At 65.1% G+C, this 44852-nt stretch carries 54 protein-coding genes and 1 pseudogene; 33 read left to right on the forward strand and 22 right to left on the reverse strand.

From position 1 onward, the window contains the following. Positions 1-516: 516 nt before the first annotated feature. The 10 genes from rplN (at position 517) to rplO (ending at position 4767) form a co-directional block, all read left to right on the forward strand. The gene (gene rplN, locus QOJ24_RS05005; RefSeq protein WP_526259706.1) at positions 517-885 is read left to right on the forward strand and encodes a 50S ribosomal protein L14; all 369 of its coding nucleotides are present in this window, start codon (positions 517-519) and stop codon (positions 883-885) included. After that, a complete protein-coding gene (rplX, locus tag QOJ24_RS05010; protein WP_526259708.1) occupies positions 886-1203 on the forward strand; it encodes a 50S ribosomal protein L24 in 318 nt (105 codons plus the stop codon). A 2-nt stretch (positions 1204-1205) separates the two neighbouring features. Next, positions 1206-1778: a 50S ribosomal protein L5 gene (gene rplE, locus QOJ24_RS05015; protein WP_526259710.1), complete on the forward strand. Its 573-nt coding sequence runs from the start codon at positions 1206-1208 to the stop codon at positions 1776-1778. A 4-nt stretch (positions 1779-1782) separates the two neighbouring features. Next, entirely contained in the window at positions 1783-1968 is a 186-nt protein-coding gene (locus QOJ24_RS05020) for a type Z 30S ribosomal protein S14 (RefSeq protein WP_006245130.1), read from the forward strand. 84 nt (positions 1969-2052) lie between these two features. Continuing rightward, complete coding sequence (gene rpsH, locus QOJ24_RS05025; RefSeq protein WP_123026926.1) at positions 2053-2451, forward strand: 30S ribosomal protein S8; 399 nt, start codon at positions 2053-2055, stop codon at positions 2449-2451. A gap of 12 nt (positions 2452-2463) precedes the next feature. Further along, positions 2464-3003, forward strand: a complete 540-nt coding sequence (gene rplF, locus QOJ24_RS05030) for a 50S ribosomal protein L6 (RefSeq protein WP_526259712.1) — start codon at positions 2464-2466, stop codon at positions 3001-3003. A gap of 2 nt (positions 3004-3005) precedes the next feature. Next, entirely contained in the window at positions 3006-3419 is a 414-nt protein-coding gene (gene rplR, locus QOJ24_RS05035; protein ID WP_526259714.1) for a 50S ribosomal protein L18, read from the forward strand. A 37-nt stretch (positions 3420-3456) separates the two neighbouring features. Continuing rightward, the gene (gene rpsE / locus QOJ24_RS05040; protein ID WP_526259716.1) at positions 3457-4134 is read left to right on the forward strand and encodes a 30S ribosomal protein S5; all 678 of its coding nucleotides are present in this window, start codon (positions 3457-3459) and stop codon (positions 4132-4134) included. Positions 4135-4136: 2 nt separating this feature from the next. Beyond that, positions 4137-4316, forward strand: coding sequence for a 50S ribosomal protein L30 (gene rpmD / locus QOJ24_RS05045; RefSeq protein ID WP_526259718.1), 180 nt, complete (start codon positions 4137-4139; stop codon positions 4314-4316). Between the two features lie 4 nt (positions 4317-4320). Further along, positions 4321-4767 (forward strand): 50S ribosomal protein L15, encoded by a 447-nt coding sequence (gene rplO, locus QOJ24_RS05050; RefSeq protein WP_526259719.1) that lies wholly within the window; start codon positions 4321-4323, stop codon positions 4765-4767. Positions 4768-4828: 61 nt separating this feature from the next. On the opposite strand, the gene QOJ24_RS05055 is transcribed toward rplO, so the two are convergent. Further along, positions 4829-5335 (reverse strand): peptidoglycan recognition protein family protein, encoded by a 507-nt coding sequence (locus QOJ24_RS05055; protein ID WP_526259721.1) that lies wholly within the window; start codon positions 5333-5335, stop codon positions 4829-4831. Positions 5336-5645: 310 nt separating this feature from the next. Between QOJ24_RS05055 and QOJ24_RS05060 the strand changes: the two are divergent. Then, a pseudogene (locus QOJ24_RS05060) lies at positions 5646-5738 on the forward strand (hypothetical protein); the annotation flags it as partial. A gap of 25 nt (positions 5739-5763) precedes the next feature. On the opposite strand, the gene QOJ24_RS05065 reads toward QOJ24_RS05060, so the two are convergent. Together QOJ24_RS05065 and QOJ24_RS05070 are read right to left on the reverse strand one after the other, a co-directional pair. After that, entirely contained in the window at positions 5764-6204 is a 441-nt protein-coding gene (locus tag QOJ24_RS05065; protein ID WP_526259723.1) for a hypothetical protein, read from the reverse strand. Between the two features lie 2 nt (positions 6205-6206). Further along, a complete protein-coding gene (locus tag QOJ24_RS05070; RefSeq protein WP_526259725.1) occupies positions 6207-6749 on the reverse strand; it encodes a DUF2231 domain-containing protein in 543 nt (180 codons plus the stop codon). A 105-nt stretch (positions 6750-6854) separates the two neighbouring features. On the opposite strand from QOJ24_RS05070, the gene QOJ24_RS05075 reads away from it, so the two are divergent. After that, positions 6855-7592 carry a helix-turn-helix transcriptional regulator gene (locus QOJ24_RS05075; RefSeq protein ID WP_526259727.1) on the forward strand — a complete coding sequence of 246 codons (738 nt, stop codon included), beginning with the start codon at positions 6855-6857 and terminating at the stop codon, positions 7590-7592. On the opposite strand, the gene QOJ24_RS05080 is transcribed toward QOJ24_RS05075, so the two are convergent. Continuing rightward, complete coding sequence (locus tag QOJ24_RS05080; RefSeq protein WP_526259729.1) at positions 7573-8499, reverse strand: LLM class flavin-dependent oxidoreductase; 927 nt, start codon at positions 8497-8499, stop codon at positions 7573-7575. The genes QOJ24_RS05075 and QOJ24_RS05080 overlap by 20 nt on opposite strands. 55 nt (positions 8500-8554) lie before the next feature. On the opposite strand from QOJ24_RS05080, the gene sppA reads away from it, so the two are divergent. Then, on the forward strand, positions 8555-10354 hold the full coding sequence (gene sppA, locus QOJ24_RS05085; RefSeq protein WP_526259731.1) for a signal peptide peptidase SppA: 1800 nt from the start codon (positions 8555-8557) through the stop codon (positions 10352-10354). Between the two features lie 13 nt (positions 10355-10367). Here sppA and QOJ24_RS05090 read toward each other — a convergent pair whose 3' ends face one another. Beyond that, on the reverse strand, positions 10368-11114 hold the full coding sequence (locus tag QOJ24_RS05090; RefSeq protein WP_526259733.1) for an SDR family NAD(P)-dependent oxidoreductase: 747 nt from the start codon (positions 11112-11114) through the stop codon (positions 10368-10370). Positions 11115-11275: 161 nt separating this feature from the next. Between QOJ24_RS05090 and QOJ24_RS05095 the strand changes: the two genes are divergently transcribed. Next, complete coding sequence (locus tag QOJ24_RS05095) at positions 11276-12280, forward strand: RNA polymerase subunit sigma-70 (RefSeq protein ID WP_526259735.1); 1005 nt, start codon at positions 11276-11278, stop codon at positions 12278-12280. 9 nt (positions 12281-12289) lie between these two features. Here QOJ24_RS05095 and QOJ24_RS05100 read toward each other — a convergent pair whose 3' ends face one another. Then, positions 12290-13153, reverse strand: coding sequence for a helix-turn-helix transcriptional regulator (locus tag QOJ24_RS05100; protein WP_526259736.1), 864 nt, complete (start codon positions 13151-13153; stop codon positions 12290-12292). Between the two features lie 74 nt (positions 13154-13227). Between QOJ24_RS05100 and QOJ24_RS05105 the strand changes: the two genes are divergently transcribed. Continuing rightward, a complete protein-coding gene (locus QOJ24_RS05105) occupies positions 13228-13911 on the forward strand; it encodes a class I SAM-dependent methyltransferase (protein WP_526259738.1) in 684 nt (227 codons plus the stop codon). A 14-nt stretch (positions 13912-13925) separates the two neighbouring features. On the opposite strand, the gene QOJ24_RS05110 is transcribed toward QOJ24_RS05105, so the two are convergent. Genes QOJ24_RS05110 through QOJ24_RS05125 form a run of 4 tightly spaced genes read right to left on the reverse strand, consistent with a single transcriptional unit; the run spans position 13926 to position 17573 of the window. Continuing rightward, a complete protein-coding gene (locus QOJ24_RS05110; protein WP_526259740.1) occupies positions 13926-14825 on the reverse strand; it encodes a class I SAM-dependent methyltransferase in 900 nt (299 codons plus the stop codon). A gap of 8 nt (positions 14826-14833) precedes the next feature. Further along, positions 14834-15730, reverse strand: a complete 897-nt coding sequence (locus QOJ24_RS05115) for an SAM-dependent methyltransferase (protein WP_526259742.1) — start codon at positions 15728-15730, stop codon at positions 14834-14836. Between the two features lie 8 nt (positions 15731-15738). Next, positions 15739-16644: a class I SAM-dependent methyltransferase gene (locus tag QOJ24_RS05120; protein WP_526259744.1), complete on the reverse strand. Its 906-nt coding sequence runs from the start codon at positions 16642-16644 to the stop codon at positions 15739-15741. Beyond that, entirely contained in the window at positions 16644-17573 is a 930-nt protein-coding gene (locus QOJ24_RS05125) for a class I SAM-dependent methyltransferase (RefSeq protein WP_526259746.1), read from the reverse strand. Before QOJ24_RS05125 ends, QOJ24_RS05120 begins: the two co-directional genes overlap by 1 nt. A 303-nt stretch (positions 17574-17876) precedes the next feature. Here QOJ24_RS05125 and secY point away from each other — a divergent pair, with 303 nt between their 5' ends. From secY to QOJ24_RS05175, 10 genes are all read left to right on the forward strand, one after another. Beyond that, positions 17877-19202: a preprotein translocase subunit SecY gene (gene secY / locus QOJ24_RS05130; protein WP_526259748.1), complete on the forward strand. Its 1326-nt coding sequence runs from the start codon at positions 17877-17879 to the stop codon at positions 19200-19202. Continuing rightward, on the forward strand, positions 19199-19747 hold the full coding sequence (locus QOJ24_RS05135; RefSeq protein WP_526259749.1) for an adenylate kinase: 549 nt from the start codon (positions 19199-19201) through the stop codon (positions 19745-19747). Before secY ends, QOJ24_RS05135 begins: the two co-directional genes overlap by 4 nt. Positions 19748-19750: 3 nt before the next feature. Further along, positions 19751-20548, forward strand: coding sequence for a type I methionyl aminopeptidase (gene map, locus QOJ24_RS05140; RefSeq protein ID WP_526259751.1), 798 nt, complete (start codon positions 19751-19753; stop codon positions 20546-20548). Positions 20549-20627: 79 nt separating this feature from the next. Continuing rightward, a complete protein-coding gene (locus QOJ24_RS05145) occupies positions 20628-21140 on the forward strand; it encodes an RNA polymerase sigma factor (protein WP_526259753.1) in 513 nt (170 codons plus the stop codon). After that, positions 21137-21868: an anti-sigma factor family protein gene (locus tag QOJ24_RS05150; protein ID WP_526259755.1), complete on the forward strand. Its 732-nt coding sequence runs from the start codon at positions 21137-21139 to the stop codon at positions 21866-21868. The genes QOJ24_RS05145 and QOJ24_RS05150 overlap by 4 nt, the downstream gene beginning before the upstream one ends. Before the next feature lie 70 nt (positions 21869-21938). Beyond that, the gene (locus QOJ24_RS05155) at positions 21939-23660 is read left to right on the forward strand and encodes a thiamine pyrophosphate-binding protein (RefSeq protein WP_526259757.1); all 1722 of its coding nucleotides are present in this window, start codon (positions 21939-21941) and stop codon (positions 23658-23660) included. Further along, on the forward strand, positions 23641-24312 hold the full coding sequence (locus tag QOJ24_RS05160; RefSeq protein ID WP_526259759.1) for an SRPBCC family protein: 672 nt from the start codon (positions 23641-23643) through the stop codon (positions 24310-24312). The genes QOJ24_RS05155 and QOJ24_RS05160 overlap by 20 nt, the downstream gene beginning before the upstream one ends. 39 nt (positions 24313-24351) lie before the next feature. Continuing rightward, entirely contained in the window at positions 24352-25362 is a 1011-nt protein-coding gene (locus tag QOJ24_RS05165) for a 3-oxoacyl-ACP synthase III family protein (RefSeq protein ID WP_526259761.1), read from the forward strand. Next, the gene (locus tag QOJ24_RS05170; RefSeq protein ID WP_526259763.1) at positions 25362-26399 is read left to right on the forward strand and encodes a pyridoxal phosphate-dependent aminotransferase; all 1038 of its coding nucleotides are present in this window, start codon (positions 25362-25364) and stop codon (positions 26397-26399) included. Before QOJ24_RS05165 ends, QOJ24_RS05170 begins: the two co-directional genes overlap by 1 nt. Positions 26400-26438: 39 nt before the next feature. Then, the gene (locus tag QOJ24_RS05175; RefSeq protein ID WP_526259765.1) at positions 26439-26954 is read left to right on the forward strand and encodes a MarR family transcriptional regulator; all 516 of its coding nucleotides are present in this window, start codon (positions 26439-26441) and stop codon (positions 26952-26954) included. Between the two features lie 57 nt (positions 26955-27011). Here the strand turns inward: QOJ24_RS05175 and QOJ24_RS05180 are convergent, their stop codons facing one another. Both QOJ24_RS05180 and QOJ24_RS05185 read right to left on the reverse strand, forming a co-directional pair. Next, positions 27012-28259 carry a GAF domain-containing sensor histidine kinase gene (locus QOJ24_RS05180; protein ID WP_526259767.1) on the reverse strand — a complete coding sequence of 416 codons (1248 nt, stop codon included), beginning with the start codon at positions 28257-28259 and terminating at the stop codon, positions 27012-27014. Then, positions 28256-28933, reverse strand: a complete 678-nt coding sequence (locus QOJ24_RS05185) for a response regulator transcription factor (RefSeq protein ID WP_526259769.1) — start codon at positions 28931-28933, stop codon at positions 28256-28258. The genes QOJ24_RS05180 and QOJ24_RS05185 overlap by 4 nt, the downstream gene beginning before the upstream one ends. A 110-nt stretch (positions 28934-29043) precedes the next feature. On the opposite strand from QOJ24_RS05185, the gene QOJ24_RS05190 reads away from it, so the two are divergent. Together QOJ24_RS05190 and QOJ24_RS05195 are read left to right on the forward strand one after the other, a co-directional pair. Beyond that, the gene (locus tag QOJ24_RS05190) at positions 29044-29847 is read left to right on the forward strand and encodes an HAD family hydrolase (protein ID WP_526259799.1); all 804 of its coding nucleotides are present in this window, start codon (positions 29044-29046) and stop codon (positions 29845-29847) included. Between the two features lie 191 nt (positions 29848-30038). Beyond that, entirely contained in the window at positions 30039-30971 is a 933-nt protein-coding gene (locus QOJ24_RS05195; protein WP_526259771.1) for a hypothetical protein, read from the forward strand. Positions 30972-31043: 72 nt separating this feature from the next. Here the strand turns inward: QOJ24_RS05195 and mmsB are convergent, their stop codons facing one another. The 10 genes from mmsB to QOJ24_RS05245 all read right to left on the reverse strand — a co-directional run bounded on the left by mmsB (position 31044) and on the right by QOJ24_RS05245 (position 41676). Continuing rightward, entirely contained in the window at positions 31044-31919 is an 876-nt protein-coding gene (gene mmsB / locus QOJ24_RS05200) for a 3-hydroxyisobutyrate dehydrogenase (protein ID WP_526259773.1), read from the reverse strand. A 12-nt stretch (positions 31920-31931) separates the two neighbouring features. Next, on the reverse strand, positions 31932-33122 hold the full coding sequence (locus QOJ24_RS05205) for an acyl-CoA dehydrogenase family protein (RefSeq protein WP_526259775.1): 1191 nt from the start codon (positions 33120-33122) through the stop codon (positions 31932-31934). 15 nt (positions 33123-33137) lie between these two features. After that, positions 33138-34655 (reverse strand): CoA-acylating methylmalonate-semialdehyde dehydrogenase, encoded by a 1518-nt coding sequence (locus QOJ24_RS05210; protein WP_526259777.1) that lies wholly within the window; start codon positions 34653-34655, stop codon positions 33138-33140. Positions 34656-34740: 85 nt separating this feature from the next. Continuing rightward, the gene (locus QOJ24_RS05215; RefSeq protein ID WP_526259779.1) at positions 34741-35019 is read right to left on the reverse strand and encodes a hypothetical protein; all 279 of its coding nucleotides are present in this window, start codon (positions 35017-35019) and stop codon (positions 34741-34743) included. A 64-nt stretch (positions 35020-35083) separates the two neighbouring features. After that, positions 35084-35686 carry a dTDP-4-dehydrorhamnose 3,5-epimerase gene (rfbC, locus tag QOJ24_RS05220; protein ID WP_526259781.1) on the reverse strand — a complete coding sequence of 201 codons (603 nt, stop codon included), beginning with the start codon at positions 35684-35686 and terminating at the stop codon, positions 35084-35086. 1 nt (position 35687) lies between these two features. Then, complete coding sequence (gene rfbB / locus QOJ24_RS05225) at positions 35688-36674, reverse strand: dTDP-glucose 4,6-dehydratase (RefSeq protein ID WP_526259783.1); 987 nt, start codon at positions 36672-36674, stop codon at positions 35688-35690. A gap of 27 nt (positions 36675-36701) precedes the next feature. Continuing rightward, positions 36702-37553: an LLM class F420-dependent oxidoreductase gene (locus QOJ24_RS05230; protein WP_526259785.1), complete on the reverse strand. Its 852-nt coding sequence runs from the start codon at positions 37551-37553 to the stop codon at positions 36702-36704. Between the two features lie 10 nt (positions 37554-37563). Further along, positions 37564-38409 (reverse strand): LLM class F420-dependent oxidoreductase, encoded by an 846-nt coding sequence (locus QOJ24_RS05235; protein WP_526259787.1) that lies wholly within the window; start codon positions 38407-38409, stop codon positions 37564-37566. Between the two features lie 58 nt (positions 38410-38467). After that, the gene (locus QOJ24_RS05240) at positions 38468-39961 is read right to left on the reverse strand and encodes an ATP-binding protein (protein ID WP_526259789.1); all 1494 of its coding nucleotides are present in this window, start codon (positions 39959-39961) and stop codon (positions 38468-38470) included. Between the two features lie 11 nt (positions 39962-39972). Then, the gene (locus QOJ24_RS05245; protein WP_526259791.1) at positions 39973-41676 is read right to left on the reverse strand and encodes an FAD-dependent oxidoreductase; all 1704 of its coding nucleotides are present in this window, start codon (positions 41674-41676) and stop codon (positions 39973-39975) included. A gap of 248 nt (positions 41677-41924) precedes the next feature. Between QOJ24_RS05245 and infA the strand changes: the two genes are divergently transcribed. From infA to QOJ24_RS05275, 6 genes are all read left to right on the forward strand, one after another. Further along, a complete protein-coding gene (gene infA / locus QOJ24_RS05250; protein WP_003418601.1) occupies positions 41925-42146 on the forward strand; it encodes a translation initiation factor IF-1 in 222 nt (73 codons plus the stop codon). Positions 42147-42185: 39 nt separating this feature from the next. Beyond that, positions 42186-42299 carry a 50S ribosomal protein L36 gene (gene rpmJ / locus QOJ24_RS05255; protein ID WP_003879483.1) on the forward strand — a complete coding sequence of 38 codons (114 nt, stop codon included), beginning with the start codon at positions 42186-42188 and terminating at the stop codon, positions 42297-42299. A gap of 157 nt (positions 42300-42456) precedes the next feature. After that, positions 42457-42831 carry a 30S ribosomal protein S13 gene (gene rpsM / locus QOJ24_RS05260; RefSeq protein ID WP_526259793.1) on the forward strand — a complete coding sequence of 125 codons (375 nt, stop codon included), beginning with the start codon at positions 42457-42459 and terminating at the stop codon, positions 42829-42831. A 3-nt stretch (positions 42832-42834) separates the two neighbouring features. After that, positions 42835-43251 carry a 30S ribosomal protein S11 gene (gene rpsK / locus QOJ24_RS05265; protein ID WP_015305086.1) on the forward strand — a complete coding sequence of 139 codons (417 nt, stop codon included), beginning with the start codon at positions 42835-42837 and terminating at the stop codon, positions 43249-43251. Between the two features lie 16 nt (positions 43252-43267). Beyond that, positions 43268-43873, forward strand: a complete 606-nt coding sequence (rpsD, locus tag QOJ24_RS05270) for a 30S ribosomal protein S4 (RefSeq protein WP_526259795.1) — start codon at positions 43268-43270, stop codon at positions 43871-43873. Positions 43874-43951: 78 nt separating this feature from the next. Then, on the forward strand, positions 43952-44852 hold a 901-nt coding region (locus QOJ24_RS05275; protein WP_526259797.1), incomplete at its 3' end, for a DNA-directed RNA polymerase subunit alpha.

Raw genomic sequence — 44852 nt, forward strand, 5'->3', positions numbered from 1 at the left:
GTCGATGCCTGTCGCTCGGGCAAGCGCATCGAGGCGAGCGACCGCCAGGTCTCGCGGGAGGTGGCGAGCAAGGTCGAAGGCAGTGCGCTGCGGGCTCGTGGCGGCAATGCCGTCGACAACGACGACATCGCGACGCGCCCGCGGGTTTTGCGACCAACGCGACGCTGCCGCTGATCCGCAGCGGCACCGGCTTTCGCCGATAACCCGCCGGCATTGGCCGGTCGACCTGCACGTTCGCGGGCGGCGAGGGTGCGCAAACGTCGCCGGGCCAGCGGCGTGTCGAGCAGCAGACACGCTCTCTCGCGGGATGGGGGTGGGGCTGGGGTGGGCGCTGGGTGGGTGCTGACCAGCGGCGATTTGGTGCATTGCTGGTCGTCGCCTAGAATTCACTGGTTGCCTTGGGCAGACCTCGGTTCTCTTCTGACGAAGAAGACCCTGCGTGCTCTTCGGTGACGCAAGACCGCGCACGTCAGGTCGGTATCTGCCGTGCATACGTAACCAGGTCGAGGAGATCGAGTGATTCAGCAGGAATCGCGGGTGAAGGTCGCCGACAACACGGGCGCCAAGGAGATCTTGTGCATCCGCGTGCTCGGTGGATCGGCGCGGCGTTATGCCGGTATCGGCGACATCATCGTGGCCACCGTCAAGGAGGCCATCCCCGGTGGCAACGTCAAGCGCGGTGAGGTCGTCAAGGCCGTCATCGTGCGCACCGTCAAGGAGCGCCGCCGCGCCGACGGCAGCTACATCAAGTTCGACGAGAACGCCGCCGTCATCATCAAGCCGGACAACGATCCACGCGGCACGCGCATCTTCGGCCCGGTCGGTCGTGAACTGCGCGAGAAGCGCTTCATGAAAATCGTCTCGCTCGCTCCGGAGGTGTTGTAGATGAAGGTCCACAAGGGCGACACCGTCCTGGTCGTCTCGGGCAAGGACAAGGGCGCCAAAGGCAAGGTGCTGCAGGCGTATCCGACCCGCAACAAGATTCTTGTCGAGGGCGTCAACCGGATCAAGAAGCACACCCCGGTATCCCGCACCGAGCGTGGTGCGTCGTCGGGCGGCATCGTCACGCAGGAGGCGCCGATTCACGTGTCCAACGTGATGGTGGTCGACTCCGACGGCAAGCCGACCCGCATCGGCTACCGGAAAGACGATGAGAGCGGCAAGAACGTCCGCATCGCCAAGACCAACGGCAAGGACATCTGAGAATGACTACGGCTGAAACGACAGAGAAGACTCTGCCTCGCCTGAAGCAGCGCTACCGCGAAGAGATTCGCGACTCGCTGCAAAAAGAATTCAGCTACGGCAACGTGATGCAGATCCCCGGCGTGGTCAAGGTCGTCGTGAACATGGGCGTCGGCGATGCCGCCCGCGACGCCAAGCTGATCAACGGCGCGGTCAACGACCTTGCGCTGATCACCGGCCAGAAGCCCGAGGTGCGTAAGGCGACGAAGTCGATCGCTCAGTTCAAGCTGCGCGAAGGCATGCCGATCGGCGCGCGCGTGACACTGCGCGGCGACCGGATGTGGGAGTTCCTGGACCGGCTGATTTCGATCGCGCTGCCGCGTATTCGCGACTTCCGCGGACTGAGTCCCAAGCAATTCGACGGCCGCGGCAACTACACCTTCGGGTTGTCAGAGCAGTCGGTGTTCCACGAGATCGACGTGGACTCCATCGACCGCCCCCGTGGCATGGACATCACCGTCGTCACGACGGCGACGAACGACGACGAAGGACGGGCGCTGTTGCGGGCTCTCGGCTTTCCGTTCAAGGAGAACTGAACAGATGGCAAAGAAGGCTCTGGTCAACAAGGCCAATAAGAAGCCCAAGTTCAAGGTGCGCGGCTACACCCGCTGCAACAGGTGCGGTCGCCCGCACGCGGTCTACCGCAAGTTCGGGCTGTGCCGCATCTGCCTGCGCGAGATGGCACACGCCGGCGAGCTGCCAGGTGTGCAGAAGTCCAGCTGGTAACTCCCAAGACCACGTCCCATTCGACAGAAAGTTGCGGTAGGCCCTTAAGACGGGAACCGCCGCGAGGAAGGTGAACCGGCTGTCATGACCATGACGGATCCGATCGCAGACTTCTTGACACGTCTGCGCAACGCCAATTCGGCGTACCACGATGAGGTGACCCTGCCGCATTCGAAGATCAAGGCGAACATCGCCGAGATCCTCAAGGCGGAGGGCTACATCACCGACTATCACACCGAGGATGCTCGAGTGGGCAAGTCGCTGATCGTCGAACTCAAGTACGGCCCGAGCCGTGAACGCAGCATTGCGGGCCTGCGCCGGGTGTCCAAGCCAGGCCTGCGGGTGTACGCGAAATCGACCAACCTGCCGCGGGTGCTCGGCGGCCTCGGCGTGGCGATCATCTCCACGTCCTCGGGGCTGCTGACCGACCGCCAGGCGTCACGACAAGGCGTGGGCGGCGAAGTCCTCGCGTACGTCTGGTGAGGGGGACTAGCCATGTCGCGCATTGGTAAGCAGCCGGTTCCGGTACCCGCCGGAGTCGACGTGACGATCGACGGCCAGAACGTCTCGGTCAAGGGGCCCAAGGGCACCCTGGACCTCGCGGTGGCCGAGCCGATCACGATAGCCAGAGACGACGACGGCGCCATCGTGGTGACCCGCCCCGACGACGAGCGGCGCAACCGCTCGCTGCACGGGCTGTCGCGCACGCTGGTGGCCAACCTCGTCACCGGCGTCACCGACGGTTACACGATCAAGATGGAGATCTTCGGCGTGGGTTACCGCGTGGTCGCCAGGGGCAGCGATCTCGAGTTCGCCCTCGGCTACAGCCACCCGGTGATGATCACCGCCCCCGAGGGCGTCACCTTCGCGGTGGAGACGCCGACGAAGTTCTCGGTCACCGGTATCGACAAGCAGAAGGTCGGCCAGATCGCCGCCAACATTCGTCGTCTGCGGAAGAGCGACCCGTACAAGGGCAAGGGCATCCGCTACGAAGGTGAGCAGATCCGCCGCAAGGTCGGAAAGACAGGTAAGTAGCTATGGCTCAAGCCCAGAAGACAAAAGGCGCAAAGCAGAAGCCCGGAGCCGGGCAGAGCGTCGCAGCGGCGCGCCGCACGTCGCGGCTGCGCAGGCACGCACGGCTGCGTAAGAAGATCGAAGGATCGGCCGACACGCCGCGCCTGGTTGTGCACCGCTCCGCGCGGCACATCCACGTGCAGCTGGTGGACGACCTGACCGGCACCACGGTGGCTGCCGCGTCGTCCATCGAGGCCGACGTGCGCGGTGTGGATGGCGACAAGAAGGCCCACAGCAAGCGGGTCGGTCAGCTGATCGCCGAGCGCGCCAAGGCCGCGGGGATCGAGACGGTCGTGTTCGACCGGGGTGGCTACACCTACGGCGGCCGGCTCGCAGCGCTGGCCGACGCGGCACGCGAAGGCGGGTTGAAGTTCTGATGACGAATGACCTGAAAACAATTGGAAGGACTACGTAATGGCCGAGCAGGCAGCAGGCGCCGCCGGGCCTTCGAGTTCGGACGGCAGGCCGGCTCGCGGTGACCGCGACGGCCGGGGACGCCGTGACGATCGCGGCGGTCGTCGCGATCGCGACGGTGGCGAGAAGAGCAACTACATCGAGCGCGTCGTCACGATCAACCGCGTCTCCAAGGTGGTCAAGGGTGGACGGCGGTTCAGCTTCACCGCTCTGGTGATCGTCGGCGACGGCAACGGCATGGTCGGCGTCGGCTACGGCAAGGCCAAGGAAGTTCCCGCCGCGATCGCAAAGGGTGTCGAGGAGGCTCGCAAGGGCTTCTTCCGCGTTCCGCTGATCGGCAGCACCATCACGCATCCGGTTCAGGGTGAGGCCGCTGCGGGTGTGGTCATGCTGCGCCCGGCCAGCCCCGGTACCGGTGTGATCGCCGGTGGCGCTGCCCGCGCGGTGCTGGAATGCGCAGGCGTGCACGACATCCTGGCCAAGTCGCTGGGCAGTGACAACGCAATCAACGTGGTGCACGCCACCGTTGCTGCGCTGAAGCTGCTGCAGCGTCCAGAAGAGGTGGCGGCCCGTCGTGGCCTTCCCATCGAGGACGTGGCGCCGCCCAGCATGCTGCGGGCGCGCCGCGAGGCAGAGGCGGCAGTGGCCGCGAGCGCCACGCGTGAAGGATCGGCTTAGCCATGGCAGAGCTGAAAATCACCCAGGTGCGCAGCACCATCGGTGCGCGCTGGCGCCAGAAGGAGAGCCTGCGCTCGCTGGGACTGCGCAAAATCCGTCAGTCGGTCGTCCGTGAGGACAACGTCCAGACCCGCGGGCTCATCAAGACCGTGCATCACCTCATAGAGGTGGAGGAAGTTTAAGAAGATGACGCCGATCAAGCTCCACGATTTGAAGCCGGCCCCCGGCTCGAAGACCGCCAAGACACGCGTCGGCCGCGGCGAGGGCTCCAAGGGCAAGACCGCCGGTCGCGGTACGAAGGGCACGAAGGCCCGCAAGAACGTCCCCGCGACGTTCGAGGGTGGCCAGATGCCGATCCACATGCGGCTGCCCAAGCTCAAGGGCTTCCGCAACCGGTTCCGCACCTCCTACGAGGTGGTCAACGTCGGCGACCTGAACAGGCTGTTCCCTAAGGGCGGCGACGTAGGTGTCGACGAGCTCGTGGCCGCAGGCGCGGTCCGGAAGAACTCGCTGGTGAAGGTGCTCGGCGACGGCAAGCTGACCGTGAAGGTCAACGTCACCGCGCACAAGTTCAGCGGCAGTGCGAAGGAAAAGATCACCGCCGCAGGCGGTTCCACGACCGACGCCGCTTAGTCTCCGCGACAAGTCGCCAAAGCCCCCGGTCGCCTCGGCGTGTCGGGGGCTTTCGCGTTTCTCAGCGGACGCCGGACTCGATCTCACCGACAATCGCGTCGGCGTCGGGCCCGCAGATCTTCTGCAGGTTCACCGGTCCTGCTGCCAAGAGGACGCCGACACGGCCCTTGAGGTCGGGAATACGAGCGTAAAGGCTCGCGCCGGGGCAGGAAGTGTCGCCGCTGGCGTCTTTGTGTCCAGCGAGTCGATCGGCCGGGATGCCGTATTGCTCTGCCGCCCAAGCGAATGCGAGCGCGGCGCCGTTGAGCTGCTCTTCCGTTATGTCCTCTTCGTCGAAATTCCCCTCGCACACCACGAGGAAGTGGCCGGTGGGGTCATAGCTTGTTGCGGTGTCGCCGACGAGGTTCGGATCCCTCAACTCGTAGATGTTTCCCCTGCGGTCGACGCTGAGGTGATAAGCGATATCGATCCAGCCCTGGGTGTCCTGGTGGTAGTGCTGGTGCTGCCGTAGTCGAGCGGGTGCGTTGGCATTGTCGCCAAGCACGACAGCTGTGTGGTGGATCGTCATGAAGTTCGGAACATGAGGAATTCCGCCCGCTCGCGGCGGTGCAGCCCGCCAGGCGTCGCGGCACAGCATTGCGTTCGAAGCAGGAATCACCGACGGCGAGGGCGACACCACAGGTGCCAGCGGCGGGTTTGTGATCGTGGATGGGGCCGAACTCGGCTGCAGAGCAGGGCTCGATGCGGGCGGGGAAGAGGGGCGTGCAGTCCGCGTCGAGCATGCAGCCGCCGCCGTGACTGCGATACCAGCTGTCGCGGCCAGGCGTAGCAATCCGCGCCGGCTGATCCCGGAGGCGGGCCTCGATCGTCGGGGCGGAGATGCGTCCATACGGGCACGATACGTAAGGGGCAGTTCATCTCTATGGCATCCGCACATAGTCGCGGTTCACGACCGAGGCGAGGATGGACGGCCTTACCGCAATCGCTGAACTTGCCTCATCCGCCGATCTCGGAAAGTGCCAGCAGCGCCAGCACAATCGTCGCCACCGCAAGGACGCCGTGTGCGACGACGACCGCTACGGGAAAGGATCGTTCCGGGGCGTCTTGAAGCTGGCTGCCGGGCGCCGTAGTCGGTTGCCCCGCCATTGATCCGGCCCTGCGGGCCGACGCCCAGCGGGCGACCATCACGAACCCGAGGATCGCGACCGGAGCGAGTAGCGCCAGGCCGATCCAGCCGATCGCGTGGTTATCGGTTATCACGTAGACGATCCACAGCACCAAGCCGACCGCTGCCAGGACGAAGTGCCCAAACACGACCGCCGGAGGCAAACTTGACGCCGTCGATGCACGGTGGCCGCCGCCGCGGACCCATTTGGCGAGCATGAACGCACCGCCGCCCGCAGTGAGGATCCAGACAATGAGAGACGCGATAGCCATGGTCATTTCTCCTGTTCTCCGCTGTCATTCCGACTCCGGTATCCGTCCTCCTGCACCGACTCAGCGGCCACCCTCACGCCGAAGCGGTAGGAGAGCATGCCGCCCAGATATCCCGACAGTGCAAGTGCGGCAAGCGAAACGATCGAGACCACCAGCGGTCCCCACCCGACGGCGGAGTCCTGTGGGTAGTCGGTGTTGTACCGCCACGCGGCGTTTGCGACGTAAGCGGCCGTGACGACGAGGTTCAGCGTCATGTGAATCAGCCCCACCCCGAACGCCCGGGTCCCCGACGGGATCGCGATCAAGTCAAGGAGTCCGACTAGCGCTGCGGCCACCGCACCGATTGCGCCGATGTCGATCAACCACTTGGACCCCTCCCTGAGAAACGCTGGCTCAGCGACGAGGAATGAACCGATGTCGAAGACCAAACTCGATACCCAGGCGCCGATCGGGATCGTGACGAGAATGGGATGGAAAGGGTGCCCGTAGGGTCCCGCCAACAGTCGGCTCACGGGCTGTTTCGCTTGTTCCATGTGGGTGCTCATGATGCCCCTTAGGTCGCGCTTTTAGCTAATTAATGTTGGTCTTAATACGTGTCTGCAGTCAAGAGGCAGATTCCATCCAAGGGCATTGGCGTTAATGTTCTCCTAGTGGACGAGCATGCGGCGTTACGCGACGGCACCGCGATCGATGCGATCGCGTCATTGAGTGACGGCTTGAGACGACGCCTCTACGAGTTCGCGCGGGCGGCGCGCCGGCCGGTCAGCCGCGATGAGGCCGCCTCAGCGGTCGGCATCTCGCGCAAGCTGGCCGCGTTCCACTTGGACAGGCTCGTCGAGGTCGGCCTTTTGCGATTCCGGTTCAAGGAGCCACACGCCGCCAGGGGGCGTCCGCCGAAGATCTACGTCGCATCAGACGTCGGGGTCGAGCTGAGCATTCCGGCTCGTCGTCACGAACTGCTTGCCGAAATCCTGGCGGGCGCCCTACTTCTCGAGGATCGGCATGGCTCGGCGCGGGCGGCCTCGACGCGCGTGGCTCACGCTCGGGGAGTGGCCGCGGCTGCAGAGATTAGAAATCGAATGCGCCGTGGCAGGGTCGGCGCAGAACGCGGAATGACCTTCGCCGAGGAGGTCCTCACCGGCTGCGGATTCGAGCCCTACCGAACGGGCTTGGGTTGCGTACGTCTGCGAAACTGCCCATTCCATCCGCTGGCCGGTGCCATGCCCGAGCTCGTGTGTTCACTCAACCACGCCTTCGTCTCCGGCGTAGTCGCCGGACTGGGGATCGAGACCGTCCACGCCGTTCTTGCTCCATCGGCCGGCGAATGTTGCGTCGAACTGCGGTTAGGCGCGCAGCCTGCTGATGACCTCACGCCAAGTGCGGGATGACCTCGGCGGCAAGCCGTTCCATCTGCTCGCGGTCCTCGGCGACACTGGCGCCGACGGGATTCAGCAGGACCATCTCGGCGCCCGCATCGATGACCTCCCGGACACCCTGCGCGACCTCGTCGGGCGTGCCCGACACAGGAACTTTCTCGATCCCCGGCATGTCCCCGTAGATGCGGTGCAGTCCGCCGACGACACGCTCCCGCGCGCGCTGGGCGTCGTCGTCGATCATCAAATAGACCCGCTTGCCGATGGTGAAACGGGTTGCGTCTTTATCCTGTTCGTCGAGTTCGTGGCGGAGGGTATGCACGGCCTTGGCGAATGTCTGCGTGGTCGATGAGCCGGCACCGATGAATGCGTCTCCCAGACGCACGGCGCGGGCCAGCGCCTTGGGGGCGGTACCGCCGATCCACAGAGGCGGATGCGGCCGCTGGACGGGCTTCGGCGAAATCGGCAGGCCGTCGACATCCCGAAATCGGCCGTGAAACGTGACCTTCGGCTCGTCGGACCATGCCGCCTTCATCAGCTTGATGCCCTCGGTGAAGTAGCTGATGAACGTCGACTTCTGCACACCGAACGCCTCAAACGGACGGAAGTTGCCGCCGTGACCGACGCCGACGTCCACCCGGCCGTGGCTGAGCCGGTCGACGCCGGTGACTGCCCACGCCAGCTGCAGAGGGTCATGCAGCGTGGTGATCAGCACCGCGACCCCCAACCGGAGCCGGGTGGTGCACGCGGCGGCGTAGGCCAGCATCTGCAGCGGCGCGATCTGCGGGGACCCGCCGACGACCTGCTCCATCGTCCAGCCGCCTTCGAAGCCGAGTTCCTCAGCGCGGACGAGATAGTCCTTCACGCCCGCATCGTCGAAGCGGTCGTAGTCCAGCTGGGGGATTGAGATCGAGAACCTCACGTATCCAAGGTAGGCGTCGAAGCTGTCCGCGTGGTCTCGTCGGTAGGCTCGGGCCATGTTCAGCTTTCTGCCCGGCATCCCCGACGCCGACGACCTGCGCTCTCTGGTCCGCAAAGTAGACACCGCCCGCCACCACGGTGTGCCCGACGGGTGCGTGCTGGAGCTCGATCTGCTGTCCGCACCACCAGAGGCGAGCGGATTCGACCCGATGGCGATCATCGGCGGCAGCGGCAGGCCGCTCGTCCTGCGGGAGGCGATCGCGGCGATCCACCGGGCCGCCGACGACCCACGGATCTCCGGCCTGATCGCCCGGGTGCAGATCCCGGCCGCCGCAGCCGGTCCGGTTCAGGAGCTTCGCGACGCCATCGCCGCCTTCAGCGACGTCAAACCGTCGCTGGCGTGGGCCGAGACCTATCCCGGCACGCTGTCCTACTATCTCGCGTCGGCCTTCCGCGAGGTGTGGATGCAGCCGTCCGGAACTGTCGGACTCGTCGGCTTCGCGACCAACGCGCTGTTCCTGCGCGACGCTCTCGACAAGGCGGGCATTGAAGCGCAGTTCGTCGCCCGAGGCGAATACAAGTCAGCCGCAAACCTTTTCACGCAGGACCGCTATACCGAAGCCCACCGCGAGGCGGACAGCCGGCTGCTGGACAGCCTGCACGGGCAGGTGTGGAAGCAGATTGCCGCCTCCCGGCACATCGAACCGGCCGCTGTCGATGAACTGGCGAACAAGGCACCGCTGCTCCGCGACGACGCCGTGACCGGACGGCTGGTCGACCGGATCGGCTTCCGCGACGAGGCGTACGCGCGTATCAGCGAACTCGTTGGAGCACCAGGTATTTCGCCGGAGACCGGCGACGCTGACAGCCACCCCGATGCGCCGCCTCGGCTGTACCTTTCGCGTTATGCCAAGGCGTCGGCGAACCGGCCGGGGCCGCAGCTGCCGTCGATCCCCGGCCGCAAGCCCAAGCCGACGATCGCCGTCGTCACCCTGCACGGACCGATCGTCAGCGGTCGCGGTGGCCCGCAGGTGCTGCCGTTCGGCAACTCCAGCGCGGGCGGAGACACCATCGCCGCAGCGCTGCGCGAAGCAGCCGCCAACGAGTCGGTGTCGGCGATCGTGCTGCGGGTCGACAGCCCCGGCGGCTCGGTCACCGGGTCGGAGACCATTTGGCACGAGGTGAGCCGGGTGCGCGCCGGCGGCACGCCCGTCGTCGCATCGATGGGTGCCGTGGCGGCATCCGGCGGCTACTACGTGTCGATGGGCGCTGACGCGATCGTCGCCAACGCGGGCACGATCACTGGATCGATCGGTGTGGTGACCGGCAAGCTGGTGGCCCGCGAACTCAAGGACCGGCTGGGGGTCGGCTCGGATTCGGTGCGCACCAACGAGAACGCCGATGCGTGGTCGATCAACAAACCGTTCACCGACGAGCAACACGCTCACGTCGAGGCCGAGGCCGATCTGTTCTACACCGATTTCATCGAACGCGTCGCGCAGGGCCGCAAGCTCAGCGTGGAGGCCGTCGACGCGGTGGCGCGCGGCAGGGTGTGGACCGGTGCCGACGCCCTCGAGAAGGGCCTCGTCGACGAACTCGGCGGCCTGCGCACCGCGATCAACCGGGCCAAGGTGCTCGCCGGCCATGACGAGGACGACGACGTCCGCATCGTCAGCTATCCCGGGTCGTCGTTTCTGGACTTCCTGCGCCCCAAGCCGTCGTCCCAACCGGCTGCGGCCTCGCTGCCCGAGGCCGTCGCCGGGTTGCTCGGCCGGTCCGTGACGGAGATGTTCGGTCAGGTCGAGGGATCCTTGACGGGCGCGTCCGCACTCTGGCTCGGCAACTACCGCTTCTGAGCTTCTCCGACGGTCAGGGCAGCCGCTGCAGACCATCACCCGTGAGCAGGTAGTCAGGCGCGATGGTCGTCGAATCCTGACGGACCAGGTCGACGAGAACAGACCCCGCGAGTTCCGGAGTCACGACGCGCCCCAGCTTCTCGAGGTAGTCGTGCTCGGATTGCCCGCTTCGGGCGGCGTAGGCGCGGATTCCGCGTCTTCCGATGTCGCCGAACGGAGTCATCCTCGGCATGACCGCGGTGACGTTGATGTCGAGACCGGCGAGGCGCGCCTCCTCGTGGGCGTATCCGGCGATGAACCGCTGGGTGGCCTTCGCGCCGGCGTAACCGCCGCTGGCGGGTGAACCGTTGATCGCGGCGCCGCTGCTGACCACGATCACCCGGCCGCCGGGCGGTAGCGGTTGCAGCAGCGCCTCGCGAAGCCACGTGAACGCGATCTTCACATCGGTGTGCCAGTTGGCGGAGAACGTTTCCCACGTCTGGTGCGCTAGTGATCGCATCACCGGATTCGCACCTGCAACCAGGATGAGAACCTGTGGCCTGTGCCGGTCCAGCAGGCTCCAAGCCGTTGTTGCGTCGGTGGCATCGGCCGACTCGGCATGGACATTTCTGCCGGCCGCGATCAGCTCGTCGAGCGCGGGCCGAGAGCGGGCGACCGCGACCACCGGCGCACCCGCTTCGTCGAATGCGAGGGCGATACCGCGACCCAGACCTCGACTCGCCCCGACGACCATGATCGTCCTGTCCGATAGATCACTCATGATGTCCACTTCCTTTCACGCAGCTGTCTTTTTCAGCCGTCGAATGTGTAGACACCACTGACCGGGAGATCTGGCGCGGTTCCACCGCCCATTTTCCGGCCCCGCCGGTGTCAATACATCAGGCTGCCCAGGAGGGTGAGCCGCAACGCGAGAGTGAAGTGATGACAGCCGACCTGGTGATCAGGGCGCAGGCCGGTGACGGTGAAGCGTTCCGCAAGTTGACCGATCCGCACCGGCGGGAGTTGCAGGTGCACTGTTATCGGATGCTCGGCTCCTACCAGGACGCCGAGGATGTCCTGCAGGACACGATGCTGGCGGCTTGGCAGGGTCTGCGGACGTTCGAGGGCCGTGCATCCATCCGCACGTGGCTTTACCGCATCGCTACGAATCGGTGCCTGAACGCTCTGCGCTCCGCGCACCGACTACCAGCCAAGGAGTGGGACATCACCGATATGAAAGTGCCCGAGCCGACACGGTTGGGCGAGGTCGTATGGCTCGAACCGTATCCCGACGTACTGCGCGAGGGTGCCGTCGACAGTGGCGACCCGCAAGCGCGATATGAACAGAACGAAGCCATCTCGCTCGCCTTCGTCACCGCACTGCAGCTTCTACCGCCTCGCCAACGTGCCGTGCTGATCCTGCGGGAGGTGCTCGGGTACCACGCGACCGAGGTCGCCGACATGCTCGGCTCCACGGTCGAGTCGGTCACCAGCGCCCTCAAACGCGCCAGATCCAGTCTGCAGCAGCGGCTTCCGCGTGCAGACGAACCTCCGCCCGCACCGGATTCGCCTGCCGAGCGTGCGGTCGTGGCGAAGTTCGTCCGTGCGTTCGAGGCAGGCGATGTCGACGCAGTGGTCGAGCTTCTCACCGCCGACGTGAACCTCTCCATGCCGCCCTTGCCTTTCGAATATCAAGGGCGCGACGTGATCGCGCACTTCTACGCCACCATGTTTGGCAGTGGCCGGCGCTACCGGCTGGTGCCGACCCGGTCGAACGGTCAGCCGGCGTTCGCGACCTACCTTCGTGCCAACACCGGTGGAATCTGCCACGGAGCCGGCCTGCTGGTGCTCACTCTGGCCGCCGACCGGATCAGTGCGATGACGCGATTCGAAGGCGGTGCGCTGAGTTGGTTTGGGCTGCCTCGATCGCTGTATGAGAACGACTGACGCGAGGAATCATCGCCGCCCGCTTGGCGCACCGCGCCATGACCGGGGCGAATTGCCGTGGGCCCGGCGGAACACCCGGCTGAAGTAGCCCGGATCCGCCATACCGACACGACGCGCGATCTCGCCGACGGACAAATCCGTCTCCGCGAGCAGGGTGCGCGCCTCGGCCATCCTGCGTTCGCTGATCCATTCGACGACCGTGCGTCCCGTGCGTCGACGCACCACAGTGGTCAGATGTCCTGGAGTCATGCCGATCTCGTCTGCCACCTCCCGCAGTGACAGCGGCTCGGCATGGCGACGTTCGATCACCGCGAAGACGTCTGCCAACAGCGGTTCACCTGCCCGCGTCAGATCCTTCACGACATCTCCTGCCAGGCGCGCGACATCGATGAGCAACAAGGTCAGGTGTGAAACCGCGGCCTGCCGGTAACCCTCTTGCCGGTCGGACAACTCGATCTCGATCGCCCGGACCGCGGTGTCCCACGCGGCACGCCTGTCCGGCGGCAGATGCAACTCCAGCAGCCCGCCGGGCCGCCCGTGTAGAAACGGGAACAACAACGGGTGCCCGTTCCATGCAGGCCATAGCGGCGTGCCGCTGCCGCCGAGGACGGAGTGGTCGAAGAAAATTCCGACACCGTCCTCACGATGTGCCATTCGTGCGGGGTCCAGTACCTCATCTGCGGCGGCGACGTAGACGAGCGCGTCCGTCGCGGAATACCACAGCGCCGGGAAGTCATGGATGTGCCTGCCGCGGTCGAGTACATCGTCATGGCCTCCGTGGACCAACGCGACAGGAGGGACGTCCAGACCGGTCGGATATGCGTACATCGGGACGCCGCCCCGATGCCGAACCAGGCGGGCCAGCTGATCCATCGGCCTAAAGATAGTCCAAGTATCGACGACTATCGACCAATTATCCTGTTTTCAGGGCGGACATCATTGCTGTCATGACCGAACATCATCCACATACCCCCTCCGTCCATGCGCCGGCGAACGCTCACGACTATCTACCCGCCGCTGGACTCCATGTGTTGCTTCCCGGCTACGACATGCTGACCCGCCTGCTCGGCATGCGGAGGAACTACGACAAGCTGGTCGCCCAGGCCGACCTGGCCGACGGGCAGAGGGTGCTGGAAATCGGCTGCGGGACAGGTAACGTCACCCTGCGCGCCAAGCGACTGCATCCGGGAACGGAGTTGGTCGGTCTCGACCCTGATCCGAAGGCACTCGTCCGCGCACACCGGAAGGCGGCTGGGCTGAGCGCAATCCGCTTCGAACGCGGTTACGCCCAGAGTCTGCCGTTCGGCGACGGCGAGTTCGACCGCGTGCTGTCCTCGATGATGTTGCACCACCTGGACGACGCGACCAAGGCGGCGACGGCTGCCGAGGCCTTTCGCGTGCTACGTCCAGGCGGCAGGTTGCACGTCCTCGATATCGGTGGCCCCATGACGGCTGCCGATGGTATCGCCGCGCGCCGCATGCTGCGCAGCAGCCACGCCGTCGGCAATCTCGGCGACGCGATACCGCGTCTGCTGCGTGACGCAGGCTTTGACTGCAGCGAGGTCGCCACGCAACGGCATCGCCTCATCGGACGACTGACCTTCTATCGCGCCACGCGGCCGAACGGCTGAGTCACATCAGTGTTCTAGCGCTTAATTGCGCTCAGGTAGCTCATATCGGTGAATAACCCGATCGCACCGTCTTCGGGGAACTCGAACCCGTTGTCGGCGTACGCGTCCGGCATCTTTCGCGCCGACACATGCCAGCCGTGCTGCTCGAGGTACTCGATGACGTCATTGCGTTTACCGTGATATATCAGATCGGCCATCTCGAAGTCGTGGCCATACTGCTTGAGCCGATCCGAGATCACCTGCGACCGCTCGTCGGAGAACATGCTGACATCCGGGATGTGCTCGGTGGCGACCCGGCTGCCGGGTGCACTGAGATCGTCGATCCTGTCGAACAACAGATCCTGCGCTTCCGGCGGCAGGTAGATGAGCAGGCCTTCCGCAGTCCACGCCGTCGGTTGACCGGGGTCGAACCCATTGTCCAGCAACGCCTTCGGCCAGTCCTCGCGAAGATCGATCGGGACCGTGCGGCGGTCCGCCTTGGCGTCTGCGCCCAAGCCGGCCAGTGTCTTGGCCTTGAACTCGATCACTTCCGGCTGATCGACCTCGAAGACGGTGGTTCCCTCCGGCCACGGCAATCGGTAGGCCCGTGCATCCAAGCCCGCCGCCAGGATCACGGCCTGGCGGCCGCCGTCGGCCGCGGCATCGGTGAACAGCCTGTCGAAATGACGTGTGCGCACCGCCATGCCCTGTGCGGCGCGCTGGAGGCTGAACCGGGGATCCACGTCCTCGAGGTTGATCTCTCCGTCGAGCGCGCGGACGAAGAAGTTCAGTCCGACAGCCCGCACCAACGGCTCGGCGTACGGATCGTCGATCAACCCGTCACGATGGGCCAGAGCGCGTTGTGCGGCGACCATTGTCGCGGTCGCACCGACGCTGGACGCTAAATCCCAGGAGTCGTTGTCAGTCCGGGCCATCGTGCTCCTTAACGGGTTGCGGTGAGGTACCCGGAATCGCCCATCATCCTCGCCAATTCGTCGTCGGGAAAGGTGAAACCGTGCTCATCGTAGAGCGCCTTGGTCGAATTGACCGCGACCTGCCACCCCTGCGACGACAGGTAGTTGCGCGCCTCGTTTCGCTTTCCGGGGTAGAAGAGGTCACTCAGGTTGATGTTCGAGCCCGCGCGGCGCCATCGGTCGTTGATTCGATCGACCCAATCGTCGGGCAGATTGGTGGTGTTCATGTGCTCGGTCGCCAGGCGACTGCCTGCGGCAGAAAGCGCGGTGACGTTGTCGAACAACCGGTCCTGCGCGTCGGGCGGCAGATATGGCAACAAACCCTCGGCGATCCACGCGGTCGGCTGAGCCGAATCGAATCCTGCCGCACGCAGAGCCGACGGCCAGTCGTCGCGCAGGTCGATGGCGACGGTCTTGCGCTGTGCAGTCGGCGCCGCTCCGAGCCCGTCGAGCGTCGCGGTCTTGAACGCGAGGACCTCAGGCTGATCGACTTCGTACACATCGGTGTTCGCGGGCCAACTCAAACGGTAGGCCCGGGTATCCAGGCCCGCCGCCAGAATTACGGCCTGCCGTATTCCTGCTTCGGAGGCGGCGGTGAAGAAGTCGTCGAAAAACCTTGTGCGGACCGCAATCTGCTCGCTCATCGCTCTGCGGGTCATCACCGGATCGTTCTCGTTGAAAGCCTCACCGTTGACGACCTTCAGGAATTCGTCGAGGCCGACCGCGCGCACCAATGGCTCGGCGAACGGGTCGTCGAGAAGCGCGTCGGGGCCCTGGGAGGCCACAGCACGGGACGCCGCGACCGCGGTCGCGGTGGCTCCCACGCTCGAGGCCAGATCCCAGCTGTCGTTGTCTGTGCGTGCCAAGAGATTTCCTACTGTCGAATTGCGGTGACGGCGAGCGAGTCACGCATCGGTGCGAGTTCTTCGCTGTCAGGGAACTGTCGTCCGTACTCGGTGAACATCTCTGTCCGGTTGCGGGCCGTCACCTGCCAACCGTGCTCGGTGAGGTACTCCACGACGGGGTTGCGCTCACCGGGATAGAACAGATCAGCGAGGTTCACGTCGAACCCGTGCTTCTGCCACCGTTGACGGAACTCCTCTGCGCGCCGACCCATGCTTGCGCCTGCATCGGGATGGTATTCGGTGGCCAGCCTGCTGCCCGGCGCCGACAGCGTTGCGATGTTGTCGAAGAGACGGTCCTGGGCCTCGGGCGGCAGGTAGACCAGCAGTCCTTCAGCCGACCAAGCCGCCGGCTTGGTGTCGTCGAATCCGTTGCGCCGCAACTCGGCAGGCCAGTCCTCACGAAGGTCGATGCTCACCGCGCGACGCTGGGCCGTCGGCTCCGCACCGATCGACGTCATCGTCCCGTTCTTAAACTCGATGACCTTGGGCTGGTCGATTTCATAGACCACGGTGCCCGCGGGCCACGGCAACCGGTACGCGCGGGCGTCGAGGCCGGAGGCCAGGATCACCGCCTGGTCGATCCCCGCCGCTGTCGCTCCCGTGAAGAAGTCGTCGAAGAAGCGGGTGCGCACCGCCATCACGTTGGTCAAGAGTTGGGTGGCGGCTCCACCGTCGTCGTCAGCCGTTCCGATCTCGCCGTCGATCAGACGGGTGAAGAAGTCCAGTCCGACGGCGCGCACGAGCGGTTCGGCGAACGGGTCGTCGATCAGCGCATCCGGCTCTCGGCTGGCGATCGCCCTTGCCGCGGCGACCATCGTTGCGGTGGCACCGACGCTGGACGCGATGTCCCAGCTGTCTGCGTCGACCCTTGCCATCACTTACCCCGCAGGGTGCCGCTGATGTAGCTCAGGTTGGTGAAGGGCGTGTCGCCGTCGAACGGCGGGTAACCGTTGGCGGTCAGTAGCTCATTGACTTTGGCGCCGCTCACGTCCCAGCCCTGTGCGGTCAGGTAGTCGGCGGGCTCGTTGCGGTCGCCGAGGTAGACGAGGTTCGCCCAGTCGAGGTCGTAGCCGTGTTCGCGCCACCGGTCGGCGGCCGACTGCATTTTCTCCATCGCCTCGTCGACGTCCTTCTGGTCGATCGGCGGTGTGCTCTCGGTGGCCAGCCAGCTGCCGGGGGCACTCAGCGCGGTGACGGTGTCCAGCAGCCGGTCCTGGGCGTCGGGCGGCAGATATCCCAGCAGCCCTTCGGCGCTCCACGCCGTCGGCTGATCGGCGTCGAAACCCGCCTCCTTCAATGCGGCAGGCCAGTCGAAACGCAGGTCGACTGCGACTGTGCGGCGGTCGGAGGTCGGCTGCGCGCCGATCTCGGCGAGCGTGCGCGACTTGAAGTCGACCACCTGAGGCTGGTCCACCTCGTACACGACGGTGCCCGCTGGCCACTGCAACCGGTAAGCGCGCGAATCCAGGCCCGCTGCCAGGATCACGACCTGCCGGATCCCCGCGGTCGTCGCGTCGGTGAAGAAGTCGTCGAAGAACTTCGTCCTGACCGCCATATTGTCGACCATCCGGTCCATCCCGGCGTTCTGGTCGTCATCGACGGCGAACGCGGACGGGTCCAGTTCGCCGCTGGCGAGTCTGGTGAACACGTCGACACCGACCGCCCGCACCAGCGGCTCGGCGTACGGGTCGCTGATCAGCGCACCATCGATCCTGCTCACCATCGCCCTGGCCGCTGCCACCATTGTCGCGGTCGCTCCCACGCTGGAGGCCAAATCCCAGCTGTCGTCGTCCGTGCGAGCCATGAAGAACCCCTGTCGATCGCTGTCCGTCAATTTACTTAGCTGATGTAACCAGCCGAATCAGACTGTACGCCTGATAGCTGAAAGGTTGCCTGACCTCAGTGCCTTGCCCAGCGGATGCGGGATAGACCTTCGGCAACTGTTACTCTCGGAGACTGCGTGACTCCGCAGGCTGGGCACAGGTTTATAGCCTGGGCTGACCAGCACCCAGGCTGCTCGGGGCGTGCGCACACGACGTAACCGCCGCTGGTAGAGACCAGCCACATTGGCACGCCGCGATATGAGCCCGGCTGCGCAGGAGGAAGAGTGCTCTCGGCTTTCATCTCATCGCTGCGGACGGCTGACCTACGACGCAAGATCCTTTTCACCCTGGCGATCCTGATCCTGTACCGGATCGGCGCGTCGATCCCGTCTCCCGGCGTCAACTACGGCAACGTGGAGAAGTGCCTCACGCAGCTCAGCGGGGGTGACTCGGCGCAGATCTATTCGCTGATCAACCTGTTCTCCGGCGGCGCGCTGCTGAAGCTGGCGGTGTTCGCGATCGGCATCATGCCCTATATCACCGCGAGCATCATCGTGCAGCTGCTCGGGGTCGTCATTCCGCGCTTCGAAGAGCTACGCAAAGAGGGGCAGGCGGGCCAGGCCAAACTCACCCAGTACACCCGCTACCTTTCGGTCGCTCTGGCGCTCCTGCAGGCCACCAGCATCGTGGCGCTGGCCGCCAACGGCGGGCTGCTGCAGGGCTGCACCCTCGACATCATCCAGAGCACGTCGATCTTCTCCCTCGCCGTCATCGTCCTTGTGATGACCGCAGGCGCGACGCTGGTGATGTGGATGGGGGAGCTGATCCAGGAGCGCGGCATCGGTAACGGCATGTCGCTGATGATCTTCGCCAGCATCGCCGCCCGCATCCCGTCTGAGGGCAAGACCATCCTCGACAGCCGCGGCCCGGTCGTCTTCACCGCGGTCTGCATCGCAGCCTTGGTGATCATCATCGGAGTGGTGTTCGTCGAGCAGGGCCAGCGCCGTATCCCGGTGCAGTACGCCAAGCGAATGGTCGGCCGCCGAATGTATGGCGGCACGTCGACGTATCTGCCGTTGAAGGTCAACCAGGCCGGCGTCATCCCGGTGATCTTCGCGTCGTCGCTGATCTACATCCCGCACCTGATCACCCAGCTGATCCAGAGCGGGCAGTCCAATCCAGGCAACGGTTGGTGGGACAAGTTCGTCGCGAACTACCTGACCAACCCGGCCAGCCCGACCTACATCGCCGTCTACTTCGGCCTGATCGTCTTCTTCACCTACTTCTATGTGTCGGTGCAATTCAACGTCGACGAGCGCGCCGATGAGATGAAGAAGTACGGCGGCTTCATCCCCGGCATCCGGCCCGGCAAGCCCACCGCCGACTACCTACGCTTCGTGCTCAACCGGATCACCCTGCCCGGCTCGATCTACCTGGGCGTCATCGCCGTCCTGCCGAACCTGTTCCTGGAGATCGGCAACACCGGCGGAGTGCAGAACATACCGTTCGGCGGTACAGCTGTTCTGATCATGGTTGGCGTCGGCTTGGATACGGTCAAACAGATCGAGAGCCAGCTGATGCAGCGCAACTACGAAGGGTTCCTGAAGTGAGGGTCGTACTGCTTGGGCCGCCGGGGGCGGGCAAGGGGACGCAGGCGCAGAAGCTTTCCGAGAAGCTCGGCATTCCGCAGATCTCCACAGGCGACCTTTTCCGCGAGAACATCAGTTCCGGCACCCCGTTGGGCCTGGAGGCCAAGCGCTACCTTGACGCAGGCGACCTTGTGCCTTCGGAGCTGACGAACAAGTTGGTCGAGGACCGCATCGAGCAGGCCGACGCCGCCGACGGTTTCATTTTGGACGGATACCCCCGCTCGGTCGCGCAGGCGGAGGCGCTCGACGAGATGCTCGAGAACCACGACACCAAGCTGGACGCCGTGCTGGAGTTCGCGGTCTCCGAGGACGAGTTGTTCACCCGGCTCAAGGCCCGCGGACGCGCCGACGACACCGAAGAAGTCATCCACAACCGGATGAAGGTGTACGCCGACGAGACCAGGCCGCTGCTCGAGTACTACAGCCACAACAACCTGCAGACCGTCGACGCGATCGGTGGACTCGACGAGGTTTTCGCCCGCGCGCTCCGCGCACTCGGCAGGTAACCGATGATCACCCTGCCGGGGCTGCGCACCCGCAAGGTGGTCGAGCCGCGCACTCCCGGTGAACTCGACGCGATGGCCGTCGCCGGCGCGCTCGTCGCGGCCGCGCTGAAAGCCGTCCACGGCGCCGCCATGTCCGGGGTGTCCACGCTGGAGCTCGACAAGATCGCCGAATCAGTGATCCGCGACGCCGGTGGCACCCCGTCTTTCCTGGGCTATCACGACTTTCCGGCCAGCATCTGTTCGTCGGTGAACGACCGCGTCGTGCACGGCATTCCGTCGGCCACCGAAGCGCTGGCCGCAGGCGACCTGGTGTCGATCGACTGCGGTGCGATCGTCGACGGCTGGCACGGCGACTCGGCGATCACGTTCGGCGTCGGAGACCTGATCGAGATCGACGCGGCCCTGTCGGAAGCCACCAAGGAGTCGATGGAGGCAGGCATCGCAGCGATGGTGCCCGGTAACCGACTCACCGATGTCTCGCACGCCATCGAGACCGGCACCCGGGCGGCCGGCAAGCGCCATGGCCGCAAATTCGGCATCGTCGCGGGTTATGGCGGCCATGGCATCGGCAGGCGCATGCACATGGATCCGTTTCTGCCCAACGAGGGCCAGCCGGGACGCGGGCCGTACCTGGTCGCCGGTTCAGTGCTTGCCATCGAACCGATGCTGACGCTCGGCACGTCAAGCACTGTGGTGCTGGCCGATGACTGGACCGTGGTCACCGCCGACGGATCGCGCGCCGCCCATTGGGAGCACACGGTTGCTGTAACCGACGACGGACCACGCATCCTGACCAGCTGAATCCGACAACTGCCCAGTTGGTCGGGCGAAACGGGTGAACCGGACAGACCCCGTCCTCGTAGTAACGAGGGAGGTGCGAATGGACGATCCGGAGGCCGCCTTGATACGTGTGCTCTACGAAGAGCACGGCCCCGCCTTATGGCGCTATGCCGTACGGCTCACCGGTGACCCGGCACGAGCAGAGGATGTTGTGCAGGAAACGTTGCTGCGAGCTTGGCAGCACCCAGAGGTAACCGGCGGTGACCGGTCGGCGCGAGCTTGGCTGTTTACCGTCGCGAGAAATATGATCATTGATGAGCGGCGCAGCGCTAGGTTTCGCAGCGAGACCGGGACCCCGGATATCGAGAAGAGCCACGACCGCGCCGGCCCGGATGAGGTGGATTCCGCCTTGGACCAAATGCTGTTGAGTGGCGCCTTGGCACAGTTGTCGCCTGAACACCGCGCGGTGGTCAAGCGGTCCTACTACCAGGGCTGGACGACCGCGCAGATCGCGGCCGATCTGGATATTGCAGAAGGCACTGTGAAATCGCGGCTGCACTACGCCGTTCGGGCGTTGCGGCTGACGCTGCAGGAGATGGGGGTGACCCGATGACACAACCCGCGAATCGCGACGACCAGTTGCACCGTGAAGACCCGTACGCAACGTGGGATGCCGCCTACGTCCTTGGCTCGCTGTCGGGCAATGAACGACGCGAGTTCGAGGCGCATCTGGCGACCTGCCCTCGATGCAGCGCGGCGGTTGCCGAACTCAGCGGCATCCCGGCGTTGTTGGCACAGCTGACCGCCGAGGAAGTCGAAGCACTCGACGACCCGACGACAGAAGTGCCGCCGATGCGGCCCGAGGTGCTCGACACGCTGGTGCAGAAGGTCGAGTGGCGACGGCGCCGGACGCGCAGGCGCAGCGTGATCACGCTGGCCGCAGCGGCCGCTGTGCTTGCCATCGCATTGGTAGTCGGAATTCTGCCCGGCATCAGAGGGCAGGGCGACGACCAGCAGATGGCCTCTGCCGTGACGATGAGCAAGGTCGCCCAGACACCGATCAACGCCGCTGTCACGCTGACCGGATTCGGTTGGGGCACAAGGGTCGACATGGTCTGCACCTACGGAGACTATGCGAGCCGTGGTGAGGCGACGACGGAGCATCTGTCGATGGTGTTGGTGGGCCATAACGGAACTCAGAGTGAGATTGCTTCGTGGGTCGGTGTGAACGGCGCGACCGCATTGCCGAGTGGCAACACGACGCTGCAGAAGGACCAGATCAAGTCGGTGCAACTGGTCGATTCCGATTCCAGAGCGGTGCTGCTGCAATCAGACCTGTGAGTAGGGTCACGGATTGAACCGTGGTTACTCACGAGTCGTGTCACTTGCAGGTGGGAAAGCAGGTGACTGAATGGCCAGAACGCATCGGGTTGTCGACCACATTGTCGGCTATCTGGCGGCGACCGGCGTCGAATACATCTTCGGCGTCGACGGCGCGAACATCGAGGATCTTTACGATGCCGCGCACTTCAACGATGACATCACCGCCGTACTGGCCAAGCATGAGTTCTCCGCGGCGACGATGGCCGACGGGCTCAGCCGAAGCGGCGCCGGCCTGGGCGTCGTGGCCGCTACCTCGGGCGGCGGCTGTCTCAATACCGTTGCTGGCCTTGGTGAGGCGCTGGCCAGCCGGGTTCCGGTGCTGGCACTGATCGGCCAACCTCCGACAAGCCTTGACGGCCGCGGCGCCTTCCAGGACACCAGCGGACAAAACGGTGCGTTGGACGGTGAAGCGCTCTTCTCCGCGGTGTCGGTGTTCTGCCGACGGATTCTGGCGCCAGAAGACATCACGGCCGCGTTGCCCGAAGCCATCGCGGCGGCCAACCGGGGTGGCCCTGCGGTGCTGCTGCTTCCGAAAGACATCCAGCAGTCCAGCCTGGACCTCACCGGTTCGGTGAACGGGCGCTCCAACGGGTCGACAGTCGCGGCGGCGCTCGGCAACCCGCAAGCGGTCGCGCGGGCACTGCGGCATGCCGACGGCCCGATCACGATCATCGCAGGCGAGCAGGTGGCCCGCGACGACGCGCGTGCGGAACTCGCCCAGCTGCGTTCGATGCTGCGGGCCCGCATCGCCACCGTTCCCGATGCCAAGGATGTCGCGGGCACGCCGGGCCTCGGCTTGTCCTCAGCGCTCGGGGTGACCGGCGTGATGGGGCATCCCGGGGTCGCCAAGGCAATCGCCGAGAGCGCCCTCTGCCTGGTGGTCGGCACCCGGTTGAGCGTGACCGCACGCGCGGGACTGGACGAGGCGCTGGCATCGGTGCCGACGTACTCGATCGGGTCGGCTGCGCCGTTCGTGCCGTGCACGCATGTGCAGACCGAAGACCTCCGCGGATCGCTGAGCCTGCTCACGCAGGCATTGAACGGCGACGGCAGGCCGACGGGTGTGCGGGTACCGGACGCGGTGGAGAAGGTCGATCTGCAACCGCCGTCGCACGACGGCGACGGCGTGCGGTATCGCGAGGCGATGGCTGTGCTGGATGCCGCGCTGCCCGATGGCGTCGATATCGTCGTCGACGCCGGGAACATCGGCGCCTCTGCGATCCACTACCTCCCCGCGCGACGGGACGGACGATTCGTCGTCGCGCTCGGCATGGGAGGGATGGGGTACAGCTTCGGTGCCGCGCTGGGGATGGCCTTCGGACGGAGACGACGGACCGTCGTCATCGCCGGTGACGGTTCCTTTTACATGCACGGCATGGAGATTCACACCGCGTTGCAGTACGGCCTGCCGGTGACGTTCCTGTTGTTCGACAACCACGCGCACGCGATGTGTGTGACTCGAGAGCAGCTGTTCTACGGCAACCTCTACAGCTACAACCGCTTCGGCGCGAGCCGGCTCGGTGCCGGCCTGGCCGCCATGTTCCCCGGCCTGTCGTCGGTCGACGTCGACAGGATCGACGATCTGCCCACGGCACTGCAGGCCGCGTTCGACGTCGACGGGCCCTCGGTCGTCGCGGTCCAGTGCTCGGCGGACGAAGTTCCGCCATTCGCAAACTTTCTCGGCAAGGCTGCCGCGAAGAACCCCGTTATCACAGAGGAGATCCATTCCCATGTCGTTGCCCGCGCTTGATGACATCACCGCCCATCGAGGCACAGTCGAACCGATCGACGGGGTTATTCGCGTCGAGACGGTACCGAGGGAGAAGGCCACCCCGATCATCATGGAGATGATGCGGTCCGTCTACCCGCATGACGAAGTGTTCGGAACGTATTGCACCGTCAACGATTACATCGACTGTCCGCCCGACGAGCTGTTCGACTACATGTCCGACAGCCGTTGCCTTGAGGAGTGGACGTACAGCTTGCGGGGCTTTGCTCCAACGGAGGAGCCGGGCCTGTGGGTCGCCTACGACAAGCTCGGTGGGGACAAGGGCAGCCCGATTTTCACCCGCACCGTAGCCAACAAGGAGGCACGTACGGTCGACTACCACTGCGCGTGGGACCAGGGCAAGCATCTGTGGATGATCTACCTGATCCGCATCGTCGACGCGCAACTTGTCTTCGACAGGCCCGGCTCGGTCGTGCTGTGGACCAACTGCCACCACCCGTTCTACGACAAGAATCCCTATCCCGAGACCGCACCCCCGCAGCGTCCGGTGTGGGTCGGTGATTTCTGGGACATGTTCGGACCAGGCCATCTGCTCGAGATGAAGAACCTCAAGGCAATCGTCGAATACCGGCACCACAACGGCTTGCCGGTCACCCCCGCCTGGATGAAGTGAGGACGCCGCAATGACCGCCGCGCACGCGAGGAGCGAGAAATGACCGTCAGTCTGCTTGATATTTCGACATACCTGCCAGGAGAACCAGTTCCGGCCGACTATTACGCCGGCTTCGCCGAGTCCGATGATCTGCGCGACAACGTGATGTTCAAAGCGCCGAAGTTTCGCCATCACGTGGCCGAGGATGAAACGGCCATCGACATGGTGGAAAGGGCCGCCGCGGGCATAGTCGAACGCCACGGCCAAGAGACCATCGAGAACATCGACATCCTGATCACCCATGTCCAGCTGCCGGACGTGCCGTTCTACGGCGGCGGCGGCGGGATGGCGCATCGCCTTGGCATGAAACCCAATTGGGTGCTCGATCTGCACAACGGCGGGTGCGCCGCGTTCGTCCTGGGAATGAAGGTGGCCCAAAACCTGATCGAGTCGGGGCAGGGGGAGACGGCGCTGGTCGCCGTCGCGCAGAACGCGGCGGGCACCATCTTCGACCAAAAAACGATTCGCACCAAGGCACAGGCTTCCGTGCCGGGCGACGGCGCAGCCGTGGGTCTGATTGCGCGCTCGGAAAAGTCGCCGATCCTCGACATCGAATGCCGCAACTACGGCGAGTTCGCAGGCGACATGGCAATCTCCACGCAGCCGCCCCGCAAGTGGTGGCAGCCCGGGCCCGGTGAAGGGTCCATCGGTTTCACCGAAAGCAAGATCACCAAGGTGCTCGCACGCGGTAATCGTCAGGTGCCTGAGGTGTCCTACGCGGTCTGCGATCGAATCGGCATCAAGCCGAAGGACCTCGATCTTCTGGTCACCAACCAGCCGAACAGGGCCTTTCTGCGGAATTGGCGCGAAGCGCTGGAACTGCCCAAGGAGCGGCACCGCGACACCTTCGAGTATTGCGGCAACCTGTTCGCCGCCGGTATCCCGATCAACCTCGAGCGGGCCATCTCCGACGGTCAGCTCAAGAAGGGCGACGTGGCGCTGATGGCGGCATTCGCGCACGCGGGGGACTTCGCAGGCGCGGCCGCGATCAAGTGGGGCGGGCGGGACTGATGGGCACCCCGAGGGGGGACCTCACCGAGGCGGTCTCGGCGCTGCCCAGCGCGGTGGACCCATTCGCGCTGTCGCTCAACGAGAATCCGTTTCCCCCGCTGCCGGGGGTGCGGTCGGCGCTGACCGCGTCCGTCGACGTGGCGAACCGCTATCCGGAGTTCCTACCCGAGCGGTTGCGCGCGCTGATCGCGGGACACGTCGGGGTGCACGAGGAACAGGTCGTGATCGGCGCCGGTGCCACCGGAGTGATCATGCAGGTGTTGAGCGCGGTGACCAGCCCGGGCGACCGGATCGTTATGACCTCGCCGACATTCGACGGCTTCCCGATTTTCGCCCACATGGCGCGGCTGATTTCGGTCACCGTGGCGCTAGACGAGCACGGTCACCACGATCTCGATGCGATGGCCGAGGCGGCAAGCCAGGCGCGGGTCGTGGTGGTCTGCCGTCCGCACAATCCGACCGGCACCGTCGAGTCGGCGGCCGACGTCGAGCTGTTCCTGCAGCGGGTGCCTAAGGACACCGTCGTCTTGTTGGACGAGGCGTATGTCGAGTTTCTCGCCCCCGAGCACCGTATCGACGCACTAGCGCTGGTCGAGCGATTCCCGAATGTGGTTGTGGTGCGGACATTCTCGAAGGCATATGGCCTGGCGGGACTGCGCATCGGATACGGCTTCTGCGCACCGGACCTGGCCAGGAAAGTGTGGACGATGCAGCTGCCGTTCGGTATGGGTATCACCGGCCTGGTGGCGGTTGCGGCCTCTTATGATGCGGAAAGCGAGCTACAGCAACGGATCCGGCGGATCGCTTCGGAACGACGATACTTGCGGATGCGTTTGCGATCGATGGGGATTTACAGCACCGACGGGCACGCCAACTTCGTCTATCTGCCCGCCAACAGCCGGCCGTGGAAGCAGGTCTTCGATGGCACAGGCCTGCAGATCCGTTCCTACGCCGACGGCAGCGTGCGGATCACCGTCGGTAGCCGTCAGTCCACCAGGGCGGTGCTCGACGCGTTGAAACCATTCGCGGCGCGCTGAAAGTCCGTCGCTTCGCGGGGGGCTGCGGTATGAAGAGGCGTGGCCTCAGAACCGCCTGCGGACCCGCATAAGCGAGATCCCATCGAGCTGGCGCGTGCCAACTGGGAGCGAGCGGGCTGGGGTGACGTCTCCGATGGGATGGTCGCGGTCACGTCCGTGATGCGGGCTCATCAGATTCTGCTCGCCCGCGTGGAGAACGCGTTACGTCCGTACGACCTGAGCTTCGCGCGATACGAACTGCTGCGGCTGCTGGCGTTCAGCCGGAACGGTGCGTTGCCGATCACCAAGGCGTCCGACCGGTTGCAGGTACACGTCACCAGCGTGACGCACGCGATCCGTCGGCTGGAAGGCAACGGTCTGGTGGCTCGGCTGCCTCATCCCACCGATGGCCGCACCACGCTGGTGCAGATCACCGATCTGGGCCGCTCCACAGTCGAGGACGCGACGGTGACGCTCAACAAGGATGTCTTCGCCGATATCGGTGTCTCCGATGATGAATCACGTGCGCTTGCCGCCGCGATCGAGACGTTGCGGCGCAACGCAGGCGACTTCTAGCGCGGTGGGGCCCCGCGAAGCTGGGGACAGACGCAAATGCTCCCGATATGCCGAGAGTTAGGGTGCTTTTGCGTCTTCCCGCCCGGGGGTGGGTAGCGGGATCGTCGCCGTGACAGCCGTCCCCGCGCCCGGTCGCGAGCGGATGTTCAGCCGTCCGCCGACGATCTCCGCCCGCTCGGCCATCGACAGCAGACCATAGCCGCCCATCTCGTCGCTTCCCAACGGATGCTCGAACGTGTCGAAACCCACTCCGTCGTCGACGATTTCGAGTCGCGCTGTGTCTTCGTCGGCCGCGAACGTCAGCCGCGCCGTCGACGCACCCGCATGCTTGACGACGTTCTGCAGACACTCCTGCGCGATTCGGTACAGCGCGATTTCGATATGGTCCGGCAGCCGCGTTTCGGTGACTTCGACCTGAACGTCGATTTGGGGGATCGAGCGCGCCAGGCTGGTCAGCCCGCCCGCCAGCCCGAGGTCGTCGAGCACCGGAGGCCGCAGCCCGCCGATCGCCGCACGCGCCTCCTGCAGGGTCAGGTCGACCAGTTCCCTTGCCATGCCGAGCTGTTCGGCCATGGTGGCCGGATCGGTTCCCGCAGCTTGGGTCGCCGCGTCCAGCCGATAGGACAACGTGATCAACCGCTGGGAGATGCCGTCGTGGATGTCGCCCGCCAGCCGGCGACGCTCGAGTTCCTGTGCCTGGATGACCTGCTCGACAAAGTTCTCATGCGCGCGTTCGCGCACCACCAACTGGCGGTGCAGCCGCGCCTGGTGCAGGGCGCCCGCAATGAGCCGACCGATCACCAGCAGCAGCTCGACATCACCGGCGGTGAACTCACGCCGCTCGACTGTGTGCACGTTGAGCACTCCGACCAGGCCGCCGGGATCGGTCTCCATCGGCACCGACACCATCGACGTGAAGTCGGACCCGCGCAGCGACTCGAACGGGAGGTACCGCGGATCCGACTCCTTGTCGTGGGTGATGACGACGGGCTCGCGATTACTGGCCACCCAGCCCGACACACCGGACCCAAGGGGCAGTCGGATCTTGCCGACCTCGGAATCGAACGGCGGCGTGGCCCCTGCGAGTGTGAGCGAGCGGTCGCTGTCGTCGAGGACGTGCACGAAGCAGACGTCGGTGGCGGTGGCCGCAGTGATCATCCTGGCGGCCGCGGCGGCCAGGGGTTCGACGCCGGGGCCGCTGGAGGCCGCCTGGATCAACTCGCGAAGCAGCGCGAGCTCACGATCCGCGTCGACGACGTCGCGAACGGCGCTGGGGCGCAACGGGCCTCCGCCTACTGGACTCATTGGTAGATCCCTTCGCGCAGGGCGGTCGCGACTGCGCCGGTCCGGTCGCTGACGCCGAGCTTGCGGTAAATCGACCGCAAATGCGTCTTCACGGTCTCGTCGCCGATCACCAGCTTGCTGGCGATGCCGCGGTTCGACAGTCCGTTGACGACGTAGGAAAGGATTTCGCTCTCTCGCTGGGTGAGGCCCTGGCGGGCTCCCGGCCAGAATTCGTCGCGTTGCATCCGGGCCGCGGTGTCGGCCGCCCTTGCCGCCATGCTCGGATCGATCGCGGTAGCGCCGCCGTGTACGAACTCCAGCTGTCGCACCAAGTCGTCGCTGCTGATGCTCTTCAATAGATAGCCCGACGCGCCGACGCGAAGCGCCTGAAACAGGTACTGCTCGTCGTCATAAACCGAAAGCATGACCACCTTGCGGTCGGACCGTCGTTCGCGCAACGACTGGCACAGATCCAGGCCGCTGGACCCCTGCATGCGCACATCGGAGAGCACGACGTCGGGGTCGAGATCATCGACCACGCTGAGCGCCCGCTCAGCACCGACGGCCTGGCCGACCACCGTCACCCGGTCGGAAAAGGCAGCGAGCATCGCCTTGAGACCCTCGATGACCATCTCGTGATCGTCTACCAAGACGATTCGCACTGGTCCGGAGGCGAGCGGGCTGTCGGACGCCATGGCAATACCTTAGGACCGGCGCTCGATGGGGTGACCCAACATGGCCTGGCCAATCCCCCGAATGGGGGAGGTTGTCACGTTGTGGTGTGGGTCACCCTTGTCTCGTGCCCATGACACAGCCCAACACCTGGCGTGCCGGACGATTCTGGTGGGATTGCAATTCACCCGTCGGCGCCGATGTGAATCCGCTTCGCGCACTGGTCTTTGACCTCGACGCCCTCGCCGACGTCGAATGCGACGGCCACCGTGTGGCCTACAACGCCGCGTTCGCCGCGCACGGACTGAACTTCGAGTGGTCGGTGGCGCGATACCGCAAGCTGCTGGCACTGACCGACGAGCGTCAGCGGATCACGGCCGAGTTGCGCAAGCGCGGCGTTTCCACCGAATCCGACGTGCTGACCAAGCTGCTCGCCGACGACATCTACACGACCAAGACCATGATGCTCGACGAGATGATCCTCGACGCCGACGTGAGCCCGCGGCCGGGCCTGGTCGACCTCGTCATGGACGCTTTCACCGCCGGTGTCGTGGTCAGCGTCGTTGCAGGTGGTCAACGAACCTGGGTTGAGCCGTTGGTGCGACAACTCGTCGGCGACGGCGTCGTCGAAACGGTGGTGACCGCCGACGATGTCAAGAAGCCCATGCCAGATCCCGAGGCATTCCGAACGGCCTTGTGGGAGCTCGGGATACCTGCGGAGAACGCGCTCGCGGTCACGGGTTCGGCTTCGGGCCTGCGCGCGGCGACCTCCACGGGTATGGCCACCACGGTCATCACCGGCGACGGCGCCCCTGACATTCCGGCCGCCGTTGCGGTCCGGCCGGACTACGCAGGCAGCGAGCCGATGCGGATCGCGGACTGTCGACGGTTGCACGGCCGCTGGTGTGCGGCGCACAAGCCGGCCGACGCTGCCTAGATCCCTGAGCTCCTACTCCTACGGCCCCCGCGGCAGGCTCCCGGCAGTCACAAAACGAAGCTGACGTCGGTCTTTGCCGAAAACGTAGGGAAACGCCCTATATCTCGGGCGACTCCGTTTGCTCTAGCGTCGATTTGTCGGGGGACGCGTAGACCAGACGTGCCCAACGGGCAATGCCGAGGAGACACTTCATGACCAGAACACGACTATTTGCACTTCGAATGGCGGGCATCATCGCAGCCCTCGCGGTGCCATTGGCGATGGTGATCCCGGTGGCGCAAGCCGATCCCATCGCCGACATCAGGGGCCAGGTGGCTGGCAACAGGGGCGCGAGTTGTCCGAATGGTCTGAACTACAACCAGACGCTTCAGGACATCGCCTTCGCGGTTTCCGCGCCCATCCCCGACCCCCCCGCGAGAATCGACGGATTGAAAGCGCAGTACGGCGGTGAGGTGGTTACGTTCAACGCGGCAGGCGATCATCAGGCCCACGTGGTGAACAAGACCTATCAGGCCGGCGCCGGTCCCGCGATCGGTGACTGCAGCATGACCGACTTCGGTGTCGCGTTTATCCGCAATGAAGCGTACGGCGGCGATGGCGATGACGACTTTGGACCCGACTTCGTCGGCATCGTGCTCGGCAAGAAGGCGGCCGCACCTGCGGGTGGCGGTCAATCGGGTTCGAGCCCGGCACAGCAGGACGTGCCGAAGCCCGACGTGGTGTGCAATCCAGAAACCGATGAGAGTGCGACGGTTCCGGCTGGCCAGCAGTGCAAGCCGAAAGCACCCGTGGCTTGCCCGCCAGGTGGACCGCAGACATCGGTACCGGCTGGCCAGAAGTGCCCGCCGCCGGCGAACGCCGTCAAGGTGACCTTCAATCGCGGGTTCGGAACGTGGGGCGTGAACGTGAAGAACAACGCAGGCATCGGCGGCAGCTGTACCTACACCGCAACCAGCCAAAACGGGCTGCCGGGACGCGATGAGGCGTTCGAGATCGCGCCGAACGGCACGCATAGCTTCGACGTCCTGGCTCCGGTTGGGAAGTACGACGTCGTGACGTCCTGCACAGGGACGTACGACGGTCAGCAGGTCGAGTTCGGGCGCGACGTCCAGACCGTCGGCTGACAATCAACTGAACAGCGCTTCTGCCACGGCTCGGCACCAATCGAGCCGTGGCAGAGTGCTGTTCAGCGGGCGTCAAGTGCCGCGCAGCAGTTCAATCACCGCGCTGAAGTCCTTGTCAGCGTGGCCGGCTGCGTACTTTGCATAGATCTCGGCGGCGTGGGTTCCCAGAGGAGCCGTCGAGCCGGTCGAGTTCACCGCATCCATCGCCAGGCCGAGGTCCTTGTTCATCAGCGCGGTCGCAAATCCCGGCTTGAAGTCGTTATTGGCAGGCGACGTGGGGACCGGACCTGGCACCGGACAGTTGGTGTGCACCGACCAGCAGTTGCCGGTTGCTCCAGTGATCACGTCGAACAGCGACTGCGCCGAGAGGCCGAGTTTCTCGGCCAACACAAAGGCTTCCCCGACGGCGATCTGCTGCACTGCCAGCACCATGTTGTTGCATAGCTTGGCACTCTGTCCGTTGCCGGAGCCACCGCAATGAATGATCTTGCCCGCCAACGGTTCCAGTACCGGACGGGCTCGTTCGACGGCCTCGTCCTCGCCGCCGACCATGAATGCGAGCGTTCCTGCAGTGGCGCCCTTGACGCCGCCGGACACCGGAGCATCAAGTTGAGCGAACCCAGCTTCGATGGCCTGCTTGTGGATGTCGCGGGCATCGGCGACGGAGATGGTCGACGTGTCGATGAACAGCGCACCGGACTTCGCGTCCGGCAGCACCTCGTCGTAGCACGCCTTGACGACCGCACCGTTGGGTAGCGAGCTGATCACGACGTCGGCCTCGGTCACCGCCGCGGCGCCGGAGTCGAAGACCTTGACGCCCTTGGCTTCCGCTGCTTCCTTGAGCGCGGGCACCGGGTCGAATCCGTGCACGGTGTGCCCGGCTGCGACGAGGTTGGCTGCCATCGGTCCGCCCATGTTGCCCAGCCCGAAGAACGCGATGTTGGTCATTGACCCTCCCGGTTAAGAGGCGCGGGTCCCAGCGGCTTCTGCCGATTTGCGGGCTCGGCCCGCGGCAGCCCGACCGATGACCACGCGCATGATTTCGTTGGTTCCCTCGAGGATTCGATGCACCCGCAGATCGCGGACGATCTTCTCCAGCCCGTACTCGGTGAGATATCCGTAGCCGCCGTGCAGCTGTAGCGCCCGATCGGCGACGTCGAAGCAGGCGTCGGTCACGTACCGCTTCGCCATCGCACACAGCGCCACCTTGTCGGGATGGTTCTCGTCGAGCGCAGTTGCCGCCCGCCACAACAGCGTTCGCGATGTTTCCAGCGCAGTGGCCATATCAGCCAGTGAGAACCGGATGGTTGGCTCGTCGACAAGTGCGCCGCCGAACGCCTGCCGGTCGGCCAGGTAGCCCACCGCCTTGTCGTATGCGGCCTGCGCGCCACCGAGCGAGCACGCCGCGATGTTGAGCCTGCCACCATTGAGGCCGTTCATCGCGATGGAGAAGCCGGTGCCTTCGCCGTCGGCACCACCGAGCATCGCGTCGACAGGAACTCGGACGCCTTCGAAAATGACCTGCGCGGTGGGCTGGGCGTGCCAGCCCATCTTCTCCTCATTCGCGCCGAAACTGAGTCCCGAAGTGCCATTTTCGACGATGAAGGCTGAGATCCCGCGGGGTCCGTCCCCGCCGGTGCGGGCCATCACAATGTAGACGTCGGACTCGCCTGCGCCGGAGATGAACTGCTTCACCCCGTCGAGCACGTAGTGGTCGCCGTCGCGGACGGCTTTCGTGCGCAGTGCGGCGGCATCCGATCCCGCGCCCGGCTCGGTCAGGCAGTAGCTGGCGACGGCCTCCATCGACGCGAGCTTGGGCACCCAGGATTTGCGTTGTTCGTGTGTGCCGTAGCTATCGACCATCCATGAGCACATGTTGTGGATCGACAGGAACGCCGCCACCGTTGGGTCGGCGGCGGCCAACTGCTCGAAGATGCGGACGGCGTCGATGCGGCGTAGGCCGCTGCCGCCGGCGTCTTCGCTGCAGTAGATCGCCGCCATGCCCAGCTCGGCTGCCTCGCGCAGCTCGTCGACCGGGAAGTGATGCGACTTGTCCCACTCCAGTGCGTTGGGGGCAAGGCGTTTCTCGGCGAACGCTGCCGCCGTCTCGGCGATCACGCGTTCATCGTCGTCCAAGCCGAAAAGATCCATGGGGATACTTGTGCTCTATTTCATTGTCGGAATGACGAACTCGGCGCCGTGGCTGCCCGCCGGCCAACGTTGGGTCACCGTCTTCACCTTCGTGTAGAAGATGATCGACGACGGCCCGTGCTGGTTGAGGTCGCCGAAGCCGGAGCGCTTCCAGCCGCCGAAGGTGTGGTACGCCACCGGCACGGGAATGGGCACGTTCACGCCGACCATGCCGACCTGAACGCGGGACACGAAGTCGCGTGCGGTGTCGCCGTCGCGGGTGAATATTGCGACGCCGTTGCCGTATTCATGTTCGGTGGGCAGCCGCAACGCCTCTTCGTAGTCGTTGGCGCGCACGATGCACAACACCGGCCCGAAAATCTCGTCGGTGTAGATCGACATGTCGCTGGTGACGTGGTCGAACAGGGTGGGGCCGATGAAGTAGCCCTTCGACAGGTCGGCATCGTCGAAACTCAGTTCGTCGGTGGCACGTTCGCGTCCGTCGACGACGGCTTCGGCGCCCGCCTCGATGCCTTGGGCGATGTAGTCGCGCACCCGCTGCAGAGCCGCCTCGGTCACCAGGGGGCCGTAGTCGGCCTTGGGGTCGAGGCTGTGACCGACCCGCAACTGGTTGACGCGCTCGACCAGCCTGGCGCGCAGGCGGTTTGCGGTCTCTTCGCCGACGGGCACCGCGACGCTGATGGCCATGCACCGCTCGCCCGCGCTGCCGTAGCCCGCGCCGATCAGCGCGTCGACGGCGTTGTCGAGGTCGGCGTCGGGCATCACGATCATGTGGTTCTTGGCGCCCCCGAAGCACTGTGCGCGCTTGCCGTGCGCCGCGGCGTTCGAGTAGATGTACTGTGCGATGTCGGAGCTGCCGACGAACCCGACGGCCTGGATGTCCGGATGCTCGAGAATGGCATCGACGGCTTCCTTGTCACCGTGCACGACCTGGAACACGCCGGGCGGCAGGCCCGCCTCGAGGAACAACTCGGCCAGCCGTACCGGCACCGAAGGGTCGCGTTCGCTGGGCTTGAGAATGAACGCGTTGCCGCACGCCAGCGCGGGACCCGCCTTCCACAGCGGGATCATCGCCGGGAAGTTGAACGGGGTGATGCCGGCGACCACGCCGAGCGGCTGACGCAGCGAGTAGACGTCGATGCCCGTGCCTGCGCCCTCGGTGTACTCACCCTTGATCAGGTGCGGGATGCCGATGGCGAACTCGATGACCTCGATGCCGCGCTGGATGTCGCCCTTGGAGTCCGCAACGGTCTTGCCGTGTTCCAACGAGAGCAGTTCGGCGAGCTCCTCGACGTTGGCGTTCACCAGGTCGATGAACTTCATCATCACGCGGGCCCGACGCTGTGGGTTCCAGGCCGCCCACTCCTTCTGTGCCTCGACGGCAGAAGCCACCGCGGTGTCGACGTCGGCGGCCGACGCCATCAACACCTGAGCCTGCACTTCGCCGGTGCTCGGGTTCATCACGTCGGCGGTTCGGGTCGACGCCAGGCTGCTGCGGCGGCCGTCGATGAAATGTTGAATCTGTGTGGTCATGAGCGGGTCCCTCGACAGAATGGTGGAATACTAGGATATCCTAGTAAGTGCGCTTGATCCTGCGCAAGGGTTGCGCGAAGGGCGATCAGCCGAGTTCTGCGAGCTGCCTGAAGGCGGGCGCCATGCCGTCGACCCAGGCGGCGGCCGCGCCGGTAGGCGGCATGGTGATCGCAGTCTTTACGCCGAGTTTCGCGTATTCGGCCATCTGGGCGACGAACGCGTCGCGCGTCTCGGGGCTGTGCCGGGGGTTGTTCGCCGACACCGTGGTGCGGATCTCGTTGTAGTCGCCGGTCAAGACCGCCGTCTCGAATGTGACGCCGTCGAAGCCGCGGCACGCCAAGCCAGACACCGACGACTGACTCACGAGTCTGCTGAGAGATCGCGATCACCGCAAAATTGCGATCTCCCCGCAGGCTCGGGGACGTGGACTAGTCGCCTCGGCGAAGATTCTCGACGAACGCCTTGGTCTCATCCCACGTCGGCAACAGGCCCGAGGCTCCGACCTCGTCGAGTGTGGGCGCGTCGGCGTCGCGGGCGGACAACACATGGTCAGTGCCCGGCCATTTGATGTCGAGCGCCGGATCGGTAGCGAGAATCGTGTGCTCGCGATCCGGGTCGTAGCCGGCCGAGCAGAGGTACATCACCGTCGAATCTTCGTACAGCGCTTGAAAACCGTGCGCCAGCCCCTCGCTGATGTACACCGAGCGGCGGGCGCGGTCGTCCAGCAGAACCGAGTCCCACTGCCCGAATGTCGGTGAGCCGACGCGGATGTCGACCACCACGTCGAAGACGGCGCCGCGCGCGCACGTCACGTACTTCGCCTGGCTAGGCGGCAACTGGGCGAAATGCAGCCCCCGGAGCACGCCTGCGCCCGATACCGAGCAGTTCGCCTGACGCAGGTCCAGTCGATGCCCGGCGAGCTTTTGGAACTCGGCATCGGTGAACCATTCATAGAAGACACCACGGTCGTCGGCGTGCTGCGCCGGCGTGATCTCCCACGCGCCGGGGATGGCTAGCTCGCGTACCTCCACGTCACTGGCCGCGTTTCTCGTAGGCCGACTCGACGGCGTCCTTAATTGGGCCCCACCACGATTCGTTGTCGCGATACCAACCGATCGTTGCCTTCAAGCCGTCTTCGAAGTCTCTGTGTTTGGGTTCCCAGCCGAGCTCGTCGCGCAGCTGTGACGGGTCGATCGCATAGCGCAGGTCGTGACCGACGCGGTCGACGACATGATCGAAATCGTCGGGGTCACGGTCCATCAACGCCAGGATTGTCCGCATCACCGAGAGGTTGTCGCGCTCACCCTCTGCGCCAATCAAATACGTGAGCCCGACCTGACCGTCCTGAAGAATCCGCCACACCGCATCGTTGTGATCGTCGACGTGGATCCAGTCCCTCACGTTGGCGCCGGCGCCGTACAGCTTGGGCCGCCTGCCCGTCAGCACGTTGGTGATCTGGCGCGGGATGAACTTCTCCACGTGTTGGTATGGCCCATAGTTGTTGGAGCAGTTGGAAATTGTCGCGCGCACGCCGTAAGACCGCACCCATGCCCGCACCAACATGTCAGCGGCGGCCTTCGTGGATGAGTACGGGCTTGACGGGTCGTACGGTGTGGCGGCGGTGAACCGGTCAGACTGGTCCAGCGTCAGCTCCCCGTACACCTCGTCGGTCGAAATGTGGTGTAGCCGGGCACCGTGCCGTCGCACCGCCTCCAACACCATGTAGGTCCCGATCACGTTGGAGTGCAAAAACGGTTCGGGGTCGGCGAGCGCGTTGTCGACGTGTGTTTCGGCGGCGAAATGCACGACGGCGTCGGCCTCGGCGACGAGCTTCGTCACCAACTCCGCATCGGTGATGTCGCCCTCCACCAGTCGGATGCCGTCTTCGACCGGCGCAAGGGACTCCCGGCTGCCCGCATACGTGAGCGCGTCGAGCACCGTCACCGCATGCTCACCCACCGCCCCGTGCACGAAGTTGGCGCCGATGAACCCGGCACCCCCCGTGACCAGCAACCGCATGGACCTACCGTAGCGGTCGGGTCCCTGTCAGCCCTTCAGCCCCAACGGCCCGGCCAGCTCTGTGAGTGCCGGCACCAGCTTGTCCCAGCCGCCGAGCACCTGGATCGTGACGTGGTCTGCGCCCGCCTCCAGGTGCTGGTTCAGCCGGGCTGCGATGTCGTCAGGCGTGCCGTAGGCGATGACACCGTCGATCAGCCGGTCGCTGCCGGGCTTGGCGACGTCTTTGTCGGTGAAGCCGAGCCTCTTCCAGTTGTTCACGTAGTTGCTCAGGTTCAGGTAGAAGTCGACGGTTTTCCTGCCGATCTCGCGTGCTTCGTCGACGTCGGTGGTCAGAACCACCTTGTGCTCGGGCGCCAAATACACGGTGGGCCCGACCAATTCGCGGGCCGAACCGGTGTGCTCCGGAGTCGTCAGATACGGATGGGCGCCTGCACTGCGTTGCGCGGACAGCTTGAGCACTTTTGGCCCCAACGCCGCGACCACCCTGCGGCTGGTGGGCACCTTTGCGGCGTCCAACACGTCAAGGTATTCGACCAGCACGTCGTAGGGCTTGCGGTACTCGTCGGTGTGCTCAGGATGGCCGATCCCGATACCGAGCAGGAACCGGCCGGGATAGGCGTCCTCGACGCGGTGGTAGGCCTCGGCGACCTCCTGGGCAGGAGCCGTCCAGACGTTGACGATGCCGGTGGCCACCTGCAGTGTCTTGGTCTGCTCGAGGATGGGCTCGACATAGTTCAGATCACCCGCGGGGGAGCCGCCGATCCACAGCGCGCCGTAACCCAGCTTTTCGATTGCGACGGCCTGCTCGGGTTTGGGAGTTCCGAACGTCCACACCCCGAATCGGCCGAGGTCGGGTTTGAGGCTGACGGAGTCGGTCATGGAAGTCCCTTCACTGGAGTCCGAGCGGCCCCGCGAGTTCGGTGAGCGCCGGTACGAGCTTGTCAGTACCCGCCAACACCTGAACCGGAACGTGGTCGGCCCCGGCGGTCAGGTGCTCGGTGAGCCGCGCCGCGATGGCCTCGGCGGTGCCGTATGCGATCACCGCATCCACCAGCGCATCGCTGCCCGGCTTGGCGACGTCGGCATCGGAGAAACCCAGCCGCTTCCAGTTGTTGAGATAATTGGCCAGGCTCAGGTAGATCTCGAGCGCCTTGCGGCCGGTGGCGCGGGCCTTCTCGGCGTCGGTGGTCAGCACGACCTTGTGCTCAGGGGCGAGGAACGCCTCGGGCCCGATCAGCTCTCGCGCCTGCGCGGTGTGCTCTGGCGTGGTCAGGTACGGGTGCGCGCCGGCGCTGCGGCGGGCCGACAGCTTGAGGACCTGCGGGCCGAGCGCGGCGACGACGACGCGGTCCTTGGGAACCCCGTGCTGGTCGAGTTCGGTGAGGTAGTCGCTGAGCGCGTCGTACGGCTTCTTGTACTCGGTTTGCGCCTCGGGGTGGCCGACGCCGATGCCGAGGAGGAACCGGCCGGGATAAGCCTTCTCGATGCGGTGGAACGAGTCGGCGACCGGACCCGCGGCCGCAGTCCAGATGTTGACGATGCCGGTGGCCAGAGCCAAGCTGTCGGTGACCTCCAGGATGGGGTCGATCCACTCGAGTTCGGCGGGAGGCGAGCCGCCGGCCCAGATGGCTCCGTAACCGAGCGCCTCGATGTCCTTGAGCTGCTGAGGGGACAACTGTTGCCACTGCGAATAGTGGCCGAACACGCCGAACTTGCCGAGTTGAGGTTTCGTCATGGTTGGGTCAACCCCGGCTCGGCGGGCGGCTATTCCGATCGGCGCGCGATGATTCGATCTATTCGGTTCCGGCGGCGGAGAGCTCACCGGGCGTCGGTGTCAGTGGCGGCGGAGCGACCAGCGGCAGGCACACGATGAAGCGCGTATCGCCTGGCGTGGACTGCACCGACATATTTCCGCCGTGCTTCTCGACAACGATGCGCCAGGCGAGGTCGAGTCCGAGGCCGGTGCCCTCGCCGAACGGCTTCGTGGTGAAGAACGGCGTGAAGATCCGGCCGATGATGTCCTCGGGGATACCGGGCCCGTCATCGCAGATCTCCACCCGGATCATCTGCTCGTTCTCGCGTGCAGTGCGAATGGTCAAGGTGCCGTGACCATCCATCGCCTGAATCGCGTTGTCGATGAGGTTTGTCCACACCTGATTGAGATCGCCTGGGTAGCACTGTAATTCGGGCAGCGTCTTGTCCATGTCCTTGATGATGGTGACAGGCCTGCCCTTGCCCTGGTAGCCGACCTTGTCGCCGAACATCATGATCGTGCTGCGCAGCAATTCGTGGACGTTGGCGCTCTGATAGGAGCCGCGGTCCATCTGCGAGTACTGCTTGGCGTCCGCGAGCAGCGCCGAGATGCGCTTGCTCGCCTCGGCGATCTCATTCATCCGCAGTTCGTTGTCGATGGTGTACTTCAGCCACCCGATCGCACTCTGCAGCGACGCTGAGGCATCGGCGTCCTCGACCACCGACGAGACCCGCTCCAGCCAGTCGGTGTCCAGCCCGGCTTCCACGAACGTCGGCGCATAGTCCCAGGCGCCGACGATGCCGTGGTCCTCCAGCCAGTCGCCGAGCTGGTCCTCGCGGTCGGACGCCTCCAGAGCGGACAGTTCCACATCCGCGTTCTTGGCCACCTGCTCGGCGACCTGGTCCTGGATGTTGACCAGGATGCGCAACGCCTCTGGCGTGAACTTGGCTTCCGCCACCATCGCGAGCTTGTGCCGCATATGGCCCACACCCTCGCGGAGATCGGCCACCGCGCGAGCCGTCGCCGCCGCCGGGTTGTTGAGCTGATGGGTGAGCCCGGCGGTGATCGTGCCGAGCGCCAGCAGCTTCTCGCGCTGACCGATGATCTGGCTCTGCCGCCGGCCGCCGACCCTGTGCCCTTCCAACAGGTGCACGGCCATCGGGAACTGCGTCTGCATGAACCGCGCGAATGCGTCGGCCGCCAGCACGAAACAACGCGACGGCTTGGTCAGCCGTACCGACGCCTCATAGATGTGCTCCTCGCCCGGCACGTAGGCCGACCAGGCGCCGAAGTAGACGCCACGCTGCGACGTTTGCCCGGTCTGGATGTCGACGCCGCCGGAGCGCTTCGACATGATCAGTTCGCCATCGAGCATCACGTAGAAGCAGTTGGCGGGCTCGCCCTCGACGCACAGAGGCCCGGCGGGGAAAGTCTCGATGCTGCCGTCCGCGCACAGCATGTCGAGCTGGTCGTCGGTCAGATGTTCGAACAGAAACAGCGTGCGAAGTTCGTCGCGCAGGCATTCCTCGCCCATGGTGGTCCTCTCTAGGCTTCCGCCAGATACCTGTGCACCAACATCACCGCCATTGAGCCTTCGCCCACCGCGGCCGCAACCCGCTTGGCGGACTCCGAACGCACATCTCCTGCAACAAACACACCGGGCACGCTTGTTTCCAGGTGATGCGGCGGACGGTCGAGCGTCCAGCCGCTGACCTTCATCACGTCCGGACCGGACAGCACAAAGCCGTAATCGTCGCGGGCTATTCCCGCCTCTTCCAGCCAGTCGGTGCGCGGCATGGCGCCGATGAAGCAGCACATCCGGTCGCAGGTCACCGTCTCGGTCTGGTCGGTCCGCTTGTCGAGAAGCTCCAGGCCGGACAGGTGGTCGTCGGTCGCAACGGTGTTCACGACCTCGGTGCAGGTTCGGACCGTGATGTTCGGTGTCTTCAAGATCCGGTCGACGAGATACTGCGACATGCCGGCCGCGAGCGAGGACCCGCGGATCAACATGGTGACCGACTTGGCCGTCTGCGACATGTACATCGCGGCCTGCCCGGCCGAGTTGGCGCCGCCGACGATGTAGACGTCCTCGCCCGCGCACTCGCTGTTGTCGGAAACCGATGCGCCGTAGAACACGCCGCGGCCGATGTAGTTGCAGGTCGGGTCGTCGGGATCGTCCCAGCACCCGGTGATCTTCAGCTGGCGGTAGTCGACGCCGGTGGCGAGGATGACGGCGCGCGCACCGATGGTGTTGTCCTCGTTGAGCTGGATGGAATGCGCGGCGCCGACGCCGTTGACGGTGAGCTTGAACGCCTCCTGGGTCGTGATGACCTCGGCACCGAACCGTTCAGCCTGCAGGCGCGCCGACGTGGTGAGCTCGGCACCCGATACGCCGGTGGGAAAGCCGAGATAGTTCTCGATCTTCGAGCTGCGGCCCGCCTGCCCACCGGTCGAAGACTTCTCGATCAGAACCGTCTTGAGTCCTTCTGAGGCTCCGTACACCGCGGCGGCCAGACCTGCGGGACCGCCGCCGATCACCGCGAGTTCGTACATCTCCAGCGCCGGACTGGTCGACAGGCCGAGCAGAGTGGCCAGCTCGACGTCGGCCGGTTCGACGAGCGTCTCACCCTTCTCGGTGATGACGACCGGCAGCCGACTGTCGTCGAGGCCTGCGGCTTCGAGCAGTTGCTGCCCCTTCGGCTCGTCGGCATTGACGGCGCGGAACGAGTACTGGTTGCGCGCCAGGAACTGCCGCACCTCCCACGAACGCTCGCTGTAGCGGTGGACGATCACCTTGGTGTACGGCATGGCGCGGTCGCCAACGGCCTGCCATTCTTCCAGCAGGCCGTCGATGACCGGGTAGAGCTTCTCCTCGGGCGGATCCCACGGCTTGAGCAAGTAGTGGTCGAGGTCGACGACGTTGATCGCGTCGATGGCGGCGTGGGTGTCGGCGTATGCCGTCAGCAGCACCCGGCGCGCCAGCGGGAAGAAGTCCATCGCCTTCTCGAGAAACTCGATCCCGCTCATCTGCGGCATCCGGTAATCCGCGACGAACACCGCGACGGTGTCGCCGCGCAGCTTGAGTTCTTTGAGCGTCTCGAGAGCGTCGGCGCCCGACTCGGCCCGCAGGATGCGGTACCGTTCTCCGTAGTGTCTGCGAAGGTCGCGGGCGACCGCACGGGACACTGCTGGGTCATCGTCGACTGTGAGGATTGCGGGTCGTCTGGCCTGATTTCCGGGTTCAGTCATCGCCACCAATTATGCGCGCACTGTCCAGCGGATATGCGGTCAGCGTAATGGCGCTGAGGTGGCCGTTCAGCGATTTTGGGGCAGGCCGCCGAGCGGGTAGTATGGACAAACGGTGCGGTTTCCGCGCCGGCTCTTGCGTGCCCCAGTTCTGGAATTTCTAGCTACCGGCTCACGTTTTGAAGTCGGAGTGTGTACTGCGCCGAGCGGCGCCAACTAACCAGACTGACACGGAGGATCTCCGAACAACAATGGCCAAGAAAGACGGTGCCATCGAGGTCGAGGGCCGCGTGGTCGAGCCCCTGCCCAATGCGATGTTTCGCATTGAGCTGGAGAACGGGCACAAGGTACTCGCCCACATCAGCGGCAAGATGCGGCAGCACTACATCCGCATCCTGCCCGAGGACCGGGTGGTGGTGGAGTTGTCTCCCTACGACCTGTCCCGGGGCCGCATCGTTTATCGGTACAAGTAATCCACAGCCAGCACGAGACAAGAACAGGATCGACAAGCCGTGAAGGTGAACCCGAGCGTCAAGCCCATTTGCGATAAGTGCAGGGTGATCCGTCGGCATGGGCGGGTCATGGTGATCTGCTCCGATCCGCGACACAAGCAGCGGCAAGGCTAGCCAGCCTCAGTACGCCCTGCACCCACAACTGAATGACGAAACCCCAGCACCACTGAGTGGATTAGCCGCTCATCTACGTCCGGCACGGAGGCCGGACCCCACAAGACGAGGGAACGGGCTGGGACAAGACCTCCGCATAGAGAAGGAACACTGCCTGATGGCACGCCTAGTAGGCGTCGACCTCCCGCGCGACAAGCGCATGGAGATCGCGCTGACCTATATCTACGGCATTGGCCGTACCCGCTCCCAGGAGATCCTGGAAGCAACCGGCATCAGCCGGGATCTGCGCACCAAAGACCTGACCGACGACCAGGTGACCCAGCTGCGCGACTACATCGAGGGCAGCCTCAAGGTGGAGGGCGACCTGCGCCGCGAGGTGCAAGCCGATATCCGCCGCAAGATCGAGATCGGCTGCTACCAGGGCATTCGGCATCGCCGCGGCCTGCCGGTGCGTGGCCAGCGGACCAAGACCAATGCGCGCACCCGCAAGGGCCCCAAGCGCACCATCGCCGGCAAGAAGAAGGCCAGGTAACCGATGCCACCCGCAAAGAAGGGCGCAGCCGCCCCCAAGAAGGGTCAGAAGACCCGCCGCAGGGAAAAGAAGAACGTCCCGCACGGCGCCGCGCACATCAAGAGCACGTTCAACAACACGATCGTGTCGATCACCGATCCGCAGGGCAATGTCATCGCCTGGGCATCGTCGGGCCATGTCGGCTTCAAGGGGTCGCGTAAGTCGACGCCGTTCGCCGCGCAGCTGGCCGCAGAGAACGCCGCCCGCAAGGCGCAGGAGCACGGCGTCAAAAAGGTCGACGTGTTCGTGAAGGGCCCCGGTTCGGGCCGCGAGACCGCGATCCGGTCGCTGCAGGCGGCCGGCCTCGAGGTCGGCGCAATTTCCGATGTCACCCCGCAGCCGCACAACGGCTGCCGTCCGCCCAAGCGGCGCCGGGTCTAGGGAGGAACAAGAACTCATGGCTCGTTACACCGGACCCGCAACCCGCAAGTCGCGCCGCCTCGGCGTTGACCTCGTCGGCGGCGAGCAGGCATTCGAGAAGCGGCCCTACCCACCCGGCCAGCACGGCCGCGCGCGGATCAAGGAAAGCGAATACCGCCAGCAGCTGCAGGAGAAGCAGAAGGCCCGCTTCTCCTACGGCGTGATGGAAAAGCAGTTCCGCCGTTACTACGAGGAGGCCAACCGCCTCCCCGGCAAGACCGGCGACAACCTGCTGCGCATCCTGGAGAGCCGGCTGGACAACGTTGTGTACCGCGCCGGCCTGGCGCGTACTCGCCGGATGGCCCGCCAGCTCGTCAGCCACGGCCACTTCACCGTCAACGGTGTCAAGGTCGATATCCCCAGCTATCGCGTGTCGCAGTACGACATCATCGATATCAAGGACAAGTCGATCAACACGCTGCCGTTCGAGATCGCTCGCCAAACTGCGGGTGAGCGACCGATTCCGGGATGGCTGCAGGTGGTTGGCGAACGCCAGCGCATCCTGGTGCACCAGCTGCCGGAACGCGCGCAGATCGACGTGCCGCTCAGCGAGCAGCTCATCGTCGAGCTCTACTCGAAGTAAGACTTTCCAGCCGCCCGGATGGCGGTTGGGATTACGCGACATCAAATAGCGGTTGTCGCGAAGGAGGAAGAAAACACCATGCTGATTTCTCAGCGACCCACATTGTCCGAAGAGGTCCTGGCCGAGGATCGCTCCCAGTTCGTCATCGAACCGTTGGAGCCCGGATTCGGTTACACCCTTGGCAATTCACTGCGGCGCACGCTGCTGTCGTCGATCCCCGGCGCAGCGGTCACCAGCATTCGCATCGACGGCGTGCTGCACGAATTCACCACCGTTCCCGGTGTGAAGGAAGACGTCACCGACATCATCCTGAACCTCAAGGGTCTGGTCGTGTCGTCCGAGGAGGACGAGCCGGTCACCATGTACCTGCGCAAGCAGGGCCCCGGCGCGGTCACCGCTGGTGACATCGTTCCGCCTGCCGGCGTGACGGTGCACAACCCGGAAATGCACATCGCCACCCTGAACGACAAGGGCAAGCTGGAGGTCGAGCTCGTTGTCGAGCGTGGCCGCGGCTACGTCCCCGCCGTTCAGAACAAGGCGTCGGGTGCCGAAATCGGCCGCATCCCGGTCGATTCCATCTACTCGCCGGTGCTGAAGGTCACCTACAAGGTGGAGGCCACCCGCGTCGAGCAGCGCACTGACTTCGACAAGCTCATTCTGGACGTCGAGACCAAGAGTTCGATCACTGCTCGTGACGCGCTGGCGTCGGCGGGCAAGACGCTGGTCGAATTGTTCGGTCTGGCACACGAACTCAACGTCGAGGCCGAGGGCATCGAGATCGGCCCGTCACCTGCCGAGGCGGACCACATCGCGTCGTTCGCTCTGCCGATCGACGATCTGGACCTCACGGTGCGGTCGTACAACTGCCTCAAGCGCGAGGGTGTGCACACGGTGGGCGAGCTCGTCGCCCGCACGGAGTCCGATCTGCTGGACATCCGCAACTTCGGCCAGAAGTCCATCGACGAGGTGAAGATCAAGC

This window comes from Mycobacterium sp. (genome assembly GCF_032159775.1).
In the GTDB taxonomy this organism is placed as follows: domain Bacteria; phylum Actinomycetota; class Actinomycetes; order Mycobacteriales; family Mycobacteriaceae; genus Mycobacterium.

Excerpts from the sequence above, each read along its gene's own strand:
- infA (WP_003418601.1), top strand. The coding sequence starts at position 41,925 with ATGGCCAAGAAAGACGGTGCCATCGAGGTCGAGGGCCGCGTGGTCGAG.
- QOJ24_RS05165 (WP_526259761.1), top strand. The coding sequence starts at position 24,352 with ATGACCGTCAGTCTGCTTGATATTTCGACATACCTGCCAGGAGAACCA.
- QOJ24_RS05240 (WP_526259789.1), bottom strand. The coding sequence starts at position 39,961 with ATGGGCGAGGAATGCCTGCGCGACGAACTTCGCACGCTGTTTCTGTTC.
- QOJ24_RS05160 (WP_526259759.1), top strand. The coding sequence starts at position 23,641 with ATGTCGTTGCCCGCGCTTGATGACATCACCGCCCATCGAGGCACAGTC.
- QOJ24_RS05055 (WP_526259721.1), bottom strand. The coding sequence starts at position 5,335 with ATGACGATCCACCACACAGCTGTCGTGCTTGGCGACAATGCCAACGCA.
- rplR (WP_526259714.1), top strand. The coding sequence starts at position 3,006 with ATGGCTCAAGCCCAGAAGACAAAAGGCGCAAAGCAGAAGCCCGGAGCC.
- QOJ24_RS05230 (WP_526259785.1), bottom strand. The coding sequence starts at position 37,553 with ATGACCGACTCCGTCAGCCTCAAACCCGACCTCGGCCGATTCGGGGTG.
- QOJ24_RS05195 (WP_526259771.1), top strand. The coding sequence starts at position 30,039 with ATGACCAGAACACGACTATTTGCACTTCGAATGGCGGGCATCATCGCA.
- rplX (WP_526259708.1), top strand. The coding sequence starts at position 886 with ATGAAGGTCCACAAGGGCGACACCGTCCTGGTCGTCTCGGGCAAGGAC.
- rfbB (WP_526259783.1), bottom strand. The coding sequence starts at position 36,674 with ATGCGGTTGCTGGTCACGGGGGGTGCCGGGTTCATCGGCGCCAACTTC.
- sppA (WP_526259731.1), top strand. The coding sequence starts at position 8,555 with ATGTTCAGCTTTCTGCCCGGCATCCCCGACGCCGACGACCTGCGCTCT.
- QOJ24_RS05095 (WP_526259735.1), top strand. The coding sequence starts at position 11,276 with ATGACAGCCGACCTGGTGATCAGGGCGCAGGCCGGTGACGGTGAAGCG.
- QOJ24_RS05090 (WP_526259733.1), bottom strand. The coding sequence starts at position 11,114 with ATGAGTGATCTATCGGACAGGACGATCATGGTCGTCGGGGCGAGTCGA.
- QOJ24_RS05105 (WP_526259738.1), top strand. The coding sequence starts at position 13,228 with ATGACCGAACATCATCCACATACCCCCTCCGTCCATGCGCCGGCGAAC.
- rpsM (WP_526259793.1), top strand. The coding sequence starts at position 42,457 with ATGGCACGCCTAGTAGGCGTCGACCTCCCGCGCGACAAGCGCATGGAG.
- QOJ24_RS05020 (WP_006245130.1), top strand. The coding sequence starts at position 1,783 with ATGGCAAAGAAGGCTCTGGTCAACAAGGCCAATAAGAAGCCCAAGTTC.
- QOJ24_RS05145 (WP_526259753.1), top strand. The coding sequence starts at position 20,628 with ATGGACGATCCGGAGGCCGCCTTGATACGTGTGCTCTACGAAGAGCAC.
- QOJ24_RS05100 (WP_526259736.1), bottom strand. The coding sequence starts at position 13,153 with ATGGATCAGCTGGCCCGCCTGGTTCGGCATCGGGGCGGCGTCCCGATG.
- map (WP_526259751.1), top strand. The coding sequence starts at position 19,751 with ATGATCACCCTGCCGGGGCTGCGCACCCGCAAGGTGGTCGAGCCGCGC.
- rpmD (WP_526259718.1), top strand. The coding sequence starts at position 4,137 with ATGGCAGAGCTGAAAATCACCCAGGTGCGCAGCACCATCGGTGCGCGC.
- rpsE (WP_526259716.1), top strand. The coding sequence starts at position 3,457 with ATGGCCGAGCAGGCAGCAGGCGCCGCCGGGCCTTCGAGTTCGGACGGC.
- QOJ24_RS05235 (WP_526259787.1), bottom strand. The coding sequence starts at position 38,409 with ATGACGAAACCTCAACTCGGCAAGTTCGGCGTGTTCGGCCACTATTCG.
- rpsH (WP_123026926.1), top strand. The coding sequence starts at position 2,053 with ATGACCATGACGGATCCGATCGCAGACTTCTTGACACGTCTGCGCAAC.
- QOJ24_RS05210 (WP_526259777.1), bottom strand. The coding sequence starts at position 34,655 with ATGACCACACAGATTCAACATTTCATCGACGGCCGCCGCAGCAGCCTG.
- QOJ24_RS05170 (WP_526259763.1), top strand. The coding sequence starts at position 25,362 with ATGGGCACCCCGAGGGGGGACCTCACCGAGGCGGTCTCGGCGCTGCCC.
- rpsK (WP_015305086.1), top strand. The coding sequence starts at position 42,835 with ATGCCACCCGCAAAGAAGGGCGCAGCCGCCCCCAAGAAGGGTCAGAAG.
- QOJ24_RS05190 (WP_526259799.1), top strand. The coding sequence starts at position 29,044 with ATGACACAGCCCAACACCTGGCGTGCCGGACGATTCTGGTGGGATTGC.
- QOJ24_RS05185 (WP_526259769.1), bottom strand. The coding sequence starts at position 28,933 with ATGGCGTCCGACAGCCCGCTCGCCTCCGGACCAGTGCGAATCGTCTTG.
- QOJ24_RS05070 (WP_526259725.1), bottom strand. The coding sequence starts at position 6,749 with ATGAGCACCCACATGGAACAAGCGAAACAGCCCGTGAGCCGACTGTTG.
- mmsB (WP_526259773.1), bottom strand. The coding sequence starts at position 31,919 with ATGACCAACATCGCGTTCTTCGGGCTGGGCAACATGGGCGGACCGATG.
- QOJ24_RS05180 (WP_526259767.1), bottom strand. The coding sequence starts at position 28,259 with ATGAGTCCAGTAGGCGGAGGCCCGTTGCGCCCCAGCGCCGTTCGCGAC.
- QOJ24_RS05065 (WP_526259723.1), bottom strand. The coding sequence starts at position 6,204 with ATGGCTATCGCGTCTCTCATTGTCTGGATCCTCACTGCGGGCGGCGGT.
- rplF (WP_526259712.1), top strand. The coding sequence starts at position 2,464 with ATGTCGCGCATTGGTAAGCAGCCGGTTCCGGTACCCGCCGGAGTCGAC.
- rpsD (WP_526259795.1), top strand. The coding sequence starts at position 43,268 with ATGGCTCGTTACACCGGACCCGCAACCCGCAAGTCGCGCCGCCTCGGC.
- QOJ24_RS05150 (WP_526259755.1), top strand. The coding sequence starts at position 21,137 with ATGACACAACCCGCGAATCGCGACGACCAGTTGCACCGTGAAGACCCG.
- QOJ24_RS05125 (WP_526259746.1), bottom strand. The coding sequence starts at position 17,573 with ATGGCTCGCACGGACGACGACAGCTGGGATTTGGCCTCCAGCGTGGGA.
- QOJ24_RS05120 (WP_526259744.1), bottom strand. The coding sequence starts at position 16,644 with ATGGCAAGGGTCGACGCAGACAGCTGGGACATCGCGTCCAGCGTCGGT.
- QOJ24_RS05110 (WP_526259740.1), bottom strand. The coding sequence starts at position 14,825 with ATGGCCCGGACTGACAACGACTCCTGGGATTTAGCGTCCAGCGTCGGT.
- rplO (WP_526259719.1), top strand. The coding sequence starts at position 4,321 with ATGACGCCGATCAAGCTCCACGATTTGAAGCCGGCCCCCGGCTCGAAG.
- QOJ24_RS05155 (WP_526259757.1), top strand. The coding sequence starts at position 21,939 with ATGGCCAGAACGCATCGGGTTGTCGACCACATTGTCGGCTATCTGGCG.
- QOJ24_RS05245 (WP_526259791.1), bottom strand. The coding sequence starts at position 41,676 with ATGACTGAACCCGGAAATCAGGCCAGACGACCCGCAATCCTCACAGTC.
- rplE (WP_526259710.1), top strand. The coding sequence starts at position 1,206 with ATGACTACGGCTGAAACGACAGAGAAGACTCTGCCTCGCCTGAAGCAG.
- QOJ24_RS05205 (WP_526259775.1), bottom strand. The coding sequence starts at position 33,122 with ATGGATCTTTTCGGCTTGGACGACGATGAACGCGTGATCGCCGAGACG.